At 68.4% G+C, this 53223-nt stretch carries 47 protein-coding genes and 4 pseudogenes; 25 read left to right on the forward strand and 26 right to left on the reverse strand.

The genetic code is table 11. From position 1 onward, the window contains the following. The first annotated feature begins 144 nt into the window (after positions 1 to 144). Both ACIBVN_RS53740 and ACIBVN_RS53745 read left to right on the forward strand, forming a co-directional pair. Positions 145 to 633 carry an RNA polymerase sigma factor gene (locus tag ACIBVN_RS53740; RefSeq protein WP_397149491.1) on the forward strand — a complete coding sequence of 163 codons (489 nt, stop codon included), beginning with the start codon at positions 145 to 147 and terminating at the stop codon, positions 631 to 633. After that, positions 630 to 1418, forward strand: coding sequence for a hypothetical protein (locus ACIBVN_RS53745; protein ID WP_397149493.1), 789 nt, complete (start codon positions 630 to 632; stop codon positions 1416 to 1418). The genes ACIBVN_RS53740 and ACIBVN_RS53745 overlap by 4 nt, the downstream gene beginning before the upstream one ends. 200 nt (positions 1419 to 1618) lie before the next feature. On the opposite strand, the gene ACIBVN_RS53750 is transcribed toward ACIBVN_RS53745, so the two are convergent. The 10 genes from ACIBVN_RS53750 to ACIBVN_RS53795 form a co-directional block, all read right to left on the reverse strand. Continuing rightward, positions 1619 to 1897 (reverse strand): Tn3 family transposase, encoded by a 279-nt coding sequence (locus tag ACIBVN_RS53750; RefSeq protein WP_397149495.1) that lies wholly within the window; start codon positions 1895 to 1897, stop codon positions 1619 to 1621. Further along, positions 1894 to 2382 (reverse strand): leucine-rich repeat domain-containing protein, encoded by a 489-nt coding sequence (locus tag ACIBVN_RS53755; protein ID WP_397149497.1) that lies wholly within the window; start codon positions 2380 to 2382, stop codon positions 1894 to 1896. Before ACIBVN_RS53755 ends, ACIBVN_RS53750 begins: the two co-directional genes overlap by 4 nt. A 298-nt stretch (positions 2383 to 2680) precedes the next feature. Beyond that, a complete protein-coding gene (locus tag ACIBVN_RS53760; RefSeq protein WP_397149573.1) occupies positions 2681 to 3571 on the reverse strand; it encodes a CPBP family intramembrane glutamic endopeptidase in 891 nt (296 codons plus the stop codon). A 48-nt stretch (positions 3572 to 3619) separates the two neighbouring features. Further along, positions 3620 to 6652: a LuxR C-terminal-related transcriptional regulator gene (locus ACIBVN_RS53765; protein ID WP_397149499.1), complete on the reverse strand. Its 3033-nt coding sequence runs from the start codon at positions 6650 to 6652 to the stop codon at positions 3620 to 3622. Between the two features lie 333 nt (positions 6653 to 6985). After that, positions 6986 to 7597 carry a TetR/AcrR family transcriptional regulator gene (locus ACIBVN_RS53770; protein ID WP_397149501.1) on the reverse strand — a complete coding sequence of 204 codons (612 nt, stop codon included), beginning with the start codon at positions 7595 to 7597 and terminating at the stop codon, positions 6986 to 6988. Continuing rightward, entirely contained in the window at positions 7594 to 8787 is a 1194-nt protein-coding gene (locus ACIBVN_RS53775) for an NAD(P)/FAD-dependent oxidoreductase (RefSeq protein ID WP_397149503.1), read from the reverse strand. Before ACIBVN_RS53775 ends, ACIBVN_RS53770 begins: the two co-directional genes overlap by 4 nt. Continuing rightward, entirely contained in the window at positions 8784 to 8981 is a 198-nt protein-coding gene (locus tag ACIBVN_RS53780) for a ferredoxin (protein WP_397149505.1), read from the reverse strand. The genes ACIBVN_RS53775 and ACIBVN_RS53780 overlap by 4 nt, the downstream gene beginning before the upstream one ends. Before the next feature lie 26 nt (positions 8982 to 9007). Next, positions 9008 to 9817, reverse strand: a complete 810-nt coding sequence (locus tag ACIBVN_RS53785; RefSeq protein ID WP_397149507.1) for an oxidoreductase — start codon at positions 9815 to 9817, stop codon at positions 9008 to 9010. Between the two features lie 22 nt (positions 9818 to 9839). Beyond that, complete coding sequence (locus ACIBVN_RS53790; RefSeq protein WP_397149509.1) at positions 9840 to 11030, reverse strand: cytochrome P450; 1191 nt, start codon at positions 11028 to 11030, stop codon at positions 9840 to 9842. Between the two features lie 3 nt (positions 11031 to 11033). Next, on the reverse strand, positions 11034 to 12224 hold the full coding sequence (locus ACIBVN_RS53795) for a cytochrome P450 (protein WP_397149511.1): 1191 nt from the start codon (positions 12222 to 12224) through the stop codon (positions 11034 to 11036). A gap of 338 nt (positions 12225 to 12562) precedes the next feature. Here ACIBVN_RS53795 and rph point away from each other — a divergent pair, with 338 nt between their 5' ends. The 4 genes from rph (at position 12563) to ACIBVN_RS53815 (ending at position 22224) form a co-directional block, all read left to right on the forward strand. Beyond that, on the forward strand, positions 12563 to 15223 hold the full coding sequence (rph, locus tag ACIBVN_RS53800) for a rifamycin-inactivating phosphotransferase (protein WP_397149513.1): 2661 nt from the start codon (positions 12563 to 12565) through the stop codon (positions 15221 to 15223). A gap of 44 nt (positions 15224 to 15267) precedes the next feature. Next, positions 15268 to 15972, forward strand: a complete 705-nt coding sequence (locus tag ACIBVN_RS53805; RefSeq protein WP_397149515.1) for a DUF6461 domain-containing protein — start codon at positions 15268 to 15270, stop codon at positions 15970 to 15972. A 358-nt stretch (positions 15973 to 16330) separates the two neighbouring features. Then, positions 16331 to 18787 (forward strand): pentapeptide repeat-containing protein, encoded by a 2457-nt coding sequence (locus ACIBVN_RS53810; RefSeq protein ID WP_397149517.1) that lies wholly within the window; start codon positions 16331 to 16333, stop codon positions 18785 to 18787. Positions 18788 to 19056: 269 nt separating this feature from the next. Beyond that, positions 19057 to 22224, forward strand: a complete 3168-nt coding sequence (locus ACIBVN_RS53815) for a BTAD domain-containing putative transcriptional regulator (protein ID WP_397149519.1) — start codon at positions 19057 to 19059, stop codon at positions 22222 to 22224. Positions 22225 to 22434: 210 nt separating this feature from the next. Here ACIBVN_RS53815 and ACIBVN_RS53820 read toward each other — a convergent pair whose 3' ends face one another. The 3 genes from ACIBVN_RS53820 to ACIBVN_RS53830 all read right to left on the reverse strand — a co-directional run bounded on the left by ACIBVN_RS53820 (position 22435) and on the right by ACIBVN_RS53830 (position 26932). Beyond that, on the reverse strand, positions 22435 to 24030 hold the full coding sequence (locus ACIBVN_RS53820) for a glycosyltransferase family 39 protein (protein WP_397149521.1): 1596 nt from the start codon (positions 24028 to 24030) through the stop codon (positions 22435 to 22437). A gap of 737 nt (positions 24031 to 24767) precedes the next feature. After that, positions 24768 to 25886 (reverse strand): hypothetical protein, encoded by a 1119-nt coding sequence (locus ACIBVN_RS53825; protein WP_397149523.1) that lies wholly within the window; start codon positions 25884 to 25886, stop codon positions 24768 to 24770. Continuing rightward, positions 25883 to 26932: a TOMM precursor leader peptide-binding protein gene (locus ACIBVN_RS53830; RefSeq protein WP_397149525.1), complete on the reverse strand. Its 1050-nt coding sequence runs from the start codon at positions 26930 to 26932 to the stop codon at positions 25883 to 25885. Before ACIBVN_RS53830 ends, ACIBVN_RS53825 begins: the two co-directional genes overlap by 4 nt. A gap of 434 nt (positions 26933 to 27366) precedes the next feature. Here ACIBVN_RS53830 and ACIBVN_RS53835 point away from each other — a divergent pair, with 434 nt between their 5' ends. The 3 genes and pseudogenes from ACIBVN_RS53835 (at position 27367) to ACIBVN_RS53845 (ending at position 29375) form a co-directional block, all read left to right on the forward strand. After that, positions 27367 to 27801, forward strand: a complete 435-nt coding sequence (locus ACIBVN_RS53835; protein ID WP_397149527.1) for a YbaB/EbfC family nucleoid-associated protein — start codon at positions 27367 to 27369, stop codon at positions 27799 to 27801. 133 nt (positions 27802 to 27934) lie between these two features. Beyond that, complete coding sequence (locus tag ACIBVN_RS53840) at positions 27935 to 28447, forward strand: hypothetical protein (RefSeq protein ID WP_397149529.1); 513 nt, start codon at positions 27935 to 27937, stop codon at positions 28445 to 28447. A gap of 104 nt (positions 28448 to 28551) precedes the next feature. Then, positions 28552 to 29375 (forward strand): annotated as a pseudogene (locus tag ACIBVN_RS53845) (transposase family protein). A gap of 79 nt (positions 29376 to 29454) precedes the next feature. Here ACIBVN_RS53845 and ACIBVN_RS53850 read toward each other — a convergent pair. The 3 genes from ACIBVN_RS53850 to ACIBVN_RS53860 all read right to left on the reverse strand — a co-directional run bounded on the left by ACIBVN_RS53850 (position 29455) and on the right by ACIBVN_RS53860 (position 30791). Beyond that, positions 29455 to 30168 (reverse strand): hypothetical protein, encoded by a 714-nt coding sequence (locus ACIBVN_RS53850; protein ID WP_397149531.1) that lies wholly within the window; start codon positions 30166 to 30168, stop codon positions 29455 to 29457. Then, complete coding sequence (locus ACIBVN_RS53855; protein WP_397149533.1) at positions 30152 to 30484, reverse strand: hypothetical protein; 333 nt, start codon at positions 30482 to 30484, stop codon at positions 30152 to 30154. The genes ACIBVN_RS53850 and ACIBVN_RS53855 overlap by 17 nt, the downstream gene beginning before the upstream one ends. Before the next feature lie 133 nt (positions 30485 to 30617). Beyond that, positions 30618 to 30791 (reverse strand): hypothetical protein, encoded by a 174-nt coding sequence (locus ACIBVN_RS53860; RefSeq protein ID WP_397149534.1) that lies wholly within the window; start codon positions 30789 to 30791, stop codon positions 30618 to 30620. A 120-nt stretch (positions 30792 to 30911) separates the two neighbouring features. Between ACIBVN_RS53860 and ACIBVN_RS53865 the strand changes: the two genes are divergently transcribed. The 5 genes and pseudogenes from ACIBVN_RS53865 to ACIBVN_RS53885 all read left to right on the forward strand — a co-directional run. Beyond that, the gene (locus ACIBVN_RS53865; protein ID WP_397149536.1) at positions 30912 to 31229 is read left to right on the forward strand and encodes a hypothetical protein; all 318 of its coding nucleotides are present in this window, start codon (positions 30912 to 30914) and stop codon (positions 31227 to 31229) included. A gap of 30 nt (positions 31230 to 31259) precedes the next feature. Next, complete coding sequence (locus ACIBVN_RS53870; RefSeq protein WP_397149538.1) at positions 31260 to 31697, forward strand: helix-turn-helix domain-containing protein; 438 nt, start codon at positions 31260 to 31262, stop codon at positions 31695 to 31697. Positions 31698 to 31706: 9 nt separating this feature from the next. Beyond that, positions 31707 to 32114 carry an IS30 family transposase gene (locus ACIBVN_RS53875; protein ID WP_397149575.1) on the forward strand — a complete coding sequence of 136 codons (408 nt, stop codon included), beginning with the start codon at positions 31707 to 31709 and terminating at the stop codon, positions 32112 to 32114. Between the two features lie 544 nt (positions 32115 to 32658). Then, positions 32659 to 34110, forward strand: coding sequence for a group II intron reverse transcriptase/maturase (ltrA, locus tag ACIBVN_RS53880; protein WP_397149540.1), 1452 nt, complete (start codon positions 32659 to 32661; stop codon positions 34108 to 34110). Positions 34111 to 34224: 114 nt separating this feature from the next. After that, positions 34225 to 34689 (forward strand): annotated as a pseudogene (locus tag ACIBVN_RS53885) (IS30 family transposase); the annotation flags it as partial. A gap of 695 nt (positions 34690 to 35384) precedes the next feature. On the opposite strand, the gene ACIBVN_RS53890 reads toward ACIBVN_RS53885, so the two are convergent. Then, the gene (locus ACIBVN_RS53890) at positions 35385 to 36047 is read right to left on the reverse strand and encodes a tyrosine-type recombinase/integrase (protein WP_397149542.1); all 663 of its coding nucleotides are present in this window, start codon (positions 36045 to 36047) and stop codon (positions 35385 to 35387) included. Positions 36048 to 36065: 18 nt separating this feature from the next. Here ACIBVN_RS53890 and ACIBVN_RS53895 point away from each other — a divergent pair, with 18 nt between their 5' ends. Beyond that, positions 36066 to 36212 carry a hypothetical protein gene (locus ACIBVN_RS53895; RefSeq protein WP_397149544.1) on the forward strand — a complete coding sequence of 49 codons (147 nt, stop codon included), beginning with the start codon at positions 36066 to 36068 and terminating at the stop codon, positions 36210 to 36212. Between the two features lie 349 nt (positions 36213 to 36561). Here the strand turns inward: ACIBVN_RS53895 and ACIBVN_RS53900 are convergent, their stop codons facing one another. Continuing rightward, positions 36562 to 37785 (reverse strand): WD40 repeat domain-containing protein, encoded by a 1224-nt coding sequence (locus tag ACIBVN_RS53900; protein WP_397149546.1) that lies wholly within the window; start codon positions 37783 to 37785, stop codon positions 36562 to 36564. Positions 37786 to 37831: 46 nt separating this feature from the next. Here ACIBVN_RS53900 and ACIBVN_RS53905 point away from each other — a divergent pair, with 46 nt between their 5' ends. Beyond that, on the forward strand, positions 37832 to 38209 hold the full coding sequence (locus tag ACIBVN_RS53905; RefSeq protein ID WP_397149548.1) for an SDR family NAD(P)-dependent oxidoreductase: 378 nt from the start codon (positions 37832 to 37834) through the stop codon (positions 38207 to 38209). Between the two features lie 108 nt (positions 38210 to 38317). Here ACIBVN_RS53905 and ACIBVN_RS53910 read toward each other — a convergent pair whose 3' ends face one another. From ACIBVN_RS53910 to ACIBVN_RS53930, 5 genes are all read right to left on the reverse strand, one after another. Next, complete coding sequence (locus ACIBVN_RS53910) at positions 38318 to 38830, reverse strand: Tn3 family transposase (RefSeq protein WP_397149577.1); 513 nt, start codon at positions 38828 to 38830, stop codon at positions 38318 to 38320. Between the two features lie 12 nt (positions 38831 to 38842). Beyond that, positions 38843 to 39703: a tyrosine-type recombinase/integrase gene (locus ACIBVN_RS53915; RefSeq protein WP_397149550.1), complete on the reverse strand. Its 861-nt coding sequence runs from the start codon at positions 39701 to 39703 to the stop codon at positions 38843 to 38845. A 361-nt stretch (positions 39704 to 40064) separates the two neighbouring features. After that, a complete protein-coding gene (locus ACIBVN_RS53920) occupies positions 40065 to 40247 on the reverse strand; it encodes a hypothetical protein (protein WP_397149552.1) in 183 nt (60 codons plus the stop codon). A gap of 235 nt (positions 40248 to 40482) precedes the next feature. Next, a complete protein-coding gene (locus ACIBVN_RS53925) occupies positions 40483 to 41091 on the reverse strand; it encodes a hypothetical protein (RefSeq protein ID WP_397149554.1) in 609 nt (202 codons plus the stop codon). Between the two features lie 38 nt (positions 41092 to 41129). Then, the gene (locus ACIBVN_RS53930) at positions 41130 to 41420 is read right to left on the reverse strand and encodes a hypothetical protein (protein ID WP_397149579.1); all 291 of its coding nucleotides are present in this window, start codon (positions 41418 to 41420) and stop codon (positions 41130 to 41132) included. On the opposite strand from ACIBVN_RS53930, the gene ACIBVN_RS53935 reads away from it, so the two are divergent. Next, positions 41320 to 42138 (forward strand): phytanoyl-CoA dioxygenase family protein, encoded by an 819-nt coding sequence (locus tag ACIBVN_RS53935; RefSeq protein WP_397149556.1) that lies wholly within the window; start codon positions 41320 to 41322, stop codon positions 42136 to 42138. The two genes, ACIBVN_RS53930 and ACIBVN_RS53935, sit on opposite strands and share 101 nt — an antisense overlap. Here the strand turns inward: ACIBVN_RS53935 and ACIBVN_RS53940 are convergent. Next, positions 42086 to 43171 carry an aminotransferase class V-fold PLP-dependent enzyme gene (locus ACIBVN_RS53940; protein ID WP_397149558.1) on the reverse strand — a complete coding sequence of 362 codons (1086 nt, stop codon included), beginning with the start codon at positions 43169 to 43171 and terminating at the stop codon, positions 42086 to 42088. The genes ACIBVN_RS53935 and ACIBVN_RS53940 overlap by 53 nt on opposite strands. After that, complete coding sequence (locus tag ACIBVN_RS53945) at positions 43168 to 43578, reverse strand: RidA family protein (protein WP_397149560.1); 411 nt, start codon at positions 43576 to 43578, stop codon at positions 43168 to 43170. The genes ACIBVN_RS53940 and ACIBVN_RS53945 overlap by 4 nt, the downstream gene beginning before the upstream one ends. A 171-nt stretch (positions 43579 to 43749) precedes the next feature. Here ACIBVN_RS53945 and ACIBVN_RS53950 point away from each other — a divergent pair, with 171 nt between their 5' ends. The 5 genes and pseudogenes from ACIBVN_RS53950 to ACIBVN_RS53970 form a co-directional block, all read left to right on the forward strand. Beyond that, complete coding sequence (locus ACIBVN_RS53950; protein WP_397149562.1) at positions 43750 to 45030, forward strand: M20 family metallopeptidase; 1281 nt, start codon at positions 43750 to 43752, stop codon at positions 45028 to 45030. Continuing rightward, positions 45027 to 45845, forward strand: a complete 819-nt coding sequence (locus tag ACIBVN_RS53955) for an IclR family transcriptional regulator (RefSeq protein WP_397149564.1) — start codon at positions 45027 to 45029, stop codon at positions 45843 to 45845. The genes ACIBVN_RS53950 and ACIBVN_RS53955 overlap by 4 nt, the downstream gene beginning before the upstream one ends. Before the next feature lie 62 nt (positions 45846 to 45907). Then, the gene (locus ACIBVN_RS53960; RefSeq protein WP_397149566.1) at positions 45908 to 46864 is read left to right on the forward strand and encodes a thiamine pyrophosphate-dependent dehydrogenase E1 component subunit alpha; all 957 of its coding nucleotides are present in this window, start codon (positions 45908 to 45910) and stop codon (positions 46862 to 46864) included. Next, entirely contained in the window at positions 46857 to 47867 is a 1011-nt protein-coding gene (locus ACIBVN_RS53965; protein ID WP_397149568.1) for an alpha-ketoacid dehydrogenase subunit beta, read from the forward strand. The genes ACIBVN_RS53960 and ACIBVN_RS53965 overlap by 8 nt, the downstream gene beginning before the upstream one ends. Positions 47868 to 47899: 32 nt before the next feature. Continuing rightward, a pseudogene (locus tag ACIBVN_RS53970) lies at positions 47900 to 48295 on the forward strand (acetoacetate decarboxylase family protein); the annotation flags it as partial. Positions 48296 to 48394: 99 nt separating this feature from the next. On the opposite strand, the pseudogene ACIBVN_RS53975 reads toward ACIBVN_RS53970, so the two are convergent. Then, positions 48395 to 50503: pseudogene (locus ACIBVN_RS53975) on the reverse strand (DUF4158 domain-containing protein); the annotation flags it as partial. Positions 50504 to 51127: 624 nt separating this feature from the next. On the opposite strand from ACIBVN_RS53975, the gene ACIBVN_RS53980 reads away from it, so the two are divergent. From ACIBVN_RS53980 to ACIBVN_RS53990, 3 genes are all read left to right on the forward strand, one after another. Beyond that, complete coding sequence (locus tag ACIBVN_RS53980) at positions 51128 to 51901, forward strand: class I SAM-dependent methyltransferase (protein ID WP_357637851.1); 774 nt, start codon at positions 51128 to 51130, stop codon at positions 51899 to 51901. Between the two features lie 50 nt (positions 51902 to 51951). After that, positions 51952 to 52245, forward strand: coding sequence for a hypothetical protein (locus ACIBVN_RS53985; protein ID WP_349457801.1), 294 nt, complete (start codon positions 51952 to 51954; stop codon positions 52243 to 52245). A gap of 206 nt (positions 52246 to 52451) precedes the next feature. Continuing rightward, complete coding sequence (locus ACIBVN_RS53990; protein WP_397149571.1) at positions 52452 to 53036, forward strand: recombinase family protein; 585 nt, start codon at positions 52452 to 52454, stop codon at positions 53034 to 53036. Positions 53037 to 53223 lie beyond the last annotated feature (187 nt).

The raw sequence follows: 53223 nt of genomic DNA on the forward strand, positions 1-53223 counted from the left end.
ATGACACTAATGTGACGATTGATGCTATTGCTGCTTAAATAGGCACAGATCGCAGAGTGGTCTCATTCTCATACACCACGATCTTGGACGCGGCCGACAACAGGCTCGCCGCTTCGAGGAGTTGTACCAGGCCATCATGATTCAGTGCTCGGATACGTGCTACGGCGGACGGCGAACGGCCATGACGCGGCGGACAGCTTAGCCGAGACCTTCATGACCGCATGGCGGCGGCTGGACGACGTGCCTGTGGGCGCGAAGGCACGCCCCTGGCTGTTCGGAGTCGCGCGCCGGGTACTCGCGAACCATCACCGCGGTGAACGGCGGCACACAGCACTGACCGCCCGGCTGGCATCCGAACTGAGCGCCATCCAGCGGCAGCCGAGGGAGGAGCCGGCCGACATGGACGCCCTGGCGAAGGCATTCGCGGACCTGTCCGACGGCTACCGAGAAGTACTGTCGCTTGCGGATTGGGAGGACCTGTCCATCGCCGAGATCGCCGTTGTGCTGAACTGTTCAGTCAACGCCGTACGGATACGCCTGCACCGGGCCCGTCGCCGTCTGGCCCGCGCTCTCTCGGTAGACCCTCCACGACGAGCAGCGCGCGCCCAAGTGCCGGCAGGAGAGTCCGCATGACCAAGATTTCGATCAGCCGCCTCAACCCCGTCACCGACAACGAGATTGCCGTGCTGGTGAGCACAGGGGCCCGGGACGAGTTGGTAGAGCACATCACAGCGGCCGCCCCGGAAGCATCCCGGTCTTGGTGGCGTCGGCGCCTCATCGTCGGCATTCCGCTCATGGGGGCGGCGATGGCCGCCGCAGTGATGGCCTTCTCATCCGGCTGGACCGGGCCGCAGCGCGCCGAAGCGGCGGCCCTCTCCTTCCAGCAAGAAGGCGGATACATCGTCGTCCGGGTGCAGGACCCCAACGCCGATCCCGAACGGTATCGGGAGGAGTTCCAGCAGCGAGGAATGGACATCGACCTCAAGCTTGCCCCTACCAGCCCGGACAAGGCCGGCACGGTCCTGTTCATGGAGGACGGCGACGATCCGGCCGGCCGGATCGAGGCGGTTGAGGGCTCGTGCGGGGAGCGCGCGTGCTCGGCGGTCGTCAAGGTGCCGGTCGGCTACCGGTCCCACGCCAGCATTGTCTTCGGCCGTGCGGCGGAGCAAGGGGAGATGTACGACACGGGTCCGGGCGACGAGCCGGGCGAGGGCATCGGCCTGCCCGGCATCGACAAGTACACCGTGGCGGAGGCGGTCGCCATCCTCGCGCACGTAACGTGCCCATCGAGTACCGCTACCACTACCGTGGGTCTGACCGGCCGTATCCCAACGGCATCCCCGCCGACAAAGTCGATCCCAACTGGTACATCCACGACGGTCTGCCTGGCTCGGAGAACCAGCCCATTCTGTTCGTAGGCCCAGAACCCGAGGATTGAGGCCGCACTGAACTGGCGGGTCCAACCGTGATCGGGGTTGCGTCGTCATCGAGGCCCTGGCCCCGCAGGAGCTGTAGGTGGCCACCATGGACTGGCAGGTCGCCGATGCTGCCACAGTCGCGGGCGAGAGGGTGCTGATGATCCGACCGCCCGGTCGTTTTCTCAGGTCCTGCCCGCGCTCTACACCCCCTCCTCATCCATGCCGCCATTAGGCAGGTCGGGCATCTCGCCGAACTGTCTCATGCCCTGGGCTGGGCTGTGGAGGAGGAGATGGAGTACGTAGAAGCCCAGGACGTTGAGGTGGGGGCGGCCGAGCGGGAACAGCCGGGCGGCGTCGGAGTCCTTGGCCGGGGCGCCTTGGCCGCGCAGCTTGTCGACCGCTGCCGACAGGTGCCTGGAGTTCCACGGCGCGGCTGCGTTGACGGCCATGCCAAGAGCCGCTAGAGGGGCGCTGTTCAAACCTCTGGCAGCTCCTCATCAGCGAGATACTGCAGCGACTCCGGCAACGCTTCGAACACCTCGTCATCCACCTCAAGCAGGTGGAGTTCGGTGAGGTTGCCGATCGCGTCTGGCAACGCCGTCAGCTGATTGTCATCCAGGTCGAGCTGGGTGAGGTTGGTCAAGTTCCAGATCGCGTCCGGCAGCACGGTTAGTTGGTTGCTGCCCAGGTCGAGCGCGTCGAGTTCGGTGAGGTTTCCGAAGGTGTCCGGCAGCACCATGAGCCGGTTACGGTTCACATGAAGTATTTGGAGTTTGGTGAGGTTGACGATCGCGTCCGGCAGCACTGTCAGCTGGTTGTCGTCGAGGTTGAGCCGAGTCAGGTTGGTGAAGAGACCGATCGTCTCTGGGAGCGTGGTGAGCTGGTTGTTGGGCAGGTCGAGAACTGTGACGTTGCTGAAGTCGGGAAGAGCTGCCAGCGCCTCACCCTGCGACTCCGCCCCCAAACCTGCCAATTCAACTTCTGGCCAGCGGCATCCGCCACACCACTACCGTGACCATCCATTTTGGAGCCCATCGGACCTCCCAAATACACCACCAAGACCTGTTCGCCGGGCTGATCTACGCGCTGCTGCCCGTCGTCTGTGGACTTGACCTCGACAGCGGCCCACTCCATGGCGGCCAGCAGGGCCGAGTCGGTGAAATCTCTGCTGCCCAGCTTGCCGACGGCGATCTCCGCGTCCGGCGTGTGCCCATGCCGCCCTGGCCGAGCTGCCGCAGCCGGGTACGCTGCTCAAACGATCATCAAGCAGGGCGTTGACGCGACAGTCTGGCGCGGGTGGCGAGCGTGATGAGCACCGCCAGGATACCGAAGCCGATCATGGACGGAAGCAGTGACTGCTCTCTGGCCATCGCGGAGCCGTTGAAGAGCTCGCTGACCGCGTTCATGCCCGTGTTGAACGCGTCGTGGAGGAGCACCATGATCAGGAGGCTACCCCCAGTACTGTTGAACACCCACGTCATAAAGATGGTCAGGACGGTGGTCAGCAGCAGGAACTGGGCGATCGTGCCGAGATCGCCGCCACCCTTGGGGCCAGCCCATGCCGACGACACGAACAGCGGCAGATGCCAGCCGCCCCACATCAGCCCGAGGATGACCGCGGCGGGAAACGCGCCGTACCGGTGCTGTAGCCGGGGCAGGGCATAGCCACGCCAGCCGGGCTCCTCGCCGAGCGCCCCGATGACGAGCTGCACGGTCAGAAACATGATGATCAGTGACGGCACGAGATCCGCCGAGAACGTGAAGTGATCGGCCGTGCCCGGAACGGCGAACGCGGCAGCCACAGGCACCGCGATCACACCGCCGATCACCACCAGGTACCACCGCAACGGCACCCGCCAGAAACGCAGCCCCCGCAGCATGTTCCACCCCGCGCCCCGGCCCGAGGTGACGCGCAGAGTCACCAGGGCCGCCGCCAGCGGGCCGAACGAGCCAGCGATCACACAGACGTCCAGCACCCAACTGTCCGGGCCGATGGGCAGCAGGCCCAGACCATCGTCGGACAACACGATCGGCAGGTAGAACAGCCAACTGAAGGCGAAGGCGAGCGCGAAGAACATCCACAGCGCATGCGGTGGCTCGTCGTAGGTTTCGGCGCCGAGATTTTGAGCCTTCGGCGGAGAATTCACAATCACCGAACCCAAGGTAGGGACGTTACGGGCGTACCGGGTCGGGCGATTGTCCTAATACCGCCCGGTAGCCGGCGGGCCGAACGTCCCGAACACCGGCTCCCCGCTGGGCAGCACGCCCAGGCGGATGGCCAGGGCCACGGCTTGTGGACCGGTGCGGGCACCGAGTTTGGCGCGGATGCGTTCCAAGTGGGATCGCACTGTGCCGATCGCCAACCCCAGCCGCTCAGCCACCTGCGGCGCGGACAGCCCTTCGGCCAGCAGGCTCAGCACCTCGATCTCGCGACCGGTCAGATCGGGCACGCGAGGCTCAGACGCGCGGGATTCGGGTGCGCGGGACGCCGTCGCGCGCAGCTCGGTGCCCCGGGCGTCCGTGCCGGCCAGGTAGGCCTGGCGCGCGAACCGCTCCTGAATGGCAAGCCGCCGCGCATTGCCTGCCGCCTCGGCAAGCAAGGGCGCCAGTTCGCCACCGTGCTCGGTGAACGGCCGGAGGTAGGTGCCCGGTGCGGCCAGCGCGAGAGCTTCGGCAATGATCGCCAGCGCGCTGTGCCGATCGCCCGCGGCCTGCCGCGCCAGAGCCGCGACCACCCGTAACCGAAGGTGAGAGGCGGCGCAGACGACGTCACCATGGCGCGTCATTGCGTCGGAGGCGATCGCGTCCGCAGCGGCCCAGTTCCGTTCGGCCAGTGCCATCCGGGCGGCGACCAACTCCTCATAGAGCCGCAGACCGACCGGAGGTTCCCCGCCGGCGACGGTGACGGTCCTGGCCTCGTCGAGCGCACGCCCGGCCGCGGCCAGGTGGCCGAAAGCCAGGAGCGCGCCAGCCCGCCGAGCCGCCGCCGACCGGCGCGCGGCAGCGCCAAAGCCGGGGGTGTTCAGGCCCGGCGTTCCAGCGATGTAGTCCACCATGCCGTCGAGTGCGGAGAACGTACCCGCCTCATCACCGCAGGCCAGGCGGAGGTCGGCCGTGACACGGTAGCCATGTAGCCGCACGCCGGGATCGTGGTGGTGCACTGCAGCCTGGAGATCGGCGATGCGTGCGACAGCCTCGGCGATCCGGTACGTCTCCAGCAACGCCTCCACCAGCACCAACGGGCTCGCGGCCAGGTATTCGCCGGGTTCTACGCGCTGCGCTGTGGCCAGCTCGGCGGACTCCCGGCAACTCGCCATCGCCCGCCGTGGATCACCCCGGTGCAGTTGCACCTGCGCCAGTACCAGCAGCGCGTTCAGCCGGTGTGTCACGTCGTGCACAGGCCGGGTCAGCCTTGTGCACTCCTGTTGGGCGCGCTGGGTGGGACCACCCCGAGCGCCGTGCCCCAAAGGGTCAGTCAGCCGCAACACCGTCTGAAAGCGCAGGCCGACCTGAGCCGACGGTAACTGGTCGAGGGCCGTCTCCGCGGCGTGGACCGCCGCCGCGGGAGGCCCGTCGATGAAGAGCCGGTGCGCCAGAATTGTGGCGTGAGTGCCGCGTAACGTCGGCGGCAACCGGGCGTCGTCCACCCGTGCCAGCCAGGCGGTGAGATCGGACGCCGAGAACGGATGCGGGTCGGTCCCTTCCCGCAGCGAACCATGGACGGTCGTGAAGTAGACGAGCAGAGACAGCACCGGGCTATCGGCCAGCATCTGCTTGGGCAGCCGGCCCAGCCACCGGCCGACACGAGCCTGCTCCAACCAGAGTTCTCCGTCGCATTCGGCCAGCCGGACTAGCACCCGGGCCGCCAGGTGCGAATCGCCCGCGGTCAGGGCGTGCTCGACCGCTTCTCGCTGGTCCCCGAATACCTCGTGCCAGCCCGCCGCGCGCCGATGCAGCTCCGGGATCAGCTCGGGGCACCGCCGCGCGATGTATCGCTGAACTGCGGCGGCGAACAGATGGTGGTATCGGTACCAGGTCCCGCCTGCGTCTAGAGGGACCAGGAACAACCCGCCGAGTTCTCGCAGTGCAGCCACGCCGTCGGCCCGGCCGGTCATCGCCTCACACAGCGCAGGTGACAGCCTGGACAGGATGCCGGTGGCCATGACGAGCCGCCGGGTCGCGGCGGGCAGCCTGTCCAGCACTTCGGTGACCAGGTAGTCATCCAGGTCGCCGGTGGCAGCGATGATCTCGTGCCCGGCGGGCACACCTCGGGCCAGCGCCAGAGCGGCCAACTGCAGCCCGGCGGGCCACCCCTCGGTCCGGGCGTGCAGGTGGGCGACGGCCTCGGCATCGACGTGCAGGCCCATCGTCTCGGTAAGGAACCTCGCCGTCTCGTCGATGGTGAAGCGGAACCTTCCGGCGTCCAGATCGGACATCCGATGTCCGGCCCGCCAGCCGGCCAGCGGCAGAGGTGGTGCGTGGCGGGTCGCGATGACCAGACGCACGTGGGGTGGCAGGCGTTCGACCAGGTAGATGACGGCATCGTGCACATCCGGCGAGTCGATGAGGTGATAGTCGTCCAGCACCAGAATCAGGTCCCCGTGACGACCGGCCAGCTCGTTGACCAGGCCGGCGAACCGGCGGCGCAACGCCGGCCGCGAATCGATCGCGGCTTCCGGCACCGTGATGTTCAGCGCGGTGGCAAGCCCTCGATAGAACGTCACGGGGTCGTTGTCGTCTCCGTCCAGGGACAGCCAGGCCACTCGTGCTGGTGCCATCGCGGCCCAGGCCGCCAGCGTCGTCGTCTTGCCGGATCCGGCGGGCGCGCAGACCAGCGTCAGCGGCAGCCGGGTCGCCCGATCCAGTGCGGCATGCGCCTGCGGCCGGGCCACCGCGCCCGTGCGCACAGGCGGAACGCCGAGCCTTGTAACCTCGCGGTGAGACGACGCCACGGCGAGCCTGTGGCCCGCCGCGTCCAGCGCGCTCGCCGTCACCTGCTGCGAAGCGCCCAGGTAGACACGTCGTCGAGCGCCCAGGACACGGCGATGGGCCCGCCAGTAGGCCGTGCCGCGGCCGTTGCCGGACGCTTCCCGGCGCACGGTGAAGCGTCCGGCCGGATGCTCGACGGCGAACACGGCGACCTCGGCCAGCCAGGCATACCATTCCGGGGTGCCGACCGGAATCTCGAGGGAGCCTCTGAGCAGGCCGTCCCGGATCACCGGTAACTTGGCCATTTCCGTACCTCTCGGCAGTCACTCCTGGGCCCGGCACATGATAGTCGCCGCCGCTCGTGCCAGTTGTGCGGTGCACGTTTGAGGGTTAAGTGCCCGTCCCCCAGCTGATGATCTTGATTTGGCGATCAAGCAGCTCGCATCCGCCCTGGTAAACATCTCCGTGGCAGGGGTTTCGGTTGTCCGTTGAGGGATGTGCTCGGACGCGGCGGATTCGCTAGCCGGCGCTCACCGGCTGTCGTCCGCCGTGTCGCCGATGATCGCCGGACGATGGTGCCCCGCGCTGGGGGTAAGCCAAGCGTCAACATCCGGTCGCCGCATGCACTCGATGAGCCGTCAGGCCAGATGTGGCGCGGTGGGCTGGTAGCCGATTTGCTGGAGTATCGCCATGAAGTAGGCCTTGATGGCGTCGGCGCTTTCGGTATCGGGATAGGTGCCGAGATGGTGCATGACCGCGCCGTTGAGGAGTTGTTGCACGATATCCAGGTCGGTGTCCTGTGAGAGTTCGCCGTGGTCACGAGATCGTCGCAAGGCGGCGTGTTCGGCGGCGGCACGCCGCCTTCCGTGGGAGTTCCGGTACGACTGCAGCAGCTCCGGATAGTCGTCCACCGCCCCGTAGAGGCGGCGCAGCATGCGGCGGTTACGGGGATTGCTGAGGTAGGCGGCCCAGTGCTCGAGCATCTGCTCGATGTCAGGCCATTCCAGGGCATCGGGAGCGTGGTCCTGGTGGACCGATTCGATGGCCTGGATCAACAGGGCCGTCTTGTCAGGGAATCTGCGGTAGACGGTGGCACGTGTCACTCCGGCACGCAGGGCCACCTGCTCGATGCTGGTGTTGCCGGCGCCGCGCTCGATCAGGAGGTCGAGCGCGGCGCCGAGAATGGCCACGTCGACCTCCTGGCTGCGGGGCCGTCCAGGCAGGCGCGGAGTATGCGCGATGCCGGTCATGCCCCGCGGCTCACGACGCGAGCCCCAAGAGCGTCGATGACCTGGCGGCGAGCCGCCATGACCCCACGGGGATGATTCCAGCCGATCGCCGCGACCGCGGTGCCGTCGATTTCGGCCAAGGCGGCGAATCGCCCTACGCCCGGCCGGCCGTCGAGCGGGCGAATGCGTGAACCCGGCGCGATGATGCCGTGGATCTGAATCCTCACGTCGTACTGGTCACTCCAGAAATACGGAACCGGCGTGTACGGCGAGCCCGCCCCCATGATATCGGCGGCCACGGCCATCGCCTGCTGGGTGACATTGGTACGGTTCTCCAGGCGGATGCTCGTGCCGAGGCCCTCGTGATGCCAGCGGGCCACGTCGCCCACTGCGTAGACCCCGGGTGCCGCCCGGCAATGAGAGTCGCACTCGATCCCATCGGACAGGGACAGGCCGTCGGCGCGCAGCCATTCGACGGCGGGGGTGGCCCCGATGGCGACGACCACCAGGTCAGCCGTGACCCGCTCGCCGTCCGCCAGCTCGACGGCACTGACGTGACCGGCCGTACCGATCAGCCCGGCGACGCCGACGCCGGTCCGTACGTGAACACCGTGTCGCCGGTGAAGTGCGGCCACATGGGCGCCGAGCTCGTCGCCGAGCCGGCGGGCCATGGGCGCGGGGGCAGGGTCGATGAGGGTGACGGGCAACCCCAGGCAGCGCGCGGTGGCGACGATCTCGCACCCGAGCACGCCCGCCCCGATGACGGCGACATGCCGTGCCGGCGCCAGCTGCCGGTGCAGGTCGTCGGCATCGTCGAGGGTGTGCAGGGTGTGTACGCCGGTCAGGTGGTGTTGATCGGGCAACCGGCGCGGGATCAGCCCGGTGGCCACGACGAGTACGTCGTAGGAGAGTGTTCGCCCATCGTCGAGGTCCACCGTGCGGGCCTCGATGTCGAGACCCTCTGCGCGGCGCCCGAGCACGAACTCGGCGCGGAGGGCATCCAGTTCGGCGGGGGTGCGCAGAAACGCACGTTCGGCCGGCCAGGATCCGGCCAGGATCTCTTTCGACAACGGCGGACGGTCGTAGGGCGGGTGCCGTTCCTGGCCGACGAGCCGGATCCGGCCGTCGTACCCCTTGCCGCGCAGCGCTTCGGTGACGGCGAGACCTCCGGCGGAGGCGCCGACGACGAGCACATCGGTGGGTGTGCTCACGTCCGCTCCGTCACGTGGATGGCCGCGGCCGGGCAGAGCATGGCGGCCTCATCGGCCGCCTGCCGCAGGTCCGGGCCGGGTGACGGCTCGAGCAGGAGCACAATGCCGTCCTCGCGCTGATCGAACACCTCGGGCGCGGCGATGACGCACTGGCCGGCTCCGACACACCTTTCCTGGTCGACGGCCACGTTCATGGGAGTTCCTTTCTTCGGGGAGGGCGTTAGTCGATCTTCGTGACCATGGCGTCGAACGTCCGGTCAGGCAGGAGCCTGTTCAGCGCCAGGATCGTTCTGGACAGGTGGCCGACGGGATAGCGCGGTTTCGGCGCCGGGGACTGGAGCAGCCTTTTGATCGTCTTGGCGACCACGGCGGGTGCGGAGGCCTTGGTCGCCTTCTCGGCCCGCCTCGCCATGGCCTCGGCGAGCCTTCCGTACGGTCCACTGCCGGAGGCGGCGCGGAGCTCTCGCGGCATGTCGTCCTCGAATTCGGTCCTGATGATCCCGGGCTGGATGAGCACCACGTCGATGCCGAACGGCTTGCACTCCTGCCGCAGCGAGTCGGAGTACGCCTCAAGGGCGTGTTTCGACGCGTGGTACCAGCCGACGAGGGGAAGAGCGATCTCACCGGCGATCGAGGAGACGTTGACGATTGTCCCCGAACGCTGTTCACGCAGGTGCGGCAGGATGAGCTGGGTGAGCCTGGCCGGCCCGAAGACGTTGACGTCGAACAAGTGGCGGGCCCGCTGGACGGGTACGTCCTCGAGCGCGCCGGGCAGTCCGATCCCGGCGTTGTTGATCAGCACGTCGATCCTGCGCTGTTCGTCCAGAACGGTACGCACGACGCGGCCGAGATCCTCCTCGCTGGTGATGTCCATCGCGACCGCGTGGCCGCCGGCCTGGCGCAGCTCTTCCATCGGCTGCAGGCGACGAGCGGCGCCGTACACGATGTGACCCGCCTGGCGCAGCTCCAGCGCGGTGGCGCGGCCGATGCCCGATGAGGCGCCGGTCACGAGGCAAACCTTGGCTGCCATGAATGGCCTCCTTCGCTTTCGATCAGTCCCGGTGGAGCAGGAGAGGGAGTTTCCGCACGCCCGTGAGGGTGGGGCTGGGCATGAACTGTGGCCCGTCGTCCGGGTCGAGGCGGAGGTGCGGGAAGCGGTCCAGCAGGATGCCGAGCACGACACGGCCCTCGAGCCGGGCCAGCGGCGCCCCGATGCAGAAGTGGATGCCGCGTCCGAAGGCGAGATGGGGGTTGGGATCACGGGTGGGGTCGAACACGTGGGGATCGGCAAACTGCCGCGGGTCGCGGTTGGCGGCGGCGACCCAGAGCGTGAGCAACTGGTCGGCGGGCACACGCTGACCGTCGATCTCGGCCTCGGCATTGGTGACCCGATCCACCACCGCGAAGGGGGTGAGGAAGCGTAGTGACTCCTCGATCAGCGCGGCGATCGTCGAGCGGTCGGCGTGGGCCTGTGCCCGAGCTTCTGGATAGGTGCCCAGGTACAACACCGTGTTGCCGAGCAGCAGCGTGGTGGTGACGTGCCCGGCGACCAGGAGGATGGTGGCGAAGTTCGCCATTTCATCGTCGCTGAGGCGCTCACCGTCCACCTCCGCTTCGGCGAGCCTGCTGAGGAGGTCGTCCCCGGGCCGGCGCCTGCGCTCGGCGGCGTGCCGGTGGAGATAGCCGGTGAGGAGCCGGACGTTCTCCATCGCGATGGCGGTCGCCCGTCGCTGGTCCGCGTCGGGGTTGAGGGACGGCTGGTGCGAGCTCTGGAACATCTGGTCCACCCACTGCTTGAACAGGTCTCGGTCGCTGCCAGGCACGCCCAGCAGTTCGGCGATGACGGTGATCGGCAGCGCGTAGGCGAGGTCGTTCACCAGCTCCATCCGTTGCCGGTCGGCCACCGCGTCGAGCAGCTCGTGGGTCAGCTCGGCGATCCTGGGCTCCAGGTCGGCGACGACCTTCGGGGTGAAGGCGCGGCTGACGAGCTTGCGGAGTTTCCCGTGCTGAGGCGGGTCCATCTGGGTCAGTACGCCTGCCGAGAAGCCGTAGTCGCCGGGTAGTACCCGCCCCGTGTTGGAGGAGAAGGTCTTCGGATCGCCGAGGATCTGGAGCACCTCGGGATACCCATAGACGTTCCAGACGCCGGTTTCCTCGTCGAACCGCACGGGCCGGTCGGGCGTTCGGCCACGCAGCCAGAAGTGACTCTCGTGCACACCCCACGCTTGCGGCAAGACGGTCATCCGCTACGCCTCCCAGGTCACCGGAAGCCGGTGGACGCCGTAGATCAGCATGTCCGTGCGCAACGGCACCTCCTGTTCCGGTACGGCCAGCCGCAACGTCGGGAATCTCGCGAACAGGGCGGGGTAGGCGATCTGCATCTCGATGCGCGCCAGCTGCTGGCCCAGGCACTGGTGGATGCCATGGCCGAAGGCGATGTGCGTACCGGCGGAACGGAGCAGGTCGAGGGTGTCCGGATCGGCGAACCGGCCGGGGTCGCGGTTGGCGGCCGCGATCGAGACGGTCACCGACTCGCCGGCCTTGATGAGCCGCCCGCCCAGTTCCACGTCCGCCAGGGCGGTGCGGACCGTGAACGGCACCACGCTCAGGTAGCGCAGCAGCTCCTCCACGACCCGTTCGGGATCCTTGTTCAGCGCGTTGATCTGGTCACGGTGCTCCATCAGCGCCATCGTGCCCAGAGCGATCATGTTGGCGGTGGTCTCGTGCCCCGCGCCCAGCAGCATGAAGCCGATGTTCGTCAGCTCCTCGTCCGTGAGATCGCTGCTGGTCAGGCCGCTGAGCAGGTCGTCGCCCGGCATGGCGCGGCGCGCCGCCACCAACTCCCCCATGAAGCCGGTGAGCGCCAGGTAGGCGCCCATGGTCTCCTCGTGGGAGGCGCCCACGCGGGCCAGCGCCGCGGAATGGCGCTGGAACTCCTCCCGGTCCTCATACGGCACCCCGAGCAGCTCGCAGATCACCAGTGAGGGGATCGGCAGCGCCAGCGCCTGCACCAGATCCACCGGCGGTCCGTGCCACGCCATGTCATCCAGGCAGTCGTCGGTGATCTCGCTGATCCGCGGACGGAGCGCGCGCATGCGGCGGACCGTGAACTGGCCGGTGAGCAGATGCCGATAGCGCGTGTGCTCGGGAGCGTCGGTCTGGAGGAAGAACCCCGGGGGCGCCGGCCGGGCCTCAGCCGCGATGCTGGCACTGGGCAGCGGGGTGTGCGCCAGCTCCGCCCGGGAACTGAAACGCGGGTCGGACAAGACTGCCCGGACCAGCTCGTAGCCGGTCACCAACCAGCCGACGTGCCCGTCCGGATAGGCCAGCCGACTGACAGCACCCTCCTGCCGGTGCCGTGCCAGTTCGGCAGGCGGGTCAAAGGGGGTGGGGCGGGTGAGCGGGAACGACGCGGCCGCGCTCGGACGATCCGTCATGGAAGGCTCCTTGGGTTGGTTCCGCCGGGGTGTGGGCCGAAGTGCCGCACGCAGGGCGGGGCATTGACACAGCGGCTGAGCACGGTGCCCTTCCAGCGGGCACATCGGTAGCCGGACTCGTGTCATGCCGATCGAAGATTACAATACAGCTATGTATCGTATTCTAACTATGATCCATCTCACCTATTTCGATGCAGATATGTACTGTATTGTAATTGGTCGAGGAGGCGACGTCGCCGTGCGCGGCCTCCGCGCGCTGTGAGCCCGCACGACGGGTGCGGTGAAGTTACCGCTGCCGGGCTCCAGGCAGGTCCACCCATGAGAGACGGGAATCAACCATGAGTGCCTACGTACTCGGGTTCCATGACATCGACAAGACGCAGCTTGCCCTGGTCGGAGGCAAGGGCGCCAACCTCGGCGAGCTGTCCGCGATCAGCGGGGTCCGCGTGCCGCACGGATTCTGCGTGACCACCGACGCCTACCGGGAGGTCGTGGAACGGGATCCGAAGGTCGGCACGCTGATCGATGGACTGGCCGGGCTGCGGGCCGACGACCGAGCGGAGATCGCCGCCGCCTGCGCGCGCCTGCGTGCCACCATCGAGGGCCTGACCGTGCCCGAGCAACTCCGGCGCGACATCATCCGACATCTTGAGCAGGCGGGCGGCGAGGACATGCCCTGCGCGGTGCGCTCCAGCGCCACCGCCGAAGATCTGCCGTCCAGTTCCTTCGCCGGCCAGCAGGACACCTACCTCAACGTCCAGGGCGCCGCGGCGCTGATCGACAGCGTGCGGCGATGCTGGGCGTCACTGTTCACCGACCGCGCCGTGGCCTACCGCATCCAGAACGGCTTTGATCACCGAGCCGTCCGGCTATCGGTCGTCGTCCAGCAGATGGTCTTCCCGGAAGCGGCCGGCATCATGTTCACCGCCGACCCGGTCTCCGCCAACCGCACGGTGGTCTCGATCGACGCCGGGTTCGGCCTGGGAGAGGCGTTCGTCTCCGGGCTCGTAAACGCCGACAACTACCGGGTCAAGGCTGGGCAGATCATCGAGAAGAAGGTCGCCACGCAGACGAAGGAACTGTGGGCCTCCCCGTCCGGCGGCACCGAGGAGCGGCCGATCGAGCCCGCCCGGCAGCACGCCCAGACACTCTCCGACAGCCAGATCCTGCAGCTCGACAAGCTGGGACGGCGAATCGAGGCGCATTTCGGCAAGCCGCAGGACATCGAGTGGGCCCTGTGCGACGGCGATTTCCACGTTCTGCAGAGCCGCCCCATCACCACGCTCTATCCCGTGCCGCCCTCGCACGACGGCAAGAACCATGTGTACATCTCCTACGGGCACCGGCAGATGATGACCGACGCCTTCGCCCCGCTCGGCCTGTCGTTCTTTGCCCTGCTGCACGACAAGCTGGGCCGCACGGCCGGCGTCGTGGCGGGCAACCGCTTCTACAAGGACGTCTCGGCCGAGCTCACCTCGTCCTGGGCCAGACCGGCCACGCTCAAGAGCCTCGGCCAGGTCGACGTCCTCATGGCCAACGCCCTGCGTACCGTGCTGAAGCGCAAGGACTTCGTCGCCTCGCTGGCGCACGGCAAGACCTCGATCCTGGACTTCGGCGAGGGCGGCCCGCTGCCGATCGCCCTCCAGTACCTCAAGCTCTCCCGCGAGAACGACCCCGGCGTCGTGCCCGACCTGATCGCGCACACCGAGGAGACGGTGGAGCGGTGCCGGCGGGGCCTCGCGGGCAAGTCCGGCGACGAGCTGTTCCAGTACATCATCGACGACCACGCCGTGCTGGCCGAGCTCACCTTCGATCCCCGCAGCGTGGCGGCGGCCTTCATCGGCATTCAGGCGGTCAACTGGGTCAACAAGCACATCGAGGCCTGGCTGGGCGTCACGAACGCCGCCGACGCCGTCGCGCAGTTCGCCGACCACAATGTGGTGGCCGCCATGGGGCTCGACCTGCTGGACGTCGCCGACGTCATCCGCGAGCATCCGGATGTCATGCGCTACCTGGAGACCGCCGAGGGTGACACCTTCTTCGCCGGTCTCGCCGCGTTCGACGGCGGTGAGGCTGTCCGGGACGCGATCCAGGACTACCTGCGTAAGTACGGCATGCACTGTGCCGGCGACATCGACATCACCCGGACCAGGTGGAGCGAGGACCCGACGCTGCTCGTCCCGCTCATCCTCAGCAACATCAGGAACTTTCCCTCCGGCGAGCGTCGTCGCAAGGCGGAGCAGGGCCGCGCCGAGGCCGAACGCACCATGAACGACCTCCTCGCCCGCCTCCGAGAACTCCCCGGCGGCGCCGGCAAGGCCAGGAAGGCTGCCAGGAAGATGAGCCTGATCCGCCACTTCATCGGCTACCGCGAATACTCCAAACACGCCCTGCTCCTGCGCTATGAGCTGTACAAGCAGGCGCTCATGGCAGAGGCCGCCAAGCTCGTCGGCCGGGGTGCCATCAAGGAGCCCGAGGACGTGTACTTCCTGTCCATCGAGGAGTTCAGGCAGGCGGTCAACACCGGCGAACTCGACTACTCGATCATCATCCAGCGCAGGGAGGCGCACGAGACGTACCAGAAACTCACTCCGCCACGCGTGATCACGTCCGAGGGCGAGGTCATTTCCGGCGAGTACGACGCCGGAACCCTGCCGGAGGGGGCGATGGCGGGCATCGCCGTGTCGGCGGGCGTCGCGGAGGGCCGCGCCCGGGTCATCCGCTCCATGGTCGAGGCCGACGTGGAAGAGGGCGACATCCTGGTGACGGTCTTCACCGACCCGAGCTGGTCCCCGCTGTTCGTCTCCGTCAAGGCCGTCGTGATGGAGGTCGGCGGCGTGATGACGCACGGCGCCGTGGTGGCCCGCGAGTACGGCCTGCCCGCCGTCGTCGGAGTGGAGAGAGCCACCGAGCGTATCAAGGACGGGCAACGCATCCGGGTGAACGGCAGCGAGGGGTACGTGGAGATCCTGTCGGCCAGAGCGGATGGGCTTTGTTGAACCGCCACGAACGACACCATACCGGTCGAATGATCTCTAAGGCGGTGGAGTACTACCAGCGCATCCTGACCAGCCGGTCCTGGTACGCCGAGGGCCTGAGTTGGACGGTGATCCAGCCGGCGAGCCGGCAGCCCACAGTCGCCGAGGTGATGCGGCGACTGCACGCCGAACATGTCAACCTGGACGAGCTCGACGAGTGGGCGGACGATCCCGATCCGCTGCTTGTTGCTCACCTCGCCCAGATCGGCCCGCATGTGGTGATGTTCCAGGACAACGGATTCGAGGGATCCCGGCCCGAGGTCCTTCGCCGGCTGAGCGATGGCGCACGGGTGCACAACGTCAATTGGACGATCACCGGCAACGGCTCGCTCAGTTACGCTGTCTACGGCAAAGTCCTCACCCGGATCGACATGAGCGATCCCGGCCGCAAGTACGGTGAAGATCCGACGGCACTGGACGAGGATCTGGCCGACATGCACACGGCACGCCAAGCGCTGGATCTGAAAGAGCAGGCCGATCTGAACGAGACCAGCCAGGCGGTGGACCCGTCCGTCCCTTCTGTGCTGGCCACGCACCTGATCGCCGAGGCGGCGGCGATGGCCACAATGGAACACCGTACCGGCATACGGCTTACCGAGCAGTGGTTGGACAACCTCGACACCGAACCGTGGCAGGCCGTCATGCTCGGGAAAATCCCTTCCGATCCGCCAGGCCGCGATCGACGCCGTCGGCCAGGGCCGAACGCTTGAGGAACCCCTTGGCCATGCGCCCCAGGCCCAGCTTCATCCTGCGCCGTCACATTGCCTCGTCTACCGGTCATGGCCGACACTTCGGGACATTACGGGAGCTGTTCTTCCGTTTTTCTTCCGTTCCACTTCCGCGAACGAAAAGCTCCGCTTTTGTCCGGACGTATAGAGGTAAGGTCAACGGGGCTGGGGATCGCTCCGACGGCTGCGAAGCAGGAAAACCGAGGAGAAGACCGCCTGGAGCATCCCGGCCGCCGGGATCATCGCCAGCGGCCTCCGCCCTCAACCGGCTCAGTTCAGAGATCGTCGACGACCAAGTAAGCCCCTCCGAATTCGGAGGGGCCAACCGACCAAATTCGTCATGCACAGGGGGACGAACGTGCACGAGGAAACGCATTTAAGCCCGGAGGTACGGCGGCTCGGATCGCCCCGCCTGGCGCGGGAGTCGGACGTACGGACCGCGCTGACCCGGCTGGACGCCGGTCCGGCCGGACTCGTGATCACCGGAGCAGCGGGAACGGGCAAGAGTGCCCTGGCCCGCCAGATGCTGGGGCGGCTTCGCTCCGATGGCTGGCAGGTAGCCGCCATGGTGGGCAGATGGTCACCGCGAACGCTGTTCCGCGGTGTCTCCGAGGCATTCCTCGGCTGGGGCGAGGAGCTTCCCCAGGAACAGGTACGCATGATGGGGGCCCTCGGCCTGGCCCCGTCGGACGACGCCATGCTGGACACGACCTGCCGGCTGCTGAAGAGTTTCCCGCTTGTCCTGCTCTTCGACGACCTGGGCCAGAACTACGACGGCACCGGCTTCCTGGATCCCGGCTTCGGCGAGGTGTTCGACCGGCTGTGCCAGGCCGCCGACCGGGGCCGGGTGCTGGTCACCACCCGGGCGCCGCTACCGGCACCGGCCACAGGCAACCGGCTGGGTGTCCTGCGGCTCGACCCTTTGGACCGCACCGCGGGAGCCGAACTGGCGGCCGGGCTCCCCTTCCTGGCCACCGTGGACCCGGCCACCCGGGAGCGGGTTGTCCGCACGGCCCAGGCGCATCCACGTTCGTTGCACCTGCTCGACGCCTGGCTGTCCGCGAACCCCAAGGACGCCGGAACGCGGCTGGCGGCCGTGATACCGGGAGCCGTACCGTTCGACCTGGTCATGGCCGAGCTGACAGGGCAACAGCGGGAGACCCTGCTCCAAGCCGCGATCTCCACCGTGCCGGTCACCGTACGCGACCTGGCCGTCGCCTGCGACACCAGCAGGCCGGACCGGCGGAGGCGCCCGGAGCCCAAGCGGTCGGCGCTCAAGAGCATACGGGCCGACGCGGCCCGGCTCGCCGAGCTCGGGCTGCTCAACGTGTGGGAGGGGTGGGACGGCGAGAGCGTCTACTTCGCCGACCGCTGGATCGCCGAGCTGCTGGCACCGTACCAGGGCCCGGCGCTCGCCGATCGTCACGAGCGCGCCATGAACATGCACTACAGCCGGACCCACGACAACGGTACGTTCGACGACTACGTCGCGGTCTGTCGGCACCTGGTAGCGGTTCAGGGCATCAGCGACCTGACCCAGTTCGTCCTCGATGTCATCGACAGCCTGGAGACGGACTTCGAGTACGCGGGGATGGCGCTCCTGGGCGAGATCACGCCGTCCATACCGGCGGGCTTCGAGCGTCTCATCCGTGACCGCCTGGTCGCCATGTTGATCCGGCACGGCTTCCCCGGGGCCGCGCGAGAGGTGGCCGAACGATCGCTGGCCGCCGTTGAGGAGTGGGCCGCCACCCACCCGCAGCGCGACGAGGCCAGGTTCTGCCTCGGCGCCGCGCGTGACACGTGCGGTCAGGCCCGGCTCGCCGACGGCAAGCTGGTGGCGGCCGAGGCCGTGCTCACGGTCGCCGTGGACATCTACCACGAGCTCGCGGCCGAGCACCCGACCTTTATGGAAGCAGACCAGCGGCTCGCCAACTCGTTGCAGCACCTCGGCGAGGTGTACCGCGCGCTCGACCTGCCGGAGCACAAGGACAAGCAATACAACACCTGGGCCGAGTGCTCTGCGATCCGTACCCGGCTCTTCCAGGCGAATATGAGCCCGGAAACGGCCCTGGAAGCCGGGCTGGCCTTCCACCGCCTCGCCGGGCTGGCCAGGAGGGACGGCGATCGGGACAACGCGCGGAAGCTGCTGGGCACGCGCCTCGTGATGCTGGAGGCGATGGCGGAGATGTATCCATACGACGAGGAACTCGCCGCGGAACTCGCCGCGGCGAAGGAGGATGTCGCCGCTCTCGACGCCCACGCCACGGACGGTCCTGAGGGGGCGGAACCTTCCGGCGGGCCAGGGGGGACGGCGGAGGTCATCGGGATCCTGAGGCAGGGGCCGTTCGCCTTCAACCAGTGGCGCGCCGACCACGCCGAGGAGGAGCTCGATCTCTCTGGCGTCGATCTGCGCGGGCTGGACCTCGACAAGATGGTCTTCGCCGGTGCCGACCTCAGCGGCGCGGATCTGTCGCGGGTGTCCGCTCGCGGCGCCATCTTCTCCGGGGCCGATTTGACCGGCGCCAACCTGGCCGGTGCCGACCTGACCGGGGCGGGGTTCGGCTACAGCGAGCTGGTCAACGCGAGCATCGCCTTCACGCGGCTGGGTAGTGCGATGATCCAGCCGGCGATCTTGACCGGTGCGGTCTTCACCGGTGCGGTCCTCCAGCACACCTCGTTCCGCGAGTGTGACCTGACCGATGTCGACCTGCGCGGATGTGACCTGAGCACGCTGGACCTCAAGCGCTCCGGCCTGGACGGTGCGATCACCGACATCGCCCCTGGCACCGCTTGGTGACGGCGGGACCGCCGCCGTTGAGAATTCGAGCGCGGCCCGGCGCCCAGGCGGCAGGCGTCCATGGCGGCGCAGATCACCGCTTCGGGGGAGCGTGACGTGGAGAATGCGATGAGATCCGGCCCGGGCGGCCCCTGAGCTGCTCACACCCATCCAGACCGTCGCCGACCGGCCCCGTATGCTGCTCACGGACCATGACCGGTCGATCAGCGTGCGACACGATCGCCACTCGGTGGCATCACTGCAAACAGACCCCGACGCGAAGGAAACGCATGGAGTCGGAGGCGCGGTTCGCGCTTCTGGGGCCGGTGGCCGTGAACGGGCCCGGCGGGCCGATCGCGCTGGGTTCGCCCAAGCAGCGGACCGTGCTGGCCGTCCTGCTGCTCCACGCGAACCGTGCGGTCCCGGACGACCGGCTCATCGACCTGGTGTGGGGCGAGCGGGCGCCGCGCACGGCCGTGGCGCGCCTGCACGTGTACGTCCACGAACTGCGCACCCTGGTCGGCAAGGAGCGCATCAGTCGCGTCGGCGCCGGATACCGCGCCCACGTGGCCGCGGACGAGCTCGACCTGTCCCTGTTCGAGCGGTACAGGCTCGCCGCGCGCGCCGAAGCCGCCGAAGGACGCCACGCCGACGCCGCGGCCCGGTTGCGTACCGCGACGGGGCTGTGGCGCGGGCCCGCGCTGGCGGGCACCAGCGCTGAGCTGGTCCGTCAGGAACGCCCCGGCCTCGAGGACAGGCGGACCTGTGCCCTGGAGGAGCTGTACGACGCGGAGCTGGCGTGCGGGCGGCACACCGGCGTGCTCGGCGAACTACGCACGGCGGTGGCCGAACACCCGCTGCGCGAGCGGCTGGTGGGACAGCTCATGCTGGCCCTGCACCGGTGCGAGCGCCGCTCCGAGGCCCTGACCGTGTACCGGGACACCAGACAGCGGCTGGTCACCCAGCTGGGCATCGAGCCCGGCGGCCCCCTGCGCCAATTGCACCAGTGGCTCCTGCGCGAGGACGAACCAGACTCACCCGACCAGCCCGGCTCCTTCGAACAGAACGTGCCTGTCGCGCGGCCGGCCGAGTTGCCCAGGGACGTGGCGGGGTTCGCCGGCCGCGACGCGGAGCTGGCGTGGTTGCAGGAGTGCCTGGGCGGCAGCGACGGCGTGTGCGTCCTGAGCGGTACGGCGGGCATGGGAAAGACTGCGCTCGCGGTGCACTGGGCGCATCAGGTCAAGGATCGCTTCCCCGACGGCCAGCTCTACATCGACCTGCGCGGCTATGACCAGGATCACGAGCCGCTGACCACGGCGGCGGCTTTGAGCCGCCTGCTGATCTCGCTCGGCGTCGGTCCTGGGCACATGCCGGGCGGCTTCGCCCACGACCAGGCGCCGGGCGGTCTGGAGGCCCGGCTCGGCCTCTACCGCTCGCTCCTGGCCGGCCGCTCGTACCTGCTGGTGCTGGACAATGCCCGCACCGCGGCCCAGGTCGAGGAGTTGCTCCCGCCGACCGGCGCGGCGATCGTGACCAGCCGGCACCGGCTGGGCGAACTGGTCGTGCGCGCCGGTGCCCAGCAGCGCTCGCTCGGCCCGCTCTCCGAGGAGGACGGTCGGGCGCTGCTGGACGGCGTACTGGGGCCGGCATGCGAACCGGCCGAATCGGACGCGCGCGGCGCACTGGTGCGTGTGTGCCGCGGCCTGCCGCTCGCCCTGCGCATCGCCGCCGCGAACGCCGCCGCCCGGCCCGCCGACGGCGCCACGGCGGTCGCGGCCGAACTCGCCGCCGGTGACACGCTGGCGGGACTCACCCTGGACGGTGCCGGGCACAACGCCGTCACCGTCGCCTTCTCCGCCTCCTACCGCGCGCTCGCCCCGGCGGAACAGCGGGTCTTCCGCCTGCTCGGGCTCGTTCCAGGACCCGATGTGACCGTGGCGGCCGCGGCGGCGGCCACCGACCTGCCGCCGGTCGCGGCCCGCGCCTCGCTCAGGGCCCTGGCCGCGGCCCACCTGCTCGACCACCACGTCGCCGACCGGTACCGCTTCCACGACCTGGTCCGGCTCTACGCCGTGGCCGAGGCCGGGCGCGACCCCGAGCGTGCGGCGGCCTGGGACCGCCTGTTCGGCCACTACCTGGACCTGGGCGCCGCCATCGCCGCCCGGTGCGCACCCGGCGAGTACCTCCTTCCCGGCCCGCGACCGCCCGCGGGAACAGGCGGGCGACCGGTCACGGGAGCAGGTGAACGGTCGGTCACGGAAACGTCCGGCATCATCGACCTGGACGTCCTCAATCTGATGGCCGCGCTGATGCGCGCGATCGAGCGTGAGCCCGGCCCGCAGGTGTGGCGCCTGGCCGACATGGTTCGCGCCATCTGCGCCCGTACCGGCCACATCGGTGAGTGGGTGGAGATCGCGCCGGCTCTGCTGGCGGTCACCTCCGCCCACGAGGTGCCCGCCGTGGCCGCCATGTTGCACATCGGCATGGGGGACGGTCTTTTCCGCACCGGCCGCCGTACCGAGGCCGTCGGGCATCTCGAAGAGGCCGTGCGCATCGCCCATGACAGCGGCGAGCGGGAGGGCGAGGCGGCGGCCAGGATGGGGCTGAGTTTCGCGCGTGCCTGGACGGGCGACCTCACCGGCGCGATCTCCGACAACGTACGGGCGGCGCGGCTCTTCGAAGAGCTCGGCTCGGTGCCCGGGCGGGTCAGGGCGCTCAACGCGCTCGGCTACCAGCACCACCACCTGGGCAGGCTCGATCTGGCCGAGCGATACTGCAGGCAGGCCCTCACGCTGAGCCGGCGCCACGAGCTGCCCTACGCCGAGGGCGCCGACCTGCGGCAGCTCGGCGCTGTACTCCTCGACCAGGGCCGATACGACGAGGCCGAGGCGTGCCTGCGGCGGTCGGCCGCCCTGCTCACCTCGATCGGCGGCCACGGCGTGGCCACGACGCGCATCTGGATCAGCCGGCTGCACTGGGAGAACGGCAGGTGGGAGCAGTCGCGCGAGGAGGCCCTGCGAGCACTCGACGTGTGCCGCGGCCAAGGTGACCGGCTGGTCGAGGCGGCGGGCCTGGTCGCCCTCGCCGATGCCGTCATCCCCCTCGGCCTGACGGCGGAGGCCGCGGACAGCCTGGACCTGGCCGACGACGTCATCGGCGCGGGCGGGCTGCCCTGGCATCGGTCCTACGCCCTGCTCGCCCGGGCCCGACTGCACGACGCCCGGGACGATCGGGAGGGCGCCCTCCGTCATGCGCTGCGGGGGTACGCGGTGGCGGCGGAGAACGCGTACCGGCTGCCGGAGCTGGCCGCGCTGACCGAACTGGCCCGGCTGGAACGGCGCCACGGCGACCACGAGGCCGCGGCACGCCACGCGGACCGGGCCCTGCGGCTGTGCGGCCGGATCGGGCACGCGCCATGCGCGAAGAAGCTCGCCCCGCTGCTCAAGACCGACACGTAGCTGATCAAATGGGCGGCCACCTGTCCAGACCGGCTGGTCACGTCCCCGGCGCCAGGCCGAGGACACCGCCGGCCGCATGTGCTCCAGCCCGCTGACCGGCCTGAAGCTCAGGACGAGGTTCTGCCGGACAGCAGCTCAACAGACCCAAGGCCCGGCACGTTTACCCCGCGCAACCGGCCGCCCCAGGTCGAGCAGGGCCGAACACCTCCATCACCTGTTCCTGTGCAGTGGCATGCGTTCGTACAGGGACAGTCGCCTGGTGCGGAATGACCAATGGGCGGTGCGCCGGAATCGGACATCATCGCGCATCCGCACGCCGTTGCCGTAACTCGTCTGGCCCTCCACCACCCAGATACGAGAAAGACGTCCAGCGGCCCGATGCAACTGCCCGGGCGACAACTCGCCGAAGAACCCGTCAGCGTGCAGACTCCGGGTGTCGAGCGGGGCGACGGACTCGGGATAGGGCAGCGTGGACATCCAGTTCCCGGCGGGGACGTACAGCACGGCGTCACCCGGCCGGGCGTTGTCCCGCAGCGTGCAAGCCAGCTCCCGGAGGTTGTCCGGCCTGCTGTACGGCTGCCGGATGGCCACCTGGGCCGGGCCGGTGAATGCGGCGAGCACGACCAGCGCCGCCGATGGGATCGCCGGCCGGGCGGCGGGCAGCCGGCGAGCCGCCCAGGAGGCGGCGTGGGAAAGGCCCGCACCGGCCGCCAGCGCCAGCGCCGCGACACTGTGCAGTACGTAGCGCGGGTAGAAGACGGGCGGACCGATCAAGGAGATGACGATCATAAGCGCGCTGGGAACCAGCAGCCACGGCAGCGCCACCGCACGCACGGTCAGCCGGAGCGGGCCCCGCGGCATCACCGCGACGTCAAGGGGAGCGGCCTCGAGCGTCGCCACCCTCGATGGCCGCGAACCCGCCACCCTTGTCGGCGTCGGCGACTGGATCCCGCCGCTGCCGCTACCGCTGCCGTTCGCCGACCGCGCCGGCAAGCCGTCGTGCCGCCGCCGTAACAACCCCGCGACGGCGAGAGCGAGGACCGTCGCGAGCGCCACGGGGTTGCCCCCGAAGACGAGCCACACCAGATGCCGTACGGTGCCGAGATCCGGTACGGGGATCCAGGACACCAGCGCGAACTGCCCGAGGGCCGCCAAGGCCAGGGGCGCCACCAGCACGCCTCCCACTGCACCCGAGACGATCCAGTACCGCCATGAGGAGGCCCGTGCTCGTGCCGACAGCAGGATGCCCGCGTGGGCGGGCAGGATGAACAGCGCGTACAGGTGCAGCCATCCGGCGACCGCCAGCATGATCGTGTACGCCGCCCATGGCCGCCGGCGGTGACGTCCATCCCGGATGGCGTCGATCGTGGCGACGAGGAGATAGGTGAGGCCGATCACCAGCGCGGTGACCAGCGCGTACTGCCTGGCCTCCTGTGCGTACCGGCTGACGACGGGCAGCAGCGCGTAGATCAGCCCGGCGAACAGGCCCGTCGCGGAGGAGATCAGGTGACGGCCGAGTGCGGCCAGCACGGCCGTTGCCGCGGCGGCGGCGCATGCGGACGGAAGACGCATCGCTATCTCACCCGTGCCCGCCACAGCAGAGACGCAATGGAGCAGCACGTAATAGAGACCATGCACGAGATCCATGTGAGCCAAAATGGTGGGCAGATCAGCCAGCGGACGACTGGCGATCGCCACGGACACCCCTTCGTCGGCCCAGTACGAGGGGCCGTCGATCCGCCACAGTCCCAGGGCGGCGGCGATCACAGCGGGGCCCCCGACGACCAGCGTTGCAGCGCCAGGCATGCGCGTCCTCAATCGTGTCCCCCGAATCGACCGTGCCCGGCGCCGCAACGACCAGCCGAGGCGTACTCCGGCGCGCCGGCGCCGTCGCGAGGGGCAGGTTTCTGATGCCGTCTCTCCTCACCTGGAGGAGCGACGTCGCAGGACGCTACAAGACGGCTCTTCCGTTCCCCTTCCGATCCGGTTCGGTCCCATGGGCGGCGGGCACGGGTGCCAGCCCGGGCAGGCGGGCACGCGTATCGAGGCGCGCAAGGAGATATGGGTATCAGGCTGCGCAGCCGCCGGGCGACGCCGAGGAATATCCAGGTGCCGCGGGAGCCCCACAGAATGCGTACCGGGATGTCGAGATCGTCCTCACCCAGCCCGCGGTTGTGTGACGACGTCGACGACCATGAGCCAGGTCGACGAGCATGAGCCAGGCGCGGACGACCCCCAGGCTCAGGTGCGTGCGCGGGGACACGGCACCGCAGAAGTCGTGGGCGGCCAGGTGTGGCCGGTATTCGGCCAGACACCACACAAAGTCGCTTCAGACACGCCGTGCCGACATGGCACGGCGCCCGCCCGGATGCCTTCGCTCTGCGCTTGGAGGAATCGACGCCAGCTCGGGCCTGGGTGAGGCCTCCCGAGCCAGGCGTGACACCGACTTGCGGCCGTCCGCGCCCGGCGGGCGCAGGGGCGGCATGATGAATCGAGAGGTGCACGTCTGGATCGTGGAGGCGGACAGGCGCGATCACCGCCCGCTACCCGGCAGGCCTGGCGGGTCTGCGCGAGCTGATCAATCGGCGGCCGAGCAGGCTCAGGTAGAGCAGCCACCCGGCGGCCACCAGGGCGAGCGTGGCCACCGGCTGCCACCCGGGCAGCTCGGCGATCGACCGCCGGCATACCGCCATGGTGACCGGCACCGTGTACACGGCGAAGAACCCCAGGCCGAGCACCCGCCCGAGCACCAGGAACCATGCGTACACACGCACGCTCAAGGGCGCCCTGCCCATCTCCGCCGAACGCGCCTTCCTGGCGAGCGTGACCCGCAGGTGCGCCTGCGCGTCGGCCATGAGGTTCTTGTTCCCGCTGGCGTTGGCAACGGCGTAGTAGACGTCGGTCCGCATGAAGAACATGAACTGCCAGGCGATCTGCGACAGGCAGATGACCAAGACCAGCCGTACGAGGGGAAGTTCGGCGAGGTACAGGGTGCACGTGGCAGCGCAGGCGAGGAACCAGTCGACCCGCATGCCCGCCAGATACGCGCGGTAGCGCGCCCGCCTGGGCACTGCCCAGATACCGGTGATCCTGGTCTGCACGACGAGGAACTGCAGACGGGTCCCGAGCGACAACTCCGCCCGTACGCCCAAAGATCTGGCGGCGGAGATGTGGCCGAGTTCGTGCACCAGCACGAGGAGCCACGAGCCGGCCACGAACGCGACGGTGAACGTGAGGCTGTCGGACCACACCAGGGCGGACAGACTCGGCAGGATGCCAGGCTCGGCGATGGCGGCGGCGATGGCACAGGCGGTCAGCAGGATCAGCACGGCATGCGCGGGCCTGGAGAACAGCCAGGCCACGTGGTGTGGCCGGATCCGGTCCCACCGGTTCGGCGGCCGCTCGGGACGGTCGAGCAGCCCCGCGCTTCCCAGCCCGGTGAGGAACGCGTCCACGTCGACGTCCACACCGTGCTCGGCCAGCACCCGGGCACGCGCCTCCGCGGCCGTTCTGGTGCCGTCGAGCGATGCGATGACGGCTGCCGCCACTCCCGGCACGTTGACGAACGTCTCGCCGTTGCCGATCACGTAGTCGTCGGGCCCGTCGGCGACCACGGTGAGGAACGACAGATCGGTTCTCGACTGCAGCCCCGCGGACGTCACGCGCAGACCTCGCAGTCGTCCAGCCGGTCGAAGTCCCTGGCGGTGGTGGTGAGGGTGAGCAGGTCCAGCCAGACGCTCCTGCCCTCGATCGCGGGCGCACCGGTGCCGGTCAGGTGGCGGATCACCTCCGAGGCGAGCATGCCCGACACGATCGCGCACAGCGGGCCGAACGACGGGATGGTGCGCCCGGCGTTGTCGGCGACCGGCAGGACGGCGGAGCCGTACCGCTCGGCGAGTGTACGTTCCTGGCAGGTCAGGCAGCCGGTCCTGCCAGGCACGACCAGCGGGCCGACCAGGCCGACGTGCTGGTTGAAGCCGCCGGTGACGAACGGTGTGCCCGCCTGGACGCACGCCTGGTTGACCCAGCGGCGGATGTGCGGCTGTGGCGTGTCGACGGTGTTCACCACGAGATCGGCATCGGTGATCACGTCCCCGGGGCCGGTGATGCGCCGCTCGACCTGCCGGACCTCCAGTCCGGGGCGATGGTCGAGCAGCGTACGGGCGGCGGCGGCCGTCTTGAGCTCACCGAGATCGCGCATGGCGTAGAGATGCTGGCGGTGCAGGTTGCCGAGCTCCACCCGGTCGTCGTCCAGGATGGTCAGCCGGCCCACGCCGGAGGTGGCGAGCTGGAGGGCGACCTGGCCGCCGATCGCGCCGGCGCCGAGCACCGCGACGTGGCTGTCCGCCAGGTCGCCGAGCGCGGCGGCGGCCCGTTCTGCGGGGTGGAACATCGACAACCACAGCGCGAATCTGGACAGGGCGGCGTCGGCGGCCAGCATGCCGAGGTCGGCGTCAGTGACGAGGATCCGGCTGGCGCGCAGTCGTTCGACGGCGGTGTCGATGTCCTCGGGCGTGACATCGCCGATGAGGGTGTACAGGTCGCTCTGCTCGACCGGGGCTCGCGCGCACAGGCGGATCAGACGGCGCAGCGGCTCCTGCGCGCGTTCCAGCGTCTGGCCTGTCGGCGGGAAATCACCGAGCCGGACGCGCTCGCTGGCATCGTCGATGAAAAGGGGGAAGGCCGGATTCACCTGAATCCTCGGCATGGGAGCGACTCCTGGACGGTTCGCGGCAGGGCCTCCTGCGGGCGTGGAGCCCCGCAGGAGGCCGCGCCAGGGTCAGCAGTTGGCGCCGGAACCGGTGGTCTCGACTTCTTCGACCTTCTTGATCTCGATCGTCACGCTGCGTTCCTTTCATCGATCTCAGACTTCCCTAGAAGGAAGGGAATCGCGGACGATGCTAGGAGCGGCCACTTCCGATCTCCTTCTGTTGCGCTTCTTCTTGCTCGGCATCTCCGTTGGGTGTGCTGAGGTCCGATCAGTAATCTGCCTTGTCTGTCTGATGCCTCCGATATGGTCTCCTCCTTGACCAAGAGTCGGCACGGGGAGCGGCACGGCGACTGCCGTACTAGGCCTGTGGTAACCTCAGCCAACCATTTGGCCGTTCGCGGGAATTGATGAGATTAAGAGGTCGGTGCGCGGTGGATGATTTCGACGAGTTCATAAAGCTCGACAGCGAGACTTTTCTTCGTGATATCCGGCAGCGCATGGCCGATTTCGCCGGGGCGCAGGATAGGGCCGCGAGCGTCGTCGGCCGGGCCGTGAGCTCCGACGGTTACGTCACCGTAGAATGCACGATGGACGGCGTGACCAGTCTCAAGCTGGATGCCCGGATCAAACGACTGGGCGCCGAGGAAATCGCCGAAGAAATCCTGCAGACGATCAAAATGGCCGATTCCGAGTTCAAACGTGAGACGGCCGAGGTGATGCAGGAGGCGCTCGGCGACAATATGCCTGACGTGACCGATGTCGCCGCGGCCGCCACACGTTTCGAAGACGCGGAGAAGTCCTTCGACCAGGTGATGCGCGAGGCGGCGGACGAATTGAACAGGATGCGCTGGGAAATGGGGCACTGAGCCTTTCCGAGCAACGTCTTGATCGCGTTGGGTGAACGCAGCCTTGCGAGAGGGGGCTGATCCCCCGTATGGGGGAGAAGGCTGGCTCTGCGGCGGGAGGTACCTACCAGGGTGTGGCAGCAGGATCTTGGGCATGAGCTTGATGAAGTCGTCGACGGCCGCCTGGGCCGGAGCCGCAGCCCTGGTTCCGTATGCGGTGATGAAGACCTACTGGGCGTTCGGTGGGACTGCGGGCAAGCCCGCCGGTGATCTGGCCGCGCAACTCGAGGTGAACGGTGCGCCCGAGGTGCTGGTGTGGCTGGAACGGCACGGGCTGGATTTCACCGTTGTGGCGGCGCTGGTCGGGGTGCTGTTGCTGGCGGCGCTGGTCCTGCCGTGGGGAGCGAGGCTGCCGCGCTGGAGTCTGCTGGTGCCCGGCTGGGCAGGCGCGCTCGGGCTGACGCCCTACGGGCTGGCCACCATGGTCGCCGCACCGCTGGGGTTCACGGTCGGCGACGCTGAGGGCTGGTCGTGGTGGGTAGGTGTCGTCGGCGGCCTGGCATTCGCCGGACTGGGCGCGGCGCTCGGCGTATGCAGCCTGTCCTACCAACGACGGACCAGACGCGGGGCCGATCTGACGCCGAGCGCGGTCCGTCCTGGCGTGTAGGACCACCCGGGCCAGCTCGCCAGCGAACAGGCCAAAGGCGTGAAGCCCCTGGTAGAAGTGGCCTTGCGAGAGATCAACTTCCACAGCAGAGGCTTCACGTGTCCATCAGCGTCACATACACCGCGGTCTTGGAGATCGACCGGGCCACCGTCGAGTACCTGTCCATGCTGCTGGCCGAGCACCGCGCCGAGCTGGGCACCCGCTCCGGCACACGCGCGCTGGGCCCTTCAAGCAGGCCGTCTTGGTGACGCGCTGGTTGGTTGACGGGACCCGGATGCGGCAGTTGGCCAGGGACAACAACATCGGAAAGAGCACCGCGTACACCTACCTGCACGAGGGGATCGACGTGCTGGCCGACAGGGCGCCCCGCCTGGCCGAGGCGTTGGCCGAGGCCAAGGAAAGCGGGGCCAGCCACCTCAACCTGGACGGCACCGTGATCCGCACCGACCGCGTGGCCACACCCGGCCCCAACGGCGCCGACCTGTGGTGGAGCGGCAAGCACAAGCACTATGGCGGAAACATCCAGGTGCTGTCGGATCCAGACGGCTTCCCGCTGTGGACCTCTGAGGTACGGCCCGGCCGTGAACACGACACCACCTGCGCCAAGGCAGCCGGGGAGTTGCTGCCCGCCCTGGAGGAGGTCGCCGCATGCGCCGACCTCGCGACGCTCACCAACCTGGGTTACGAGGAAATCAGCCCGGCCTTGCGCCATCCGGTCAAGAAGCCCAAGGGCGGCGAGCTCACCGGCGACCAGAAGGCGTTCAACCAGGTCATCCGAGGCGTGCACGGCATCGCCGAACGCGCCAACTCCCTGTTGAAGACCACCTTCAAGGCCTTGCGGCGGGTCACCCTCGACCCTTGGCGGATCGGCGCCATCGTCAAGGCCGCCCTCGTCCTACTCCGTCTCGAACACGGCCGGACATCCTGACAGATGATCACCTAACGTCGTGATCCGTTACTCGGAAAGCCTCACTGAGCACGGCGACCGAGCCGAGCCGATCTCCCGATCAGGCTTCCAGGGACTTGCCGCGCTGCCCTTCTCCGCCGGAACTGTAGTAGTCGTCGTAACCGCCGCCCAGGCCGTCCGTCGCCCAGGATTTGTATCCCCACGCCGCTCCAGCGGAAGCAAGGGTACTTATCACCGCGGTGACCGCCTGGGTCAGCATTTTGCTCCGGACGTCAAATCTACTCCGCGCTGCCGCCGCCCGCATGACGGCGTGGGGATTCGTGCCTCCACCGACCGCTGCCAGCACGACGAGGTACGCGGCCACAGCGAAGGCGAATTCGAACCAGGCGGCCTTGATGTTTCCCAGCCATCTGACAACGTTGGAGAGGCGCGCAGCGGAGATCTGGCCTTCCACCGAGCTCAGGGATATCCCGGCAACCCGCTCGCCGTACGCCGCCCGGTCCTGGGCATGCCAGGTCGCCTGGGACACCCGGTCGTAATTCTTCTGCACGGCGTGGCCCGCGGCGTAAGTGCTGTCCCCCAGCCGGCTCCATCCTTCGGCCGCTTTGAACAACAACTGCGGGTTCCCGGGATAGGTGCGCAGAACGCCGAGCAGCACGGGCACGACCGCACCGGGGAAAGCGACCATCGAAATGCCCAGCATGGCCAGCGTCGCCTCTTGAAGCACCCGCCAGCCGGTGGTGGGGCCATCGCCGCCCGGCTCCGAAGGATCCGGGGTTTCCCCCGGCACAGGCATCTTAAATCCGTCGGACATTTTCTGTGTTCTCCAGTTCGACCGCGTCCCAGTTTCCTGCCGTCTTATACAGTTTGTCGCGATCGCCGTGCAACGCGTCGACGTCGGAAGCAATCGAGCCCTTGGCATCGTCAAGAATCTTGTTGTGCGCAATCGCGAAGGGAAACCACATGACCCCGAACGCGTACCAGGGAAGCCGGATCGTGTCCGGAAATGACTGGGCCTCCGCTAGGTAGGAGACGGGGGACCTGGTCTCGCCGTCCTCCACCAGTGCATCGCCGAGTGCCCTGATGGCGGGCCGGTCGTTGGCCATCTCCTGGGATTCCCGTGCGGGCATGGCGACCGCCTTTCTCCTGAAACTCGGTGAACCGGCGTACGGCGGCGCCCCCGCGGGGTTCGCGCAACCAAAGAGGCGCCAGCGGACATGAAGCAAGCTGCACGCAAAACGATCATAACCTCCCGCCGGGCCGTCAGCCACCGGAGGTGTCCAGTTCGGTGTCGCATTCGCGAACGACCTGCTCGTACGGAGCGTCCAGCCAGCCGTCGGGCAGCGCGACCCGGCCGCGGCTGTTGGAACGGCCGCGCGGCGCATGGCGCCGGCCTGGGATCGACGTGGAGATCGTCGAGCGTAATCCCGCCGACAAGCTCGCGTTCCGCAGCTAATCGGGGTTCTGGGGCGTGATCGAGCGTGAAGATGCAGGTCGGCGGCATGGGGCCTAGCGGAAATCGCGAGAACGCCTAGTACGGCAGTCGCCGTTCGCGGTATGACCAGCACGGATGGGCGATCTGCCGTTGCGATTCACCTGCTCATCAACCACATCACCGCCACGACCACGGCGCCGGCCAGCGGCCAGGGCGCCTCGCTGATCCTGCACAAACAGGCCGCTACCCTCGAACGCCTGCGCATCGATCGGATCCTCGAAGAAGCCCTCGCCTGCGGAGGCGACCCACTGCATCTCGCCTCGGTTTTCGGCCTCGACACCAAGACCGCCATCCGCTACGCCGACTCCGCCCGGCAGCTTCTGGTCACGGCTGCCGAGGAACAAGACCCCGCCGGTTCCGGGGGCCTTGGGTTCAAGTAGTCGTCGCAACACCCCATGTGAGGGGATGCGATGGACTTCGAGATCCGGGACCGATCGGTCAACCAGGGGCGCAAGAAGCTCCGGGCAGAGCGGGAGGAATACTTCCGGCTCATGCAGCTCGGATACACCAACAAGGCTGCCTGCCAGATCGTCGGGAGCAACCCGAGGACAGGTCGAGAGTGGCGCAATGGCAGGACAAGCGAGAACAGGACCGTGGCGCCGGCGTTAGCCCAGCGGACGCCACGGTCCACCTCCACCCGCTACCTGCGTATCGACGAGCGCATCCACATCGCCGATCGGGTGCGGGAGAAGGCGTCGATCCGCGAGATCGCGCGAGAGCTGGGCCGTGCGCCGTCCACGATAAGCCGGGAGATCCAGCGCAACCGCAGTCATGTTCGCGGCAACCAGTGGGCATACCGGCCCCATGCTGCCCAGGACCGTGCCGAAGCCCGCAGACCGCGCCCCTAGCCCGGCAAGATCGGGCAGAACCCTCGGCTTCGGGACTACATTCAACATCGTCTGGGGCTGCGCTGGAGCCCCGAACAGATCGCCAACACCCTCCGCCAGGAGTTCCCGCATGACCCGGAGATGAGGGTCACCCACGAAACGATCTATCAGGCGCTCTATGTCCAGGGCCGCGGCGAACTGTGCAGAGAGCTCACTCGGGCGCTGCGCAGCGGCCGAGCCCGCCGCAAGCCACATCGCCAGGCCAACAAGCGCCAGCCGCGCTTCAGCACGCCGATGGTGATGATCAGTGAACGTCCCGCCGAAGCGGCCGACCGGGCCGTGCCCGGCCACTGGGAAGGCGACCTGGAGCGCCACGAGGCGCCATGGAACCGAGCGGAGGTGAAAGGACTCCGCCGCTGTGCTGTCGCAGCAGCGTAGTGAAGCTGGGGGCAGGCTGATCCGGGGAACGCCGGTGAGGCTGGCAAGCAGCCCCGACAACGACGGGACGGGCCAGTACTACCGGATGGCCCGGGTCCGGCAAGCGAGACGGGAAGGTGGACGAGAGGAACCAGCGCTGTCACGCCCCTTAAGTTTCCCGCCAGCTCGAAATCCGGTGGATCTGGGCTGGATCGCGATGCGCACCCGTCCCCTCATCACGGGACGGGGAACTCCTGGGCCGGTATGGAGGTCGCCGGTCGGGAGGCCACGGTGAAGGTCTGCGGCGTAGCCGTGGCGAAATCGCAGGGGTATAGCTGGCCACCTCACCCGACGATCGGTTCATGGTGAACGTGGGAACCACCCCGGGGTTCCCGTCTGGGCCCAGCCATCCAGGCCGGGCGCAGCGGGTTGGCGCGTTGTCCGCCGACGACCGCGGGGCGGGGCGGAGGACCCGTAGTAGTCCGAGCCGGGGAAAGCCCGAGCACATGGCGAAGGGGTCCAGCGGGTTCACGCACCCAACGTACTGCAAGGGACGGAGACGCTGGTGAATACCGGTGAGCCGTGGCCCGACCCGTTCTGGGCGGAGCGACGGGTACGACGGATGCAGGCCAAGCTGCACCTGTGGGCGACCAACGGTCCTGGTCGCCGGTTCGATGATCTGTACAACCTCATTCATCACCCGGACTTCCTCGCGGTCGCGTGGCAGCGGGTGAGCGGCAACAAGGGCGCACGCTCGCCCGGAGTGGACCGGGTGATCCCGGCCGCCATCGGCGGGGAGGCCGAGGTCACGGCGTTCCTGAACGACACGCGCGAGCAACTCAAAGCCCGCACGTTCACTCCGCTGCCGGCCAGGGAGCGTTTGATTCCCAAGGCCGGGTCTCCGGGGAAGTTCAGGCGTCTGGGCATCCCGTCCGCAATGGACAGGCTCGTGCAGGCGGCCCTTGCGCTCGTGCTGGAACCGATCTTCGAGGCGGAGTTCAAGCCGGTCAGTTACGGCTTTCGCCCGAAGCGGCGGGCCCAGGACGCGATCGCCGAGATCCACGCCTTCGGCACCCGGAACTATCACTGGGTGTTCGAGGCCGACATCGCGGCGTGCTTCGACGAACTGTCGCACTCGGCGATCCTCGACCGGGTACGGCGGCGGATAGGAGACAAACGGGTCCTGGCCCTGATCAAGTCCTTCCTCAAAGCGGGCATCATGTCCGAGGCGGGACAGGTCGAGGGAACGGCATCGGGCACGCCGCAAGGAGGCATCGCCTCGCCGCTGCTGGCCAACATCGCCTTATCGGCGCTGGATGAGCACTTCTGCGCCAAGGACGACCACGGCACCCGGTGGCAGCGAGAGAAGCACCGCAAGAACGGCGGCGCCTACTACCGGATCATCCGCTACGCGGACGATTTCGCGATCATGGTATGCGGTTCCAAGGCTGATGCGGATGCGCTCTGGGCGGAGGTCTCCGACGTGCTCGCCCCCCTGGGGCTGCGCTTATCGGAGTCCAAAACCCGCGTGGTCCACCTGGACGAGGGGTTCGACTTCCTGGGCTTCCACATCCAGCGACGCACCAAGAAGGGAACCACGAAGAAGATCGTCTACACCTACCCGTCGAAGAAAGCGCTGCTTTCAATCGTGGAGAAGGTGCGGGCGCTCACCAACAGATCACGGCACCTGACGCTCGAAGCCCTGCTGCGCCAGCTCAACCCGGTGCTGCGGGGATGGTGCACCTACTTCCGGCACGGCGTGTCCAAAGCGACCTTCCACTACCTCGACGCCTACGCCTGGCGGCGGGTAGCGGCATGGCTGCGCAAACGACACCGTGGAATCACCTGGAAGGAGCTCTACCGGCGCTTCCTGACCGGCAGGCCAGGCAACCGACCGGCAGAGAACGGGATCGTCATGTTCGACACCATGCAGGTCGAGGTCACTCGCTACCGATGGCGCGCGAGCAACATCCCCACACCATGGACGAGCATCGTGGCGGCCATGACCGCCACCTGACACAGGAACCCGTGGAGCGCCGGATGCGCGGAGACGCGCTTGTCCGGTGCGGAGGGCGGGCCGGGGAAACGGGCCGGGAGAAATCTTGGAACCGCGCCCCGGTCCGACCCCTACATCATCGGCAAGAGCCAGACGTCGGCCATCGGCACCCTGGTCGAGCGCAGCACCCGTTACGTGCTGCTCGTCCACCTGCCCGTCGACCACACCGCCGAGCGCATGCGCGACGCCCTGGTGGAGACCATGCGGACCCTGCCCGCCCAGCTCAGACGCTCCCTCACCTGGGACCAGGGCAGCGAAATGGGCGCTCACCAGGCATTCACGCTCGCCACCGACATCCCCGTCTACTTCTGCGACCCAGCCAGCCCATGGCAGCGCGGTTCAAACGAGAACACAAACGGCCTGCTCCGCCAGTACTTCCCCAAGGGCACCGACCTGTCCATCCACACTCGCCAGGACCTCGACGCCGTCGCCGCCGAACTTAACGCCAGACCACGCAAAACGCTCGACTGGGACACCCCAGCCGAGCGTCTCGAAATGCTCCTTGCCACCAATAGACGATCACCGTGTTGCGGCCATTAGTTGGCATCCACTCGCGGATCGCTGATACCGGAGCATCCGGCCGGAAGCCCGACCTCGCCGATCGGAGCCACAATCCCCGGCTTGCTATGGTCCCCATACGCGCTGAGATTTTCTGAGGATGGGCTCGGGGAGGGTGAGGGCTGCGCTTCCTTCTCCATCTCGGCTAGCAGCTTGGGTAGGGCTGAGTACTCGGCATCGGTGAGGTGATCGACCCGACAATCAGCGGGTACGGCGGTGCTCAGGATCGGAGAGGCAACCAAGGCCAAGATCACTAAGGCAATCAAGCTCCGTCGGTTCACACGTCACTCGCAAACGTTGCCAACGACACGGAAGTCCACAGCATGGGCCTGCACCCCGGATGATCCGAAAGCAACTCGACCCTACACAGCAGGTCTGACAGCCGGACCACTCGCCGCCCAAGGCCAGGGTCTATCCGCTAAGCAGCAACGACGCTTGGCAGGGTACTCCTGCCAAGCGTCTCGCTATGCTTCTCACTGCCAGTAGTGGATCACCGTGTTGCGACGACCCCTGGGTTCGCCGGCGAACCCAGGGGTCGAAACCATCCATAGAACGTGAAGACCCATGGGTTCATCCTGAAGACCCTTCAGTTCGCGCGAACTCTGGGACTTCCTGGGAGGCAGACCAAGTACGAGAGAAAGGGACAGTGGCCCATTCCGCCCTGACGAAACTGCTGGTCAGTGGGTACGGCGGCGGGGTGCCAGGACCTCGGTGACCTTGGCGATGGCCTCGGCTCCGGGTTTGACGTAGCGCATGGCGGTGCGGGGATTCTTGTGCCGGGTCTTGCCCATGATGAGCTGCAGCGGGACCTCGGCGTCGCCGAGGTGGGTGGCGGCGCTGTGGCGCAGCTGGTGCAGGTCGAGGCTGGCGTAGGCGTCCAGCAGGACGCGGGCGCGGTCGTAGCCGAGGCGGGCGCGGCCGGTGTGCGGGCAGATGTCGGCGGACGCCGGTCGGCGAGCGGGGACGGGGCGGCGTTCGGATAGGAACAGCGGGCCGTGCGTACGCGGGCTGCCGTCCGGGAGCCGGAGGAGGCGGGGCAGCAGGTGGGCGGTGCCGCGCTCCCAGTACACCCATTCGACGGCGCCGCCCTTGGACCGGACCGGGGCACGCCGGTGCTCCAGGTCCAGGTCCTCTACGTTCAGCGCCAGGACCTCGGCGGCGCGGGCGGCGGTCTCGTACAGCATCCGCCACAGGGTCTTCTCCCGGAGCGGGAGGTCGCGGCGGGACAGCAGCCGGTGGATGGTGCTCTTGGCCACGGCTCGGGTCTCGTCGGTGCTCTCCTTGCGGCGTTCGGTGTCGGCCGGGACCGAGGGCGCGGCCAGTGCTTCTTGGTCTGGCACCAGGTCAGCCAGGAGGTGATGGCGGCGCGGTTACGGTTCCAGGTCGCCGGCGCGCTCGCGCCCCACAGCTCGGCGAGGGTGGTGCCGATTTCGACGTCGGCGATCTCGGCCAGCGACCGGTCCCGGCCGAGCAGGGCGGTGAAGCGGTCGATGGCCGAGGCGTAGGCGCGGTGGGTGTTGGGATTGGCCATGCGCGGGGTAGCCAGGAAGGCGTCGGCGGCCGCGGCGAGCGTGATGTGTCCGCCGTGCAAGGCGGCGACCTTCGGCGCGGTGCTCATGCCGCCCGCCGTGGGAGGCCTGCGGCGATGTACCGGATAACGTGCCGGAGTCGTGCACCGCCCCGGCGGAGGGTTGTCCAGGTCTCCGCTCCGCCATGATCGCTCATGTACGTGATAACTCCCTTATCACGTACATGAGCGATTCCCATCGAGGGCATCTCGGGGTCGGCCTCTCGGCGGGATGTCACTTGGTGAAGATGGTTCCTTTGACGCTCTTCAGCTGAGCGCTCTCGCTGTCAGCCGCCGGGCTTGGTGAACTCCAGGCCGTCGAACCGGAACACCGTGACGCGGCCAGGAGAGTCGCCGACCGCCAGCAGCTGGCCGTCGGCGGAGAGATCAACCGCGTGGTAGTAGAGCGATTGCTCGCCGGGTACGACGAAGCGCGGCTCCAGCGGCTGTCCGGTCGCGACGTCATACACGACGACCGGGCCACGGACGTGGGCGCCGGCGAGCCGGGTGCCGTCGGGTGACAGGACGAAATCTTCAAGCCGGTCCGCGATCGCCCAGCACAGGGCACCTGAATCCACCGAGACGCCGAAGCATCCCGACATATCGCCACTCGCGACGAGAAGATGCTCAGACTTGTCGAACGCGAGCTTGTCGAGCCGGTGGGGTCCGTCGAACCCCGCTGGGAAGGGGAACCGGCCACCGAGCACGCGCCGACCGGTGTCAGCATCCCAGATCTCGAGGTCGTCCTCCGCGTTGCGGTCGTCCGGGTGGTGGATGACACCGACAAACCGCCCCGACGGAGATAGGGCGGCGGCGCTGATCCGCGAGCGCTCGCGTGCCGGAAGGTTGAGGTACGAACCGCCGTCCGGGCCCAGCACCTGCAACGTGGGGCCGTCGGCCACCAGCATCCGGCGGCGGGCGGCGTCCCGTCCTAATCGCGTGTAGGGCAGGCGCTGGACGTGACCGGTGGCGAGGGCCACCGTGTAGCCGCTACTCCCGTTCAGCGTGCTGGCTGTGTCGCGAACGGTGAACGTCAGGTGCGATCCGTCCGGGTCGAACGCCATGCCATCGACCCATGCGTGCCGGGATGCGTCGGCGTACACCACCTGGCGGGCGCCGGTCCGTAGGTCGACCGTCTGCACCTCGATGCCAAGCTGCAGCCTGACCCGGTCAGGGATGCCGCGGGCGATCGCGAGGGTGCAGCCGTCCGGGTGCAGGGCGAACGCCACGACCCCGTTGGTGGCCGGCATCGCGCACTGGACGACAACGTCGCCCGGTGCGGACGTGGCGGCGTCACGCAGCACGGCGTACCCGTCACGCATCTTCTGGGTGACGAGCTTCTCCAAGGCCTCGCGTGCCGCGCGCCCGCTGTCGAACGACTTTGTACGCTCCTGAGGCTTCCCGGCACCGGTCCACCAGCTCCGGTGCAGCTCGGCCCCGTCGGCCCGGAGCTCCAGATACTTGGGCTTCGAGGTGCCGGGATGGGTCAGGAGGATCCGCTCACGATTCATACGCGGCAGTGTAGAGATCTCCAGTGTCAGAAACGGTTCTCAGAGTGTGGAGGAACTCGAAGGGCTGTCCAGGCCAGCGGTGTATCTGCTGCCCGACTCGGGAATCCGCTGCAACGTCATCCAGCCCGGGTCCATCGAGACCGACATGACCGAGGCCATGAGGTCCAATCCCCTGGCGCGCAAGATGTCGGACAAGATGATGAACAACACCATCCTGCTGCGGCGCAGCGGCAAGGCCGACGAGATCGCCTACACGGCGCCATTCCTGGTCGGCGACGAGTCGTCCTACATCACCGGCACCGACATCGTGGTCGACGGCGGCTGGCTCACCGCCGCCCCGTATCTCGGCAACGAGCGGTCGAACCACATGCTGAGCCTGCTGAAGAAGGAAGGCATCCGAGGCTTCTTCAAGCGCTCCAAGTAACCCTGTCAAGGGGGATCGGGGCCGGTGTGGCGACCGGAACGACAAGTACCGCCCGCCCTGCCTTCATCACATCGAGACTGTTCGCCAACGGCACCAACACCTCAGTGATCAAGCGGCCAACTCGACGTCGGTGAAGTCGACCTCCTTCAGCAGGGGATCGAATGGATCCGGCCGATGACGTAGCTCGTCGGTGGCGTAGGCGCCGAAGCGGCTGATGTGCGCCCGCAGGTACGGGGCGATCTGGCCGATCTGGTCGGCGGTGATGCTCCAGCCCTCGGCGACGAGTTGCCGCACGATGTCGGAGATGTCCAGGGCGTTGTGGAAGACGACCAGGTTGGCCAGCAGGGTGTTGAACTTGATCAGTTTCTCCTGCTCTTCGGGGTCGTTGTCGGCCAGCACCCCGCCGAACCCGAGCCACTTGGAGAACCCGTTGTAGGACTCGACCCTGTTCGTCGCCGCGGTAACGCGCGCCCGCAGTGCCGGGTCGGCCAGATACCGCAGCAGGGCGACGGTACGTACGCTGCGGTCAGCCGCAGGTCGGTATGCCGCTCGGCGAAGAAATAGCGATCCACTTCTAATCCGACGGTCGCAGGTTCGAATCCTGCAGGGCGCGCTTTGCAGGGCGCGCTTTGATCAAGGCTTGGACCTGCGGTTCCGGGGAGACCGAGAATCCAATGGTTCAGCCGAACGGATGGGGGAGACCCAAGGGAGACCGTCAGTTTCGGACGGTCTCCCCACGACGACCGCGCGGGGGACCAGAGAGACGCTCGCTTCCGCCGCCTCGCGCGCCAACTCCGGCAGCACGTTCGTGTACGTGTCCGACGTAATCGCCAGAGACGAGTGCCGCAACATCGCGCTCGTGGTCTTCATGTCGTTGCCCGCCGCCAGGCTGAGCGTCGCCGCGCCATGACGAAGATCGTGTAGTCGGATCGGCGGCAGGCCAGCCGCGAACGTGAGCCGCTCAAAGTACTCACTCACCCAGTCGGGCTTCAGCTCGCTGCCGTCCTCGCGAGTGAAGATGCGGCCCGTCTCCGTCCACGAACCGCCCCACGCCAGCTTCTCCTCCTTCTGGCGCTTACGGTGCAGCCGCAGCACGTCCAGGGTGGCCCGGTCGAGCGCGACCGGTGCGTCACTGGACTGCGTCTTCGGCTGGCCCTCCTTCACCTCGCGATTCACGATCGTGAGCTGCTTGGCCACCGACAGCACGCCCTCATCGAAGTCGAGATCCACCCAGCGGGCACCGCATGCCTCGCCGCGGCGTAGTCCTCGGAACGCGATCAAGTGGAAGAGGGCGTACAGGCGGTCGCCGGCGATGTGGTCGAGGAACGCGCCGAGCTGCGTCGGCGTCCACACCATCACCGGCGACGGCCGTAAATCCGTGGCGCTCCACACCGCGACGGCCGACGTGGACGGCAGGTTCGGGTCGGCCCGTACCGCGGCCAGCCGCGCCTGGAACGCCTCGTTGAACGCCGCGACGCGTGCCTTCGTCCACACGACTCACTTCGGCCGGGCGCCGACTCCAGCGCCACCAGCGCCGCCGCGTTGAATGTCACAAGGTGCTCCCGCTCGGCGTCCGCGAGAACGGTCCGGATCGTCGCCTTGATCCGCTGCTTTGTCGTCGGGCCCGTGAGGCGCTTACCGCGCACTGAGGCGCGCACCGCCGGATCGTCCGACGCGCGGGCGGCCAGGATGGCTTCGTTCTTCTCGTCGATCCGCTGGAACACCTGCTCGACCACCGGCGCGAACAGCTTGTCCAGCCGCACACCGTCGAGCACCTCGCAGAAGTGGGCGTCGTGGTGGGAGATGTATCCGATCAGCGTGGACTCGCGGATATCCCGCAGGCGCTTGCGCCGCGCTACCACGTCGCCCAGTACTCGCCGAATGTCATCGACTGCAGTGGCTGGCCGGCGCGGAACTTGCGGTGTAGCTCCTCATAGTCGGGCAGCGGCGCCTGCTTCTTGTGGGCTGCCCGGATCATCTCCAGGATCTCCATGCGGGCCTCGTGCCCGTCTGGCCCGGCGTCCGGGATGTCGAGCAAGCGGTGAGCCTGCGAGTAGAACAGTTCCAGGTCCGTCTCAGTCTTGAAGCCGCCCGCCCGGAGATGGTTCCTCTTCCCGTCCGGGCCGGGCGGTACCTCGGACTTGCCGTACCAGCTCCCGTGGTCGGGGTTCCAGGAGCCGTCTTTGCGGCGCAGCTTCGGGCACTTGGCGCCGAGCTCGCGGCCATCCTGGCGGCATTTGCACCGTTTGAACCCGTTGCCGGTAATCGTCGACTCACCTCAGTCCTATGTCGCGGTAGATACCGCCGAGCTTCTTGGCGTCTGCGTAGTCCTCGAGTGTCGCTCCCAGTAGAGCGGCCAGCTCTTCCTGCTCCTGCTTGCTTTCGCTGCCTTTCCAGCGCAGTCCGATCCGGGCTGCCAGGCTTTCGAGGTAGTCCAGTCGATCCTGGGGTTCGCGGTCGATGATCTGCTGGAGTCGCGTATCAATCTCGGCCACGACGTCGTCAGTGGGGTGCGTTTCGCCTCGTTCGTAGGAGTCGATGACGGGGATGGCAACCTCGAGCATCCCTGAACGGACCAGGACGTCCGCAATATCCTGAACCAGCTCCAGTACCGCCCGCACCTGGCTGCCGGGGATTCTCCTGCTGAACAGGTCGCGCAGGCGTAGGAGGTCGGCCACGATGCTGTGGCGCCAGCGGCGGTCTTGCGTTGGCGGAGTCACGTCTCGTCCGCTGCCCATCGTTTGCAGAGTTCGTTCGAGCACGTCGTACGCGGCCGTCGCGTCGCGCCATGCGTCCGCGGCGAGCCAGGTCTCGATCGCCTCGCTCGTTCTGTTCGCGTCGACTCGTCTCGTGAAGGATCTGACTGGCGATCTCGCTCGCACGCACCGGACCACCAGTGGTGGCGACCGCGGCGTCGAGCCTAGGCAGATCCAAGCCCGACCTGGCTGCGCTGGAACGTGACGGCTACGTCGTCCTGGCCGACCTGCTCAGCCGCGATGAATGCGACAGTCTTCGCGCCGAACTCATCACGCTGCTTGGCCAGACAGGACGCAACGCCTTCGAGGGCCACCGCACCCAGCGGATCTACAGCGTGCTCAACAAGACCCGTTGTGTGGACCGCCTCGTTGACCACCCTCGCGTCTTGGCCCTGCTCGACCGGTTGCTGCTGCCGAACTACCTGCTGTCCCAGTTGCAGGTCATCAACATTCAACCCGGCGAGGAATGCCCAGCTGCTGCACCCCCACGATGGCTTCTATCCGGTTCCCCGCCCCCGACCGGAGCTGTCGGTGGCCACCGTTTGGGCGATCGACGACTTCGCCGAGGCCAACGGCGCAACCGTTCTCATCCCCGGGAGTCATCGCTGGCCGGACGGCAGGACCCCCACCGACGCGGACTTCCGCCTGGCCGCCGCCATGCCCGCCGGCTCTTGCGTGCTGTTCGTCGGCACCCTCTGGCACGGTGGCGGCGCCAACCACAGCGCCGCACCACGTCTTGCCGCCACCGCCCAGTACTGTCAGCCCTGGCTGCGGACCCAGGAGGCGTTCACCCTCTCCACCAGCCAGGACGTCGCCCGCGCTGTTTCAGAGGAAATCCGGCGCATGCTCGGCTACAGCATCCATCCGCCCTTCGTCGGCATGGTCAAGGGCATGCACCCCAAACGCCTCATGGACCGCCGCCGGCTCCGACCGGGACCGGCACCGACGACGTCGCAGTGGCCGGGGATCATCGCGCGGGTTCTCGGCGGCCAGCGGCCGCATCACCTCGCTCCAACGAAGGGACGCCGATTCCGGTATCGGACTCCGTATCGACTCAGGCCGCGACGAGCACGGCTTACGTTATATGAGCTGTCCAGCCCGTCCTCGGCCCCCAGAAGGTCTACCTCTCTGCGAGGATGCTCAGCGTCGTTCGTACGTCGTCCTCGTTGTTGAAGTAGTGGAAGCCGAAACGTACGCGGTCGCCGAGCGCGGTCGCGCGGACGCCTTGTTCGCGCAGCCGCGCGGACAGGCGGTCAGCGTGGTCGGTGCGCAGCACGACGATCTGCGAGAGCGGGCCGCTCACCACGCGCCGGTAGCCGATGCCTGCCGCCTGCTCGGTGAGCTGCCCGGCGAGGTCGAGGCAGTGCCGCTCGACGCGGTCTGCGTCCAGCGAGCCGAGCAGGCGCAGCGCCGCGCAGGCGCCGAGCCAGGAGAACCAGGCGGGGGACGTGTCGCACCGTCCGGCATCGTCCGCCAGCCGCATGGGGCCGCCGAAGTAGCCGTGCGGCGGGCTGGTGGACTTCCAACTCGGCGCGAGCGCCGTCAGCTCGCCGAGCCGGTCCGGCCTGGTGACGAGCCAGGCCGCGCCACGCGGGCCAAGCATCCACTTGTAGCCGTGCACGGCCAAGTAGTCGGGGCGCACGGTCGCTGGGTCGAAGCGCAGCGCGCCCAGCGACTGCGTCAGGTTGACGAACAGTCGCGCGCCCACCCGGTCGGTCGCCTCCCGCAGGGCGGCCAGGTCGAGCCGCTGCCCTTCCCTGCTGGTCACCTCGCTGACGGCGAGGAGTGCGGTGTCGTGGTCCAGCGCGGCGATCAGGTCCTCCACCCGGGTCGCGCCGTCGCGGGCCGGGACGGCAACCACGTCGTGCTGTGCCAGCCACGGGAACAGGTTGCTGCGGAACTCCTCGGCCGCCACCACGACCCGGCCGCGCGGCAGGGAGCCCGCGACCGTGGCGGCGGCCTCGGCGAGCGAGCCGAGCGTCGAGATCGTGGCGGGGTCGGCCCCGACCAGCGGGGCGAACAGAGCGCGGGCCTCGCCCGCTGCCGCGTCCCATACAGGCCAGTCGAGCTCGCCGCTGGACCACGCGGACACGGCCTCGTGCAGGGCATCGGTCACCGGTCGTGCGCCGGGCGGCATGCCCGGCGTGTCCAGCCAGACCGTTGACCGCAGCGCGGGGAAGAGGCCGCGGAAGTCTTCTGGGCTCATCGGCGCGGCAGGGCGGCCACGCCCTCGATCTCGACGGTCAGCTCCGGGGCGGCCAGGGCCGTGACCACGGCGAGCGAATGGGCGGGCCAGTCGCCGTCGGGGTACCACTTCGCGAACGTCTCCGCCCGCGCCGCGCGGCAGCCTTCGACGTGTTCGGCGCCCGCGACCAGGGTGAACAGCTTCACCAAGTGGTGTGGCCCCGCGCCGAGCGAGTCGAGCAGCCGCTCGATGTTGGCGAAGATCTGCCGCGTCTGCGTCTCGGCGTCGGGGCCCGCGAGCGTGCCGTCCGGCAGCGCGCCGACCTGGCCGGAGATCATCACCAGCTCGTGGCCGGCCGGCACGGAGGCGAGGTGGCTGTACTGGCCGATCGGCGGGGCCAGCGTGTCGGGATTCCAGCGGCGGATCATCGGTGAGCTCCTCCTCGGAGACCGGTTTTGAGGTGTGAGCACGCTAGGCAAGTGTGACCTGCCATTTCACGTGTCCGCATACTGAATTTCAGATAGTCGAAAAACGGGTTCATTCTGATGCGGTGCAGCGAGGCGACAGCGCACAGTGAACGGCCAAAGGGAGGTGACCGGATGCCACCGCAACCGAGTGACGCCGAGGTGTTGGCCCAGGTGGAGGCACTGGCCGAGGACATGCTGGAGCTGCTGTCCGCGAGCGTCCGCCAGGCCAGCGAGAGCGGCTGGGAGGACCGGGTGACCGGCCTGTACGCGGAGTGGTTCGCACGCCGGGGCTGGCCGGTCACCCGGCAGCCGATCGCAGCGACCGGGCTGGCGGACGGCGAACCGCGGGCCGAGCGGAGGGAGAACCTCATCGCCTGGTTCCGCGGCCGCCGCGGGCGGCCCTGCATGGTGCTCAATGGCCACCTCGACGTCGTGCCCGCGGGCGATGAGCAGGCGTGGACGCATCCGCCGTACGCCGGGGTCCGTGCCGGCGGCCGGGTGTACGGACGGGGCTCGGTGGACATGAAGGGCGGCATCGCAGCCGGCCTGTACGCGCTTGCCGCGCTGGAGGACCTCGGCGTGGAGCCGGACATCGACGTGGCCATCGAGCTTGTCGTCGCCGAGGAGACCACCGGCGTGGGCACCCGGGCGGCGGCCTTGGAGGTCCCGGATTCGGTCGCAGCCCTGATCCTGGAACCCACCGGCGGCGCGATCGTGCCGATCAGCACGAGCCTGCAGTTCTTCACCGTGGAGGTCACCGGGCGCTCCGCGCACACCTCGGCGCCGTGGCGCGGGGTGGACGCCTTCGAAAGGCTGATCTGGGTGCGTGAGGCCCTGGTCGAGCTCGGCCGCAAGCGGGGTGAGGGTTACCGGCATCCGCTGTTCGCGGACGTGCCGACCGCGATCCCCTTCGCCATCGGCACCGCGAGCGCGGGGAACTGGCGGGCGGCGGTCCCCGACCATGCCACGATGTCCGGCCGGATCGGGGTCGCGCCGGGCGAGTCGGTGGAGGCGGTGCGCGGCGAGTTCCAGCGCGTCCTCGACCAGGTCGCCGCCACCGACGACTGGCTGCGCGCCCACCCGCCGACCGTGCGCTGGGACGGCGAGGGCAGGACCGGGTGGGAGACGCCCGTCGAGCACGAGCTGATCGTCACGCTCCGCGACGCGCAGCGCACGCGCATGGGCGCCGAGCGGCTGACCGGGTTCACCGCCGGCTCCGACGCCGCCTTCTTCGGCGCGGCCGGGGTGCCGACGGCCGTGTTCGGGCCCGGCGAGGTGGTCAGGGCGTACAGCCCAAACGAGTTCGTCGAGGAGGACGCGGTGGTGCAGGCCGCGGGAGTGCTCGCCCTCGCCCTGCGAGACCTGACCGGGCGAGACCTGACCGCGCGAGACCTGCCGGGGAGGCGGGCATGAGCGAGAAGACCGTGCTGCACACGCTGGAGCGCGGCCTGCAGGTCCTGGAGGCCGTGGCCGCCGCCGACGGCACTGCCACCGCGAAGGTGCTCAGCCGCCAGCTCGACATCAAGCTCGGCACCTGCTACCACCTGCTGCGCACCCTGCTGGCCAGCGGTTACGTGGTGCGCCTGCCCGGCGGCCGGTACGACGTCGGCCACCGCGCGGCGTCACTGAACAGGAACCTCCAGCGCAGGTCGGGCCCCTCACCGGAGCTCGCGGTGATCCTGACCCGGCTGCACAACAGGACGCACGAGACGTCCTACATCTCCGGCTGGTACCACGGGACGCTGACGCTGCAGGAGTACATCTCCGGGCTGCACGCGGTCAGCGTCGGCAATCTCGACGTGGGCTACACCGGCCACATGCACGCCCGCGCCTCCTGCAAGGCGGTGCTCGCCTTCCTACCCGAGGAGCAGGTGGCGGCGATGTTCAAGGGAGTGGAGCTCGCGGCGGTCACCCCGCACACGATCGTCGACTACGACCACCTCACCGTCGAGCTGGCCCGGGTGCGCAGGCAGGGCTACGCGGTGGACCGCGAAGAGTTCAGCGAGGGCGTGTGCTGCGTGTCCGCGCCCTTCTTCGACGAGACGGGCTCGCCGACGGGCGCGTACACGGTGTCCGTCCCGACGGCCCGGTTCCACGAGCGGCAGGCCGCGCTGACCATGGCGGTCCGCGAGGCGGCCTCGATGGCGACCGGGTTCCTGCGCGCCGGGCACCTGGCCGTGCTTCCCGCCGAGCGGGGCAAGTCGCCCGGTCACCGGGACGCGTCATGACGTCCCGATAGCAAGTCGGCGACCAGGGATTTCGTACGAGAGAGAGGAGAGTGGGTACCCCCATGCCTGAAACAGCCACGCTGCTCGACCATCTGGAGTCGATGCGGCGGATCAGGTTCTTCGAGGAAGAGGTCGCCCGCCTGCGGGCGCGGGGTGACGTCGTCGGATCCGTCCACCTGTGCAACGGGCAGGAGGCGATCTACACCGGCGCCTGCGCGGCGCTGGACCTGAGCCGTGACGCGGTCTTCCCCACCTATCGTGGGCACGGGTGGACGCTGGCCTGCGGCGTGCCGCCGTACCCGCTGTTCGCCGAGTTGCTCGGCCGTCAGAGCGGGATCAACGGCGGTCGGGGCGGGTCGGCGTACCTGACGGCGCCCGAGTACGGCATGTACGGCGAGAACTCCATCGTCGGCGCGGGCGCTCCGATCGCCGCGGGCGCGGCGCTGGCCGCCGCCTACGACGGGTCGGGCAGGGTCGCGCTCGCCGCGTTCGGTGACGGCGCGATGAACCAGGGCGCGGTGCACGAGGCGATGAACTTCGCCGCCGTACGCCGCCTACCGGTGATCTTCCTGGTGGAGAACAACCACTACTCGGAGCTGACGCCGATCGCCGACATGGTGCGGGTGGACCGCCTGTTCAAGCGCGCGTCCGCGTACGGCATGCCGGGGGCGCGGATCGACGGCAACGACCCCGCGGCTGTCCGCGAGGCCGTCTCCGAAGCGGCCGGGCGGGCCCGTTCCGGCGAGGGACCCGTGCTGCTGGAAGCCATGACGCAGCGACTCGTCGGGCACTACATCGGCGACGCCCAGCACTACCGCCCCGCCGGGGAGATGGAGCGGGCGCTGGCCGACGAGCCGATCATCCGGCTCTTGGCCGTCCTGCGCGCCGCGGGCATCGGCCAGGACGAACTGGACGCCGACGCGGACCGCGTGCACGCCGAGATCGCCGAGGCTTCGAAGCGCGCGCTCGCCGACCCGCCGGCCGACCCGACCACCGTTCTGGAGCACCTGTATGCCTGAGCAGACCAAACGGCTCTCCTACGCCGAAGCCGTCAACGCCGCGCTCCGCCGCGCGCTGGCGGAACGGCCGGAGACCCTGCTGTTCGGCGAGGACGTGGCCGCACCCGGCGGCGTCTTCGGCGTGACCAAGGGGCTGCGCGGGCAGTTCGGCGACAGGGTGTTCGATACGCCGATCTCCGAGTCGGCCATTCTCGGCGGAGCCATCGGCGCCGCGATGTTCGGACGCCGGCCGATCGCCGAGATCATGTGGGCCGACTTCTCGCTGGTGGCCTTGGACCAGCTGGTCAACCAGGCGGCCAACGTCCGCTACGTCTCGCGCGGCCTGCTGGGCGCGCCGATCACCGTACGCACCCAGCAGGGCAGCGCCCCGGGCGCTTGCGCGCAGCACTCGCAGAGCCTGGAAGCCTTCTTCGCCCACGTCCCCGGACTGCGCGTGTGCATGCCCGCCACCCACCAGGACGCCTACGACCTCCTGCTGTCGGCGATCTGGAGCGACGACCCGGTGATCGTCATCGAGAACCGCACGCTCTACCACGCCGGCAAGCAGGACGTGCGGCTGGGCGGGGATGTGCCGTCCGTCGGAGGCGCCGCGGTGCGCAGGCCGGGATCGGACGTCACCGTGCTGACGTGGGGAGCCGTCCAGCAGGAGGTGCTGGCGGCGGCGGAGCGCCTGTCGGTACAGGGGAGCGAGACCGAAGTCCTCGACGCCCGATGGATCCGACCGCTCGACCTGGAGGCCGTGCTCGGCAGCCTCGCGCGTACCGGCCGGCTGGTCGTGGTGCACGAGGCGCACACCACCGGCGGGGTCGGCGGCGAGGTCGTCGCCGCGGTCGCCGAAGCAGGGGTGCCGTTGCGGTCCGCGCCGATCCGCGTGGGCGCGCCGCCGGTACGGATCCCGGCCGCGCCGTCGCTGGCGCAGGCCGTCATCCCGTCCGTCGACGTGATCGCCGACGCGCTGACCAGATCGGTGCACGGCACCGCCGTACCGGCAGGAAGGGAGTGAACGTGCACGCCACGGACAGGACCGCGGTCTCCATGCCCGCGTTCGCGCCCCTCTACGGCCTCGGCAGCGAGACGGCGTCGCTGCGCTGGCTGACCGTCGAGTACCGGACCCGCCCGGACGTCCTCGCGCGAGTGCTGCCACCGCCGCTGTGCCCTACCGAGGAGCCGATCGCCGCCGTCTGGGTCGCCGAGTTCGTCAGCGCAAGCTTCCACCTGCCGGACGGCGGTGTGGAGCGGCGGCCATCGTACATGCAGGCCGGGGTGTGCGTGCGCTGCCGGCGCGAGGACGAGGAGGGCGCCTACCCGCTCACGTTCTTCATCGAGGGGCTCAACCACGGCGTGCTCGGCCGCGAGCTCGCCGGCCTGCCGAAGAAGCAGGCCAGGTCGGTGCGACTGGAGCAGGACGAGACCGGCGTCTCCGGAAGCGTCGTGACCGCCCAGGACATCGAAGTGGTCACCGTCCGCGCGCACGCCACCGAGACCCCGCCGCAGCCGGTCGACCCCATCCCCTGGTGGTTCGGCAACCACTTCACACGCTTGATCGATCTTGGTGGCGGTGGTGTGCTTGTTGCTCGCCAGGGACAGTTCGTGCACGCTCACCTGTCCGCGCATGTGCGCGGCGACCTGGGCCGGGCCCAGCAGCGTCCCGTAGGCGAACGCGGTCAGCACGTACCGGGCCATCGCGTTGCGGATCTTCGGGTCGGAGCCGGAGGCGGGCCCGAAGTGGCGGTGCCATTTCAGCAGGTAGGCGGTACGGGTGAGGATGTCCAGCAGCGCCCGCTGCGGCAGCCGGTCATGGATGGCCGCCTCCAGTTCCAGCGCCTCCGGCCGCCGCTCGGCGCCCTTGCGACGGCGCAGCACCGGCCGGCCACCTTCCAGCAGCAGGTCGGTGTTGCCCGGGTAGCCAGTGTCCACCGCCGCGGCGGTGGCGGCGAGCTGGTCACGGTAGTGCGCGGTCAGCGCGCTCGCCTCGGCCGGGATCCCAGCCTGCGCGCAGAACGCCGGCACCAGCGCGCGGCACTCATCCCATGACATGAGCTGGTCGTGCAGGTTGGCAAAGGAATCCGAGCCGGTCACGGCGATGTCGCCGGAGCGCAGTTCGGCCGCCAGGTAGGAGAACACGCACACCTCCAGATGGCGGCGCACCAGCATCCCGGGCCGGCTCTTGTCGCGCAGGATCTTGCGCCACTGCCCCGAGGCGAAGGCCTCCACATGGATGCGCAGCGTCGTCTCGATTGGCTCCCCGCTGGGGCCGGGCGCCTCCAGAGTCATCTCCTCGGGCACGAACGCGGCCTTGGCACCGCGCAACGCGCGCAGGAACGCCACCGCCTCCAGCACGCTGCGCTCGGCCGTGGTGGCCTCCAGCTCGATCGCCTCAAGGAGGGTGAATAGCGCCGGGCGATGCGAGCGGTAGTACTGCTCCAGCAGCGGCAGATAGTTGTTGCCGTGATGCGCCGAGATCGCCTCATGTGCCCCGGTCAACGCCTCCACGCCGCCGGCCCGCTCCAACGTCTTCAGCACCAGGTGCCCGGCCCGCTCTGCGACCTCGGGCCCCGCCCCGTGCGCCGTCCCCTTCGGCTGCTGCGGTGAGAGCTGGCCGCCCTCCGGCGTGCTGCTCTCTTCCGGGACGAGGGCGTCGCGCACGGCCGACAGCACGTCACCGAACACCCCGAGCAGGCGCTCAGACTCGGCCCGATGAGCTTCGCGCAGCGCTTCCAGATGATCGCGACCCTTCTTGTGAATGGCCGCCATGCGCTTGCAGAACATGGTCACCACGTCATCGCGGACCCCGGTGGCCACCGTGTGGACGAAGCTCACCAGCAGCGTCAGCCGCTTGTCCTCACCCACCTTGCGCATGTCGGCCGCGCCGGTGACCCGCGCTTCCCCCGCAAAGTGCGCGATCTTGCCCGGCGGCACGCCCTGCAGCCACGACCCGGTCGGCCCCAGCGCGTCGATATCACCCAGCAGAGCCAGGCGCTCCTTGAACTTGCCCAGCGACGCCGCCTTGGCCACGTCCTTCAGCCGATCGAACTCGCTGCGCCGGCTGACCGGGTCAACCACCAGCAGCCGGGCCAGCCGCGCCCGCGCGGCCGCATCCAGCCGCCCCGTCACCGCCCGGAAGAACCCGGTATTCACCTCGGCGCGGATCGCCGCGACCATCGCGTCCAGCGTGGTGTAGCCCGGAAGCTCACACCGAGCGCGGACCAACTCCTCCAACGCCACATTGATCAGATCAGCCGGGTTGTCCTTGGACTGCACGACCTTACGGATCGCCTCCCCAGCGACCCGCCGCACCCGAGACGCCTCGTACGACACCCCCATGCGCCGACGGACGAACGCCCGATGCCGGCTGGCCGTCATCGCAGCCGCCTGCCGCAGCTCCACCTCCTCAGCCAGCCCCAGCGCTTCACGCACATGCCCGGCCACGGCCGTCGGCACCTCGCCGGTCTTCGGAAAGTACCCCAGCCGTTGATAGGACTTCAGCCACACCACCAGCATCAGCAGATGATGCTCATCCTGCGTGCGGCCGCGCGCCCAGGCCACCTCGGCATCAACCGGCGTGAAGTTCTCCGCCAGTTCCCGCGCTGTGACCACCCGCGGAAATCGCGGATATGCGGTCCGGTCTATCGAGGTCACCCACAACCTCCGAGACCATCACCAATATGACGGCACTCACCCTAACGATCAGTTGCCAGCCTGCGGTGTGTTTCTGGCGTACTCCGGCCGTACCCCGTGAAGAGGTGCCTGAAGGAGCTCACACTCCGGCGAAAGGCCCTCGATGGGGGCTAGAGGCGCTGAACAGCTAGTCGGCAGTGGCGTACGTCAATCAGCGCCCACTTACTGACGTATAAGATCCGTGACGTAGGCGTGACGACCTGTGGGCTACCCACTGCCCGCGCCTGTGACGTCGTTTGGGAGTCGGCCCGCTATCACGTACGCGCCTACGCGCCTACCTGCGCGGGTGGGCGCACGGGAGGCTGGCCGGGGTAACGCTGGCGGTCAGGTGGTGGTGCCGGCGATGCGGGCGGCGTGGCGGTGCTCGGCGGCGGTGTGTTTTCAAGCCTCTCGTAGATGATCAGTACTGGACACGCTGCGTATCAAGTTCGGACGTATTGATAGTTCCGAAGCGCCGACACCACGGCGAATGACGCGGATCAGCTCGCGCTATCCGCGGCATGCGCGGACGGGTTGTCCTTGCGAAAACCATTGGTGCCCGGCTTGCTCCGATGATGGACTGACGTCCCGCCGTGAGTCTGCCGCGTGACGGAGGTAGTGGTTGTGACGGATTATGACGTGCTTGCCGAGGTGTATGAATGGCTCATCTCGGATGCAAAGTTGCCTCCAGCCGAGTTCGCTGCGTCGTTCGATGACGTCCTCAGTCTCCTGCCGTCGAACGCTCACGTCCTCGACTGTTCGTGCGGAACCGGACAGTTGGCGGTTGGCCTCGCCGGTCGTGGCATGCAGGTTGTTGCAACTGACGCCAGCGAAGCGATGGTTCGTCGGACTGCAGAGTTGTCTGAGGAGTTCGGGGCATCCGTCCGGGCCATGCGGGCGAACTGGGAAGAGTTGCCCGACCATTTCGAGGACGACACGTTCGACATGGTGTTCTGCGTTGGCAACTCGCTTCACCATGCCGCGGGCGCGACAGGCAGGGGTGCTGCTCTGGAGTCGATGTCACGGCTTCTGCGCCCTGGCGGGCGCTTGGTGCTCACATCCCGCACTTGGGAACTCGTGAGGGCCAGAGGTTCCCGGCTGGACATCAGTGACCGACTCGTCCGCCGGAACGGTCGCGATGCCGTCGTGGTCTACCGCTGGGAGATTGCGCCGCATTGGGAGGAGGAGCACCACATCGAGATTGCGATCGCGCAAGTTGATGCGACTGGGCTGGTTCTTGTCCGCTCGGAACTGCTGTCCTGCTGGCCCTACCGGTACGAGGAACTCGAAGTCGAGCTGCACCGGGTCGGACTCCGGACGGAAGTGAGCACGTTCGATCTTGAGGCCGAGAACTATATGGTGGTGGCGAGCAAGGTATAGACACCGGGCTCTCAGTCCCCGGTCGGACCGCGCTGTTGCTAGCAGGACGCTTGCGCCCTCTCATCGGTGCGGGTCAAGCGGTCAACGCAACGCCTTGTAAGTACTTCGAGACCCGCAGCCGGACCGAAGAATGGGCCCAGGGCGGGCAGGCCGTCCAGATGAGGTTCTGGGACCGGCCGCTGCACGCGATGACCGAAGCCTTCACCGCCGCGGGCTTTCGCATCAGCGTCATCAGCGAACCGCCGTTCGTGCCGGAAGCCCGCGAACTGTTCCGCGAGGAGCTCAGCAGGATCCCCGGCACGAGGTTCCTGAGCTTCCTGTTCTTCGTTCTCGAAGCCAATTAGGTGCACACAGCAATGATCAATTGCCATGGTTAGCGCTTCAGCGTGCGATTCCCGCCAACTGAAGCGCTAAGTCACACGCGGTGTTCCGTAAGGGGATCCCCCACCGGAACACCCGCCAGCCACGACAGCACTCCAGGTCAGGGTGTTCCGTATAGGTGTTCCGCGTACTGTTCCGATGAAGGGACCTATCCGGAACACTTCAGAGCGTGAACGGGACCCGAGTCGGGTACGCGCGTTGCAGCACCGACGAACAAGACGTCGTGATCCCGACCGAGCAGCTCCTGGCCCTCGGCGTGCCCGCCGACCGCATCTACATCGACCGCGGCTTCTCCGGGACCACTCGCCGTAACCGCGCAGGCCTCGACCAGGCCCTGGCCGCCGTCTGGGACGGCACCGTGTTCACAGTGACGAAGTTCGACCGCTTCGCCCGCAACATGGCTGAAGCCAACGACATCCTGACCGACCTGTCCGGCCGGGGCGTGCTGTTCGGCCTGGGCGCCTCCGTCTACGACTGGAACGACCCGTTCGGCCGGCTCTTCCTGCAGACCCTCGCCATGGTCGCCGAATTCGAAGCGAATATCGGGCACCAGCGCACCCGCGAGGGCATGGCCCTGGCCAAGAGGAACGGCAAGCTCAAGGGCAAGCAGCCCAAGCTGCCCGAACCGGCGCGGCGTTCCATCCGCCGCCGCTACGCCGAAGGAGAGGTGTCCCTGGCCGACCTGGCCCTCGAGTACAGCGTCGGACGCTCCACCATCCACCGCATCATCCACGGACCAGAAGCTTCCAGGTAGGGCGACCACACGCGGAAGACGGACGTCACAGTTCGAGCAAGATCGTTCTCATCGATAACGACTGTTCCCCGGTTCCTCAACCCCGAGCACGCACGGCTTGACCGGGTCCTCGATCAGCCCGCCCGAGAACGCCCAGCCCGGACCGCCCATCATGATGACGTCCACCAGCAGGGTCCGCCCAGGACCG

This window comes from Nonomuraea sp. NPDC049400, assembly GCF_044466425.1.
In the GTDB taxonomy this organism is placed as follows: Bacteria; Actinomycetota; Actinomycetes; order Streptosporangiales; family Streptosporangiaceae; genus Nonomuraea.

Excerpts from the sequence above, each read along its gene's own strand:
- ACIBVN_RS53745 (WP_397149493.1), top strand. The coding sequence starts at position 630 with ATGACCAAGATTTCGATCAGCCGCCTCAACCCCGTCACCGACAACGAG.
- ACIBVN_RS53765 (WP_397149499.1), bottom strand. The coding sequence starts at position 6,652 with ATGGCCAAGTTACCGGTGATCCGGGACGGCCTGCTCAGAGGCTCCCTC.
- ACIBVN_RS53770 (WP_397149501.1), bottom strand. The coding sequence starts at position 7,597 with ATGACCGGCATCGCGCATACTCCGCGCCTGCCTGGACGGCCCCGCAGC.
- ACIBVN_RS53780 (WP_397149505.1), bottom strand. The coding sequence starts at position 8,981 with ATGAACGTGGCCGTCGACCAGGAAAGGTGTGTCGGAGCCGGCCAGTGC.
- ACIBVN_RS53785 (WP_397149507.1), bottom strand. The coding sequence starts at position 9,817 with ATGGCAGCCAAGGTTTGCCTCGTGACCGGCGCCTCATCGGGCATCGGC.
- ACIBVN_RS53790 (WP_397149509.1), bottom strand. The coding sequence starts at position 11,030 with ATGACCGTCTTGCCGCAAGCGTGGGGTGTGCACGAGAGTCACTTCTGG.
- ACIBVN_RS53795 (WP_397149511.1), bottom strand. The coding sequence starts at position 12,224 with ATGACGGATCGTCCGAGCGCGGCCGCGTCGTTCCCGCTCACCCGCCCC.
- rph (WP_397149513.1), top strand. The coding sequence starts at position 12,563 with ATGAGTGCCTACGTACTCGGGTTCCATGACATCGACAAGACGCAGCTT.
- ACIBVN_RS53810 (WP_397149517.1), top strand. The coding sequence starts at position 16,331 with ATGCACAGGGGGACGAACGTGCACGAGGAAACGCATTTAAGCCCGGAG.
- ACIBVN_RS53815 (WP_397149519.1), top strand. The coding sequence starts at position 19,057 with ATGGAGTCGGAGGCGCGGTTCGCGCTTCTGGGGCCGGTGGCCGTGAAC.
- ACIBVN_RS53820 (WP_397149521.1), bottom strand. The coding sequence starts at position 24,030 with ATGCCTGGCGCTGCAACGCTGGTCGTCGGGGGCCCCGCTGTGATCGCC.
- ACIBVN_RS53830 (WP_397149525.1), bottom strand. The coding sequence starts at position 26,932 with ATGCCGAGGATTCAGGTGAATCCGGCCTTCCCCCTTTTCATCGACGAT.
- ACIBVN_RS53840 (WP_397149529.1), top strand. The coding sequence starts at position 27,935 with ATGAGCTTGATGAAGTCGTCGACGGCCGCCTGGGCCGGAGCCGCAGCC.
- ACIBVN_RS53850 (WP_397149531.1), bottom strand. The coding sequence starts at position 30,168 with ATGTCCGACGGATTTAAGATGCCTGTGCCGGGGGAAACCCCGGATCCT.
- ACIBVN_RS53855 (WP_397149533.1), bottom strand. The coding sequence starts at position 30,484 with ATGCCCGCACGGGAATCCCAGGAGATGGCCAACGACCGGCCCGCCATC.
- ACIBVN_RS53865 (WP_397149536.1), top strand. The coding sequence starts at position 30,912 with ATGACCAGCACGGATGGGCGATCTGCCGTTGCGATTCACCTGCTCATC.
- ACIBVN_RS53870 (WP_397149538.1), top strand. The coding sequence starts at position 31,260 with ATGGACTTCGAGATCCGGGACCGATCGGTCAACCAGGGGCGCAAGAAG.
- ACIBVN_RS53895 (WP_397149544.1), top strand. The coding sequence starts at position 36,066 with ATGGCGGCGCGGTTACGGTTCCAGGTCGCCGGCGCGCTCGCGCCCCAC.
- ACIBVN_RS53900 (WP_397149546.1), bottom strand. The coding sequence starts at position 37,785 with ATGAATCGTGAGCGGATCCTCCTGACCCATCCCGGCACCTCGAAGCCC.
- ACIBVN_RS53940 (WP_397149558.1), bottom strand. The coding sequence starts at position 43,171 with ATGAGCCCAGAAGACTTCCGCGGCCTCTTCCCCGCGCTGCGGTCAACG.
- ACIBVN_RS53945 (WP_397149560.1), bottom strand. The coding sequence starts at position 43,578 with ATGATCCGCCGCTGGAATCCCGACACGCTGGCCCCGCCGATCGGCCAG.
- ACIBVN_RS53950 (WP_397149562.1), top strand. The coding sequence starts at position 43,750 with ATGCCACCGCAACCGAGTGACGCCGAGGTGTTGGCCCAGGTGGAGGCA.
- ACIBVN_RS53955 (WP_397149564.1), top strand. The coding sequence starts at position 45,027 with ATGAGCGAGAAGACCGTGCTGCACACGCTGGAGCGCGGCCTGCAGGTC.
- ACIBVN_RS53960 (WP_397149566.1), top strand. The coding sequence starts at position 45,908 with ATGCCTGAAACAGCCACGCTGCTCGACCATCTGGAGTCGATGCGGCGG.
- ACIBVN_RS53965 (WP_397149568.1), top strand. The coding sequence starts at position 46,857 with ATGCCTGAGCAGACCAAACGGCTCTCCTACGCCGAAGCCGTCAACGCC.